The 54,942-nt window shown below is 64.6% G+C and carries 57 protein-coding genes and 3 pseudogenes (1 of these 60 cut by a window edge); 30 read left to right on the forward strand and 30 right to left on the reverse strand.

The features are described 5' to 3' along the window. Positions 1-870: 870 nt before the first annotated feature. Positions 871-1,212 carry a DUF1488 family protein gene (locus tag CFE42_RS09710; RefSeq protein ID WP_004627574.1) on the forward strand — a complete coding sequence of 114 codons (342 nt, stop codon included), beginning with the start codon at positions 871-873 and terminating at the stop codon, positions 1,210-1,212. 76 nt (positions 1,213-1,288) lie between these two features. Here CFE42_RS09710 and CFE42_RS09715 read toward each other — a convergent pair whose 3' ends face one another. From CFE42_RS09715 to CFE42_RS09725, 3 genes are all read right to left on the reverse strand, one after another. Beyond that, positions 1,289-2,986, reverse strand: coding sequence for an AMP-binding protein (locus CFE42_RS09715; protein ID WP_004627576.1), 1,698 nt, complete (start codon positions 2,984-2,986; stop codon positions 1,289-1,291). A gap of 149 nt (positions 2,987-3,135) precedes the next feature. Continuing rightward, on the reverse strand, positions 3,136-3,657 hold the full coding sequence (locus tag CFE42_RS09720; RefSeq protein WP_004627577.1) for a hypothetical protein: 522 nt from the start codon (positions 3,655-3,657) through the stop codon (positions 3,136-3,138). A 144-nt stretch (positions 3,658-3,801) separates the two neighbouring features. Further along, the gene (locus CFE42_RS09725) at positions 3,802-4,686 is read right to left on the reverse strand and encodes a LysR substrate-binding domain-containing protein (protein WP_037043611.1); all 885 of its coding nucleotides are present in this window, start codon (positions 4,684-4,686) and stop codon (positions 3,802-3,804) included. Between the two features lie 131 nt (positions 4,687-4,817). Between CFE42_RS09725 and CFE42_RS09730 the strand changes: the two genes are divergently transcribed. Together CFE42_RS09730 and CFE42_RS09735 are read left to right on the forward strand one after the other, a co-directional pair. Further along, positions 4,818-5,576 (forward strand): sulfite exporter TauE/SafE family protein, encoded by a 759-nt coding sequence (locus tag CFE42_RS09730; protein WP_004627581.1) that lies wholly within the window; start codon positions 4,818-4,820, stop codon positions 5,574-5,576. Between the two features lie 17 nt (positions 5,577-5,593). Next, entirely contained in the window at positions 5,594-5,872 is a 279-nt protein-coding gene (locus CFE42_RS09735; protein ID WP_004627584.1) for a hypothetical protein, read from the forward strand. Positions 5,873-6,105: 233 nt separating this feature from the next. On the opposite strand, the gene CFE42_RS09740 is transcribed toward CFE42_RS09735, so the two are convergent. The 4 genes from CFE42_RS09740 to CFE42_RS09755 all read right to left on the reverse strand — a co-directional run bounded on the left by CFE42_RS09740 (position 6,106) and on the right by CFE42_RS09755 (position 10,664). Next, a complete protein-coding gene (locus CFE42_RS09740; protein WP_004627586.1) occupies positions 6,106-6,612 on the reverse strand; it encodes a redoxin domain-containing protein in 507 nt (168 codons plus the stop codon). Further along, positions 6,609-7,862 (reverse strand): sialidase family protein, encoded by a 1,254-nt coding sequence (locus CFE42_RS09745; RefSeq protein ID WP_004627587.1) that lies wholly within the window; start codon positions 7,860-7,862, stop codon positions 6,609-6,611. Before CFE42_RS09745 ends, CFE42_RS09740 begins: the two co-directional genes overlap by 4 nt. Further along, positions 7,862-10,180 (reverse strand): TonB-dependent receptor, encoded by a 2,319-nt coding sequence (locus CFE42_RS09750; protein WP_004627589.1) that lies wholly within the window; start codon positions 10,178-10,180, stop codon positions 7,862-7,864. The genes CFE42_RS09745 and CFE42_RS09750 overlap by 1 nt, the downstream gene beginning before the upstream one ends. An 82-nt stretch (positions 10,181-10,262) precedes the next feature. Continuing rightward, positions 10,263-10,664 (reverse strand): DUF2946 domain-containing protein, encoded by a 402-nt coding sequence (locus CFE42_RS09755; RefSeq protein ID WP_004627592.1) that lies wholly within the window; start codon positions 10,662-10,664, stop codon positions 10,263-10,265. Between the two features lie 187 nt (positions 10,665-10,851). Between CFE42_RS09755 and CFE42_RS09760 the strand changes: the two genes are divergently transcribed. The 6 genes from CFE42_RS09760 to CFE42_RS09785 all read left to right on the forward strand — a co-directional run bounded on the left by CFE42_RS09760 (position 10,852) and on the right by CFE42_RS09785 (position 16,814). Continuing rightward, a complete protein-coding gene (locus CFE42_RS09760; RefSeq protein WP_004627595.1) occupies positions 10,852-12,033 on the forward strand; it encodes a hypothetical protein in 1,182 nt (393 codons plus the stop codon). 88 nt (positions 12,034-12,121) lie between these two features. After that, positions 12,122-13,144 (forward strand): TraB/GumN family protein, encoded by a 1,023-nt coding sequence (locus CFE42_RS09765; protein WP_004627598.1) that lies wholly within the window; start codon positions 12,122-12,124, stop codon positions 13,142-13,144. A gap of 66 nt (positions 13,145-13,210) precedes the next feature. Continuing rightward, a complete protein-coding gene (locus CFE42_RS09770; RefSeq protein ID WP_004627600.1) occupies positions 13,211-13,684 on the forward strand; it encodes a PfkB family carbohydrate kinase in 474 nt (157 codons plus the stop codon). A gap of 82 nt (positions 13,685-13,766) precedes the next feature. Further along, the gene (locus CFE42_RS09775) at positions 13,767-14,099 is read left to right on the forward strand and encodes a YnfA family protein (protein WP_004627601.1); all 333 of its coding nucleotides are present in this window, start codon (positions 13,767-13,769) and stop codon (positions 14,097-14,099) included. Positions 14,100-14,245: 146 nt separating this feature from the next. Further along, complete coding sequence (locus tag CFE42_RS09780; protein WP_004627603.1) at positions 14,246-14,563, forward strand: hypothetical protein; 318 nt, start codon at positions 14,246-14,248, stop codon at positions 14,561-14,563. A 100-nt stretch (positions 14,564-14,663) separates the two neighbouring features. Beyond that, a complete protein-coding gene (locus CFE42_RS09785) occupies positions 14,664-16,814 on the forward strand; it encodes an ATP-dependent helicase (RefSeq protein WP_004627604.1) in 2,151 nt (716 codons plus the stop codon). 25 nt (positions 16,815-16,839) lie between these two features. On the opposite strand, the gene mdtD is transcribed toward CFE42_RS09785, so the two are convergent. Continuing rightward, positions 16,840-18,207 carry a multidrug transporter subunit MdtD gene (gene mdtD, locus CFE42_RS09790; RefSeq protein WP_235202096.1) on the reverse strand — a complete coding sequence of 456 codons (1,368 nt, stop codon included), beginning with the start codon at positions 18,205-18,207 and terminating at the stop codon, positions 16,840-16,842. Between mdtD and CFE42_RS09795 the strand changes: the two genes are divergently transcribed. The 3 genes from CFE42_RS09795 to CFE42_RS09805 all read left to right on the forward strand — a co-directional run bounded on the left by CFE42_RS09795 (position 18,194) and on the right by CFE42_RS09805 (position 20,980). Beyond that, positions 18,194-18,331, forward strand: coding sequence for a hypothetical protein (locus CFE42_RS09795; RefSeq protein WP_235202099.1), 138 nt, complete (start codon positions 18,194-18,196; stop codon positions 18,329-18,331). The two genes, mdtD and CFE42_RS09795, sit on opposite strands and share 14 nt — an antisense overlap. 116 nt (positions 18,332-18,447) lie before the next feature. After that, positions 18,448-19,833, forward strand: a complete 1,386-nt coding sequence (gene fumC / locus CFE42_RS09800; RefSeq protein ID WP_004627610.1) for a class II fumarate hydratase — start codon at positions 18,448-18,450, stop codon at positions 19,831-19,833. Positions 19,834-19,933: 100 nt separating this feature from the next. Then, positions 19,934-20,980: a sensor domain-containing diguanylate cyclase gene (locus CFE42_RS09805; protein ID WP_004627612.1), complete on the forward strand. Its 1,047-nt coding sequence runs from the start codon at positions 19,934-19,936 to the stop codon at positions 20,978-20,980. A 1-nt stretch (position 20,981) separates the two neighbouring features. Here CFE42_RS09805 and speD read toward each other — a convergent pair whose 3' ends face one another. The 5 genes from speD to CFE42_RS09830 form a co-directional block, all read right to left on the reverse strand. Continuing rightward, the gene (gene speD / locus CFE42_RS09810) at positions 20,982-21,407 is read right to left on the reverse strand and encodes an adenosylmethionine decarboxylase (protein ID WP_004627613.1); all 426 of its coding nucleotides are present in this window, start codon (positions 21,405-21,407) and stop codon (positions 20,982-20,984) included. After that, positions 21,404-21,592 carry a hypothetical protein gene (locus CFE42_RS09815; protein ID WP_004627616.1) on the reverse strand — a complete coding sequence of 63 codons (189 nt, stop codon included), beginning with the start codon at positions 21,590-21,592 and terminating at the stop codon, positions 21,404-21,406. Before CFE42_RS09815 ends, speD begins: the two co-directional genes overlap by 4 nt. Then, positions 21,589-23,034 (reverse strand): DUF4178 domain-containing protein, encoded by a 1,446-nt coding sequence (locus CFE42_RS09820; RefSeq protein ID WP_004627617.1) that lies wholly within the window; start codon positions 23,032-23,034, stop codon positions 21,589-21,591. The genes CFE42_RS09815 and CFE42_RS09820 overlap by 4 nt, the downstream gene beginning before the upstream one ends. 87 nt (positions 23,035-23,121) lie before the next feature. Next, entirely contained in the window at positions 23,122-24,171 is a 1,050-nt protein-coding gene (locus CFE42_RS09825) for an SPFH domain-containing protein (RefSeq protein WP_004627620.1), read from the reverse strand. Positions 24,172-24,220: 49 nt separating this feature from the next. After that, positions 24,221-24,610, reverse strand: a complete 390-nt coding sequence (locus tag CFE42_RS09830; RefSeq protein ID WP_024974643.1) for a DUF350 domain-containing protein — start codon at positions 24,608-24,610, stop codon at positions 24,221-24,223. A 186-nt stretch (positions 24,611-24,796) separates the two neighbouring features. On the opposite strand from CFE42_RS09830, the gene CFE42_RS09835 reads away from it, so the two are divergent. Next, positions 24,797-26,374 carry a polyamine aminopropyltransferase gene (locus tag CFE42_RS09835; RefSeq protein ID WP_004627623.1) on the forward strand — a complete coding sequence of 526 codons (1,578 nt, stop codon included), beginning with the start codon at positions 24,797-24,799 and terminating at the stop codon, positions 26,372-26,374. After that, positions 26,374-27,996 carry an NAD(P)/FAD-dependent oxidoreductase gene (locus CFE42_RS09840; RefSeq protein ID WP_004627626.1) on the forward strand — a complete coding sequence of 541 codons (1,623 nt, stop codon included), beginning with the start codon at positions 26,374-26,376 and terminating at the stop codon, positions 27,994-27,996. The genes CFE42_RS09835 and CFE42_RS09840 overlap by 1 nt, the downstream gene beginning before the upstream one ends. On the opposite strand, the gene CFE42_RS09845 is transcribed toward CFE42_RS09840, so the two are convergent. Together CFE42_RS09845 and CFE42_RS09850 are read right to left on the reverse strand one after the other, a co-directional pair. Beyond that, a complete protein-coding gene (locus CFE42_RS09845; protein ID WP_004627627.1) occupies positions 27,930-28,292 on the reverse strand; it encodes a hypothetical protein in 363 nt (120 codons plus the stop codon). The genes CFE42_RS09840 and CFE42_RS09845 overlap by 67 nt on opposite strands. 420 nt (positions 28,293-28,712) lie before the next feature. Then, complete coding sequence (locus tag CFE42_RS09850) at positions 28,713-29,429, reverse strand: dienelactone hydrolase family protein (protein ID WP_004627630.1); 717 nt, start codon at positions 29,427-29,429, stop codon at positions 28,713-28,715. Positions 29,430-29,614: 185 nt separating this feature from the next. On the opposite strand from CFE42_RS09850, the gene CFE42_RS09855 reads away from it, so the two are divergent. Together CFE42_RS09855 and CFE42_RS09860 are read left to right on the forward strand one after the other, a co-directional pair. Continuing rightward, positions 29,615-29,977, forward strand: coding sequence for a DUF1304 domain-containing protein (locus CFE42_RS09855; protein WP_004627631.1), 363 nt, complete (start codon positions 29,615-29,617; stop codon positions 29,975-29,977). Positions 29,978-30,195: 218 nt separating this feature from the next. Next, positions 30,196-30,675 (forward strand): YbhB/YbcL family Raf kinase inhibitor-like protein, encoded by a 480-nt coding sequence (locus CFE42_RS09860; protein ID WP_004627634.1) that lies wholly within the window; start codon positions 30,196-30,198, stop codon positions 30,673-30,675. 32 nt (positions 30,676-30,707) lie between these two features. Here CFE42_RS09860 and CFE42_RS09865 read toward each other — a convergent pair whose 3' ends face one another. The 4 genes from CFE42_RS09865 to CFE42_RS09880 form a co-directional block, all read right to left on the reverse strand. After that, a complete protein-coding gene (locus CFE42_RS09865) occupies positions 30,708-31,232 on the reverse strand; it encodes a hypothetical protein (protein ID WP_004627635.1) in 525 nt (174 codons plus the stop codon). Positions 31,233-31,306: 74 nt separating this feature from the next. After that, the gene (locus tag CFE42_RS09870; protein ID WP_004627638.1) at positions 31,307-32,092 is read right to left on the reverse strand and encodes a hypothetical protein; all 786 of its coding nucleotides are present in this window, start codon (positions 32,090-32,092) and stop codon (positions 31,307-31,309) included. A gap of 125 nt (positions 32,093-32,217) precedes the next feature. Beyond that, complete coding sequence (locus CFE42_RS09875; RefSeq protein ID WP_004627639.1) at positions 32,218-33,108, reverse strand: NAD(P)H-binding protein; 891 nt, start codon at positions 33,106-33,108, stop codon at positions 32,218-32,220. A 95-nt stretch (positions 33,109-33,203) separates the two neighbouring features. Beyond that, positions 33,204-34,103 carry an AraC family transcriptional regulator gene (locus CFE42_RS09880; protein WP_004627642.1) on the reverse strand — a complete coding sequence of 300 codons (900 nt, stop codon included), beginning with the start codon at positions 34,101-34,103 and terminating at the stop codon, positions 33,204-33,206. Positions 34,104-34,331: 228 nt separating this feature from the next. Between CFE42_RS09880 and CFE42_RS09885 the strand changes: the two genes are divergently transcribed. Further along, entirely contained in the window at positions 34,332-34,595 is a 264-nt protein-coding gene (locus CFE42_RS09885; protein WP_004627644.1) for a cupin domain-containing protein, read from the forward strand. 9 nt (positions 34,596-34,604) lie between these two features. On the opposite strand, the gene CFE42_RS09890 is transcribed toward CFE42_RS09885, so the two are convergent. The 3 genes from CFE42_RS09890 to CFE42_RS09900 all read right to left on the reverse strand — a co-directional run bounded on the left by CFE42_RS09890 (position 34,605) and on the right by CFE42_RS09900 (position 37,991). After that, a complete protein-coding gene (locus tag CFE42_RS09890) occupies positions 34,605-35,768 on the reverse strand; it encodes an alkane 1-monooxygenase (RefSeq protein ID WP_004627646.1) in 1,164 nt (387 codons plus the stop codon). Between the two features lie 302 nt (positions 35,769-36,070). Continuing rightward, a complete protein-coding gene (locus CFE42_RS09895) occupies positions 36,071-36,883 on the reverse strand; it encodes an alpha/beta hydrolase (RefSeq protein WP_004627647.1) in 813 nt (270 codons plus the stop codon). 7 nt (positions 36,884-36,890) lie between these two features. Then, positions 36,891-37,991, reverse strand: coding sequence for a branched-chain amino acid aminotransferase (locus tag CFE42_RS09900; protein ID WP_004627649.1), 1,101 nt, complete (start codon positions 37,989-37,991; stop codon positions 36,891-36,893). A gap of 369 nt (positions 37,992-38,360) precedes the next feature. Between CFE42_RS09900 and CFE42_RS09905 the strand changes: the two genes are divergently transcribed. Further along, positions 38,361-38,792, forward strand: coding sequence for a hypothetical protein (locus CFE42_RS09905; RefSeq protein WP_004627650.1), 432 nt, complete (start codon positions 38,361-38,363; stop codon positions 38,790-38,792). A 338-nt stretch (positions 38,793-39,130) separates the two neighbouring features. Beyond that, positions 39,131-39,639 (forward strand): annotated as a pseudogene (locus CFE42_RS09915) (LysR substrate-binding domain-containing protein); the annotation flags it as partial. A 77-nt stretch (positions 39,640-39,716) separates the two neighbouring features. On the opposite strand, the gene CFE42_RS09920 reads toward CFE42_RS09915, so the two are convergent. Further along, the gene (locus CFE42_RS09920) at positions 39,717-40,640 is read right to left on the reverse strand and encodes a recombination-associated protein RdgC (RefSeq protein ID WP_004627654.1); all 924 of its coding nucleotides are present in this window, start codon (positions 40,638-40,640) and stop codon (positions 39,717-39,719) included. Between the two features lie 175 nt (positions 40,641-40,815). Here CFE42_RS09920 and CFE42_RS09925 point away from each other — a divergent pair, with 175 nt between their 5' ends. The 3 genes from CFE42_RS09925 to CFE42_RS09935 are packed head-to-tail and all read left to right on the forward strand — an operon-like array spanning position 40,816 to position 42,532. Next, a complete protein-coding gene (locus CFE42_RS09925) occupies positions 40,816-41,478 on the forward strand; it encodes a dihydrofolate reductase family protein (RefSeq protein ID WP_004627657.1) in 663 nt (220 codons plus the stop codon). A 22-nt stretch (positions 41,479-41,500) separates the two neighbouring features. After that, positions 41,501-41,926, forward strand: a complete 426-nt coding sequence (locus CFE42_RS09930; RefSeq protein WP_004627659.1) for a lipocalin-like domain-containing protein — start codon at positions 41,501-41,503, stop codon at positions 41,924-41,926. Between the two features lie 36 nt (positions 41,927-41,962). Then, positions 41,963-42,532 carry a YdeI/OmpD-associated family protein gene (locus CFE42_RS09935; RefSeq protein ID WP_004627660.1) on the forward strand — a complete coding sequence of 190 codons (570 nt, stop codon included), beginning with the start codon at positions 41,963-41,965 and terminating at the stop codon, positions 42,530-42,532. A 48-nt stretch (positions 42,533-42,580) separates the two neighbouring features. Here the strand turns inward: CFE42_RS09935 and CFE42_RS09940 are convergent. The 5 genes and pseudogenes from CFE42_RS09940 to CFE42_RS09960 form a co-directional block, all read right to left on the reverse strand. Further along, positions 42,581-42,925: pseudogene (locus tag CFE42_RS09940) on the reverse strand (type II 3-dehydroquinate dehydratase); the annotation flags it as partial. A gap of 64 nt (positions 42,926-42,989) precedes the next feature. After that, positions 42,990-44,063, reverse strand: a complete 1,074-nt coding sequence (yjfF, locus tag CFE42_RS09945) for a galactofuranose ABC transporter, permease protein YjfF (RefSeq protein ID WP_004627666.1) — start codon at positions 44,061-44,063, stop codon at positions 42,990-42,992. Further along, positions 44,060-45,109: an ABC transporter permease gene (locus CFE42_RS09950; protein ID WP_004627668.1), complete on the reverse strand. Its 1,050-nt coding sequence runs from the start codon at positions 45,107-45,109 to the stop codon at positions 44,060-44,062. Before CFE42_RS09950 ends, yjfF begins: the two co-directional genes overlap by 4 nt. Further along, a complete protein-coding gene (locus CFE42_RS09955; RefSeq protein ID WP_004627671.1) occupies positions 45,106-46,683 on the reverse strand; it encodes a sugar ABC transporter ATP-binding protein in 1,578 nt (525 codons plus the stop codon). The genes CFE42_RS09950 and CFE42_RS09955 overlap by 4 nt, the downstream gene beginning before the upstream one ends. 99 nt (positions 46,684-46,782) lie before the next feature. After that, a complete protein-coding gene (locus CFE42_RS09960; RefSeq protein ID WP_004627673.1) occupies positions 46,783-47,769 on the reverse strand; it encodes an ABC transporter substrate-binding protein in 987 nt (328 codons plus the stop codon). Between the two features lie 395 nt (positions 47,770-48,164). Between CFE42_RS09960 and CFE42_RS09965 the strand changes: the two genes are divergently transcribed. The 6 genes and pseudogenes from CFE42_RS09965 (at position 48,165) to CFE42_RS09990 (ending at position 53,284) form a co-directional block, all read left to right on the forward strand. Beyond that, the gene (locus tag CFE42_RS09965; protein ID WP_004627675.1) at positions 48,165-48,950 is read left to right on the forward strand and encodes a GntR family transcriptional regulator; all 786 of its coding nucleotides are present in this window, start codon (positions 48,165-48,167) and stop codon (positions 48,948-48,950) included. Continuing rightward, the gene (locus CFE42_RS09970; protein WP_004627678.1) at positions 48,947-50,671 is read left to right on the forward strand and encodes a fumarate reductase/succinate dehydrogenase flavoprotein subunit; all 1,725 of its coding nucleotides are present in this window, start codon (positions 48,947-48,949) and stop codon (positions 50,669-50,671) included. Before CFE42_RS09965 ends, CFE42_RS09970 begins: the two co-directional genes overlap by 4 nt. A 2-nt stretch (positions 50,672-50,673) precedes the next feature. Beyond that, entirely contained in the window at positions 50,674-50,940 is a 267-nt protein-coding gene (locus CFE42_RS09975; RefSeq protein WP_004627681.1) for a ferredoxin family protein, read from the forward strand. A gap of 7 nt (positions 50,941-50,947) precedes the next feature. Continuing rightward, the gene (locus CFE42_RS09980) at positions 50,948-51,907 is read left to right on the forward strand and encodes a HEAT repeat domain-containing protein (RefSeq protein ID WP_004627683.1); all 960 of its coding nucleotides are present in this window, start codon (positions 50,948-50,950) and stop codon (positions 51,905-51,907) included. Then, a complete protein-coding gene (locus CFE42_RS09985) occupies positions 51,894-52,187 on the forward strand; it encodes a DUF971 domain-containing protein (RefSeq protein WP_004627686.1) in 294 nt (97 codons plus the stop codon). The genes CFE42_RS09980 and CFE42_RS09985 overlap by 14 nt, the downstream gene beginning before the upstream one ends. 97 nt (positions 52,188-52,284) lie before the next feature. Next, positions 52,285-53,284, forward strand: a pseudogene (locus tag CFE42_RS09990) (aliphatic sulfonate ABC transporter substrate-binding protein). 49 nt (positions 53,285-53,333) lie between these two features. Here CFE42_RS09990 and CFE42_RS09995 read toward each other — a convergent pair. Then, a complete protein-coding gene (locus tag CFE42_RS09995) occupies positions 53,334-53,897 on the reverse strand; it encodes a YbhB/YbcL family Raf kinase inhibitor-like protein (RefSeq protein ID WP_004627691.1) in 564 nt (187 codons plus the stop codon). Positions 53,898-54,073: 176 nt separating this feature from the next. Here CFE42_RS09995 and CFE42_RS10000 point away from each other — a divergent pair, with 176 nt between their 5' ends. Together CFE42_RS10000 and CFE42_RS10005 are read left to right on the forward strand one after the other, a co-directional pair. Next, positions 54,074-54,634, forward strand: coding sequence for a YggT family protein (locus CFE42_RS10000; RefSeq protein WP_004627693.1), 561 nt, complete (start codon positions 54,074-54,076; stop codon positions 54,632-54,634). Positions 54,635-54,706: 72 nt separating this feature from the next. Then, on the forward strand, positions 54,707-54,889 hold the full coding sequence (locus CFE42_RS10005) for a glycine zipper 2TM domain-containing protein (RefSeq protein ID WP_004627694.1): 183 nt from the start codon (positions 54,707-54,709) through the stop codon (positions 54,887-54,889). A 41-nt stretch (positions 54,890-54,930) separates the two neighbouring features. Here the strand turns inward: CFE42_RS10005 and CFE42_RS10010 are convergent, their stop codons facing one another. After that, positions 54,931-54,942 carry the final stretch of a helix-turn-helix domain-containing protein gene (locus CFE42_RS10010; protein WP_004627697.1) on the reverse strand. The gene runs 984 nt beyond the window's last position, so the window shows 12 of its 996 coding nt (coding positions 985-996); its start codon lies beyond the right edge, outside the window; it ends in the stop codon at positions 54,931-54,933.

Raw genomic sequence — 54,942 nt, forward strand, 5'->3', positions numbered from 1 at the left:
TGTGTTGCCTTGCCAGCCCGGCAGCACTGTAACGCAGGTGCGTGGCATTTCGCTGTTTTACGCTCGGGCGCTTGTTGCTGTGCAGTCTTGCAACAAGTCATCCACGAAACGCGCGTGACTGTATCGGTGGCACCTTGCAGGCAGGTTGCGGGGCGCCATCGTCATGCGTTTCAAACGTAAGCGTTTGCGCATCGATTAATCATCTTCGCAGGTGATGAATATCACTTCCTATTTGAACCCCCAATATGTCCTAAACCTACCGTTTATGAGCCAAATGGAGGATAAGAATCATGCCAAGGGGCGCTGGCGGTCTGCAGAGAGTGTCCTAGAATGCAACCGAAGAAAAGTAGATTTAAATAAAAGTAAATACGCGGCAGCGGCGAGCTTTCGGGAGCGGCCATGGGAACAATCAAACGGGAAACAGCGGGCTTGACTGCCCGGCTGGGGTGGGAACGTCACCCTGCCAATTGGCAGATGATTCCTACGCGCCGGCGCCTTTTTCAAACACGTCTTCCGGCGACGCGCGCCTCCACCATTCTGCTCTGGCTGCTGGCCATCTCGATTACCGTAGGTGTCGGACTGCTGCATCGATTGTGGTAGCCATAAAAACATAACGGAATTTTGTACGGGGAAGGTCGCAGCGCTAGAGCGAACACGCAGTCAACCACCGAATTGACAGACCGGCATAACGGCACCGAGGGACAGTCCGACCCGCTTCACTGGGTCAATCGCATCCGGACGGATTCAACGTCTGGAGCATCGTCATCCCTCCATTCGGAAATCACGCTCCTGCATGTGACCATTGCGCCGCGAAAGCGGCATGTGGGGCACGTCATTCAACCGGCGCGCCTGATCAATGGGGGGAGCATCATGAATATTTCATTCACCGGCAAGACGTTCAGGTCCGTAGGCGACCTGTTCTTCCAAGCCATCGTCGACGGCAAGGTCGTCAGCTGTTTCGTCACCTCCGAAGCGCTGTCGCTCTGCGATTGCGCGCATCAGAAGATCACGGCCGAAGAGGTCTATCGCAATTACCGCGACTGGATCGAGTTGGCTGCATCGGACCTGATCCGTGCAGGCTCGCTCGCGCCGGTCATTGTGCGCGGCCGCGACCTGGCCGCTTCACGCGCATCGTTGCCGCACGGTGGCGTGCCAGCCTACGACCTGGACCGCGCACGTCAATTGCGCCTGGTTCCTCGCTCGTCGCGCTGATATCAATCAGCGCTGGCGCAGCGGAACGTGCGGTCGGGGGGCCGCACGTTCCGTGGGTGCCAAAGCTCAACGCGGGTCAATCGCCCGGGAAATCCTCTTCCCAATATTCCTGCAGGTTGCGCACGCCAGCGGTGTTCTCGCTGCGCGCGGCTTCACGCATGCGCAGTTCGACTCGCCGGATCTTCCCCGAGATGGTTTTGGGCAGATCGGCAAATTCGATGCGGCGCACGCGTTTGTAGGAAGCCAATCGGCTGCGGCAAAATCCGAGGATGTCGCGCGCCAGTTCCGGGCCGGCCTCGTGCCCCGCACGCAGTACCAAGAAAGCCTTCGGCACGGCAAGGCGCAGCGGGTCGGGGCTCGGCACAACGGCGGCCTCCGCGATGGCAGGGTGTTCGATCAGCACGCTCTCCAGCTCGAATGGGCTGACACGGTAATCCGATGCCTTGAATACGTCATCGGCGCGGCCCACGTAGGTCAGGTAGCCGCTGGCATCGCGCGCGGCAATGTCAGAGGTGTGATACACGCCGCCGCGCATGGCGTTGGCGGTTTTTTCGGCGTTGCCGGCGTAGCCCTCCATCAGGCCGGTCGGTCGCGCATCCAATTCGATGCAGATCTCTCCCTCTTCCGCCTCGTGGCCGTCGGGGTCGCGCAGCGTGATGCGGTAGCCTGGCAGCGGCCGGCCCATCGAGCCCGCCTTGACGGGCTGCCCCGGGCTGTTGCCAATCTGGCAGGTGGTTTCGGTCTGGCCGTAGCCGTCGCGGATGGTGATGCCCCACGCAGCGCGCACCCGTTCGATCACCTCGGGATTGAGCGGCTCGCCCGCGCCCACGAGTTCGCGCAGCGCGGGCTTCCACGCGGCCAGGTCTTCCTGGATCAACATGCGCCACACCGTCGGCGGTGCGCACAGCGTCGTCACCTTGGCCCGGCAGAGCACGTCGAGCGCCGCCTTGGGTTCGAAGCGCGCGTAGTTGTAGATGAAGACGGTGGCCCCGGCATTCCACGGCGCGAAGAAGCAGCTCCACGCGTGCTTGGCCCAGCCGGGTGAACTGATGTTCCAGTGCACATCACCGGGGCGCAGGCCGATCCAGTACAGGGTGGACAAATGCCCGACCGGATAGCTCGCATGCGTATGCATCACGAGTTTGGGTTTGGACGTGGTGCCGGACGTGAAATACAGCAGCAACGGATCGCTCGCCTGCGTGGGCGCGTCGGGGGTGAATTCGGCGGAGGCATCGTAGGCGTCTTCAAAGCGGTGCCAGCCGGCCGGCGCCTTGTCCGTACCGACCGCAATGCGTGTGAACGTGCCCGATACGGCGTCGAGCTTGGCGCAATCTGCCCCGCCCACCACCACGTGGCTCACCTCCCCCATGGCAATGCGTTCGCGCAGGTCTTCTGCGGTGAGCAGCGTCGTGGCCGGGATGATGACCGCGCCGATCTTGATGCTGGCGAGCATCACGTCCCATAGCCCGGGCACGTTGCCGAGCATGAGCAGGATGCGGTCACCGCGCTGCACGCCAAGCGCCCGCAAGTGGTTGGCCACGCGCGCCGAACGCTCGGCCATCTGCGCAAACGACAGCCGCGTCTCGTTGCCCTGATCGTCGACCACCCAGAGGGCGACGGCATCGTTGCCGCGCGCCATGGCGTCGAAATAATCCAGCGCCCAGTTGAAGCGGTCCAACTGGGGCCATGCAAAATCGCGCACAGCGGTATCGTAATCCTCACGGTGCGCGAGCAGAAAGTCGCGGCACCGCAGGAAGGCGTCCAGCGATGTCATGCCTGTCTCCTGAGGTTTGGAGCGTGTCGTGCACGCTCTGACAGCACGCGCCTCGTCCGGGCGCTACGGAAACGCACCTGCAACCGACATCGCCACTTATAGGAGGAATTCGCCCGCCAGACCAGCCCGGATTCTCCCGAGCCATGCGCTCATTGCGAGCGCGGCGGAAAACGCAGCGAGCGACCACCGCCCAGGCTTAGCCACGCCCAGGCCGTTGCAGCCACGACCACGCCCAGCACGACGATCCATTGAGCGCTGACGAGCATCAGCTCGATCGTGCCGGCCATGTCCGGCAGAATCTGCGGCCAGGCGGGCGCAAGCCAGCCGTCGGCGTCGAACCATGCGCCGCGTCCGGCACCTGTGGCGAGTTCCACCGCCAGCAGCGCCGCATTGACGGCCGCGAATGCCATGCCGCTGTGTGTCAGCAGGCGGCTGAACACCGGCAGTTCATACAGGGGCTTCATATATTGGATGTGCCGCGTGAGCGACCACGCGCACACGATGAGCAACGCAACGCTGATGGCCACCATGGGCGCCGGGCTGCGCAGGCACACGCCCAGCGCGATCCACGCCAGCGCATTGATCTCGTGGCGCCGATAGATGCGCAGCGCACGCGCCGCGTGCAGCAGGCCGATCGGCGGAACATCAGGGGGAACACCGGCAGACGCCATGATGTGCTCCATGAGCGGAGGGTTGGTGCGGCGCCGCACGTCCTGTAGCTGGGCAGCCCGCAACTGCTTGCAGTGTACCGACGCGTTTTCACCGGCGCGAGTTCAAACAGCATCCTTCCGCCAAATGACGGACGCGCACCGCGCTCAGGCCTCGCGCAAATGCTCGATCAACTGGCGTGCGAAGACGGGCAGGTCATCGAAATGGCGCACGCAGATCCGCAGCAGGCGCGTCGCCCAGGCGTCGGTCAGGCGCACCCGGCGGATGCCCATGGAGCGCTGCAGCCGGATCGCCGCATGCTCGGGAATGACGCCCACGCCCACGTTGCGTTCCACCATGCGGCAGACGGCGTCGAAACTGCGTAACCGCACGCGGTATTTGAGCCGATGGCCGGCGCGTGCAGCATGCCCCGCCAGATACGCCTGCAATGCGTTGTCGCCCGTCAGGCCGACAAAATCTTCGTGCAAGGTTTCAACGAAGGCCAGCTCACGGCGCTCGGCCAGCGGGTGTTCGCGCGCGGTCACCAGCACAAGGCGGTCGTGGCGGAACGGAAAGGTCTCCAGCCCCGACAAGTCGACCGCGTCGTTGACGATACCGATGTCGGCGCGCCCCTGCGCAATCGCTTCCACAATTTCGTGGCTCACCAGCTCTTCCAGGTCGACGTCGACCTCAGGATGAGCGGCCAGGAAAGCGCTGAGCGTTTCCGGCAGGAACTCCGTCATGGCAGCCGTGTTGGAAAGCAGCCGCACGTAGCCCTTGAGGCCACGCGCGTATTCGCCCAGCTCACCGCGCATGCGGTCCATCTGCTGCAGGACGACGCGAGCGTGGTGAACCAGCGTGCGGCCGGCAGCGGTCGTTTCCACACCGCGACGATTGCGGGTCAGCAACGGCGCGCCCAGTGCGTCTTCCATGCCGCGGATGCGCGCGCTGGCCGATGCCAATGTCAGGTGCGCGCGTTCTGCCCCCGCCGTGATGCTGCCGGCTTCGGCGGTATGGAGGAAGAGTCGGAGGTCGGTCAGATCGAAGCGCACGATACATCTCAAAAGTGGCATGAGCCTCAGTCTCACACTGAGGCTTGGTCAATGTATCGCAGATTGCAGCGTGGCAACCAGTGTCCGAAACTGAGGCATCTCACAACACAACATCCCCAACTTCGCCCCCAATGGAATCTGCCACGCTGCTGCTTTTTGGCGCGGGCCTGCTCGCCGGCATGATGAATGCCCTGGCGGGCGGCGGCTCGTTTGTCACCCTGCCCGCGCTCATGTTCGCAGGGGTTCCGTCGGTGTTTGCCAATGCGTCGAGCACGGTCGCGCTGCTACCCGGCGCGGCCACGTCGGCGTGGGCGTATCGCGCGGACTATCGCGGGTTCGGGCACGTCTCGATGCGCGCCATGGTGGGGATCAGCCTTATGGGGGGGCTGTTCGGCGCGCTGCTGTTGATGAACACGTCGTCTCGCGCGTTCGATTTCATCGTGCCGTGGCTGCTGCTGGTCGGCTCTCTGGCGTTTACCTTCGGCAAACAGGTCGGTGTATGGCTGCGCCAGCGTGTGCAGATCGGGCGGACAACGCTGCTGGTGGCGCAAGGTGCGCTGGCCATCTATGGCGGCTATTTTGGCGGCGCAGTGGGGATCATGATGATGGCGGTCTGGGCACTGTTCGGCCACGACGACATCAAAGCACTGAACGCCTCACGCACCTTGCTGGTGGGCGCGACCAACCTTGTGGCGGTGGCCTGTTTTGCGCTGGCAAGCATGGTGTGGTGGCCGCAGACGCTGGTCATGCTGGTGGCCGCCACCCTGGGCGGTTATCTCGGCGCGCATGTTGGCAAGCGTTTGCCGGAGCCGGTTGTGCGGGCGTTGATTTCCACTTTCGGCTTTTCGATGACGGCGCTGCTGTTCTGGCGCGCCTGGTCGCACGTTTGAGCATGAGGAGAAACGCCATGTCGCACATGCAGCCTCATCCGACACGCCGCCCGCCCGCGCCGCGCGCCTATCGCTATCCGCTGTCCCATCGCGCCACGCTCAGTGCCTGGCACGCCCACATTACCGAGACCCCATCTGCCGAACCGGAAATAGCGGGCGCGCAAGCGGTGTTCTACATCGCGCGCAGTGTTGCAGTCTTGCTGGCCGCCGTGGCCGTGGGCCTGGGAGCCGCATCCAACGACGCGGAACGCCCGTCCACGGCATACCCCTCTTCTTCGCAGGCGACAACGCGCTGAGGGCGCGCTAATATCCGCCCCGCCGCAGCACAGACCGGTATCGACCGGACAAAGAAAAAGCCCGCGGGCCGGGGGGCGGGCGGGCTTAACATCTTCAGCCTTTGACGACGAAAGATGGTCGGGTGTGCTTTGTGAACGAGCAATGCGCCGGAATTCACAAAGCGGGGCCATTATAAAAAGTGCACGCCCCCCGCCATACCCCAACAACGAGGGGGGTCCGCGTCGTTTTCCGATTAGTCCCTGAGCGCTGTATCCAGTGCCTGCGGCGTCAGCAACCCACTCGACGCGTGGCGCTTGCCGTCGGGGCGCAGGATGATCGTGCGCGGCATCTCGCCCTGCCAGCCGGGGTCGAGCGCGGCGCGCAGGCGCTCCGGCATGTCTTCGGCATTGGTGTACTGCGGCACGCGGGCGAGGCCGATCCTGCCGTCGTGTGCCAGCGGCGCCAGTGCGCGGTTGAGCATCTCAGCCTGGTCAGGGCCGTCCATCGACACCATCACCACATCCACAGTCTGCTTGGCAGTGCGCCGCCATTGCGCAATGCGCGCGATGTTCTCGCGGCAGTAGCTGCATTCCAAGGACCAGATTTCGACGATCAGCGGCCGCGCGTGTGGCGTCTGAAGCAAGGTCGGCACATCGCGCGCATGCAGCGGCTGGAACTGCAGCGCGCCTGCGGCCTGCGCGGTAAAAGCGGCGGCAGATAGCGCCAAGCCCATCGCAAAGGATTTCCATCGGGTATTCATTTCGATGCCTCCAATGATGGATTGGACGGACTGACATTGCTGATATCGATCAGCCGATAGCCCTCGGCCTGCGTGCGCCACGACAGGTAAACATGGCCATCGCGCGCGAGCAGTTGCGGATGATCGCTCCCACTATCGGTGTTTGCCGCGCTGGCGGGCGCTGTCCAGTGCGCGCCGTCGTCGGTCGATCTGCGCAGCAGGATCTGCATGCGGTCGTCGGCAAACTGTTTCCACGCCAGCCACAGGGCGCCGTCTGCCGCGAGCATCGCTGGGTGCGATGCCTGTGCACCGGCTTGTGCCGAACCGCCAAAGGCCCATGCTCCGCCGATTGGCTTGCCGTCTGCCGAGAGCCGGCTGTAGAACAGGCCGGGCTTGTCTTGCAGCACCGAAAACCACGCCATGTGCCGCACACCATCGGCCGTAACGGCCAACGCGGGGCCATGGTGCGGACACGCATCGACGCGCCACTCCGAAAACGTCGCGCGCGTGATGGCAAGCGGTGTGTTACCAATGGGTAATGTTGCCAATGCGTGGTCGCGGATCTGCCCGGCAAACACATTGCGCCACAGTGCGAGCATGTGGCCATCGGCATCGGGGGCAAGCGCAATGCGGCAGCATTCGCAGGTCTGGTCGATGACCTTGCGCTCGGGCGCAAAGGTGGCGCCGCGGTCAGTCGAAACGGTGTAGTAGACCGCCGCTCCGGCGTACGGCTGTTTGGCCGCTTGTGCAAGCAGCAGGTCGCGCTTGTCGATCCACGTGACGAAGATGCGGCCTGCGCCGTCGACCGCAATCGAATCGAAGCGGTGCGTGATCGGCTGGCGGTCGTGGTGGACGGTGACCGGCGCACTCCACGTCCTGCCGCCGTCAAGCGAGCGCGAGAAACGCACGAAGCCCGTATAGGGCGCGTCGAGCGGGCGCGACCAGCTCACATACAGCGCACCGTCCGGGCTGGCGATAACCTTCGGGCGGTTCTCGCCGTCGGTGTAGATCGGCTCGGGTTGCGGGTTCACTCGCTGCGGCGCGGACAGTGTCTTGCCGAGATCGCCGGACGACGCTACCACCACGTGCTGCCCTTCCGCCCACGTCACCCACAGACGCCCAGCTTTGTCGAACGCGGCCGTGGTGGCGAGCTGCGGTTTTGCGGCAGGCTTGGCTGCCATGGCACCGTGATCGTGGCCTTCGTGCGCGGGCGCCACCGTTGCTGCGAGCGTCAGCAGCGCACCGGCAACAAATCGAGGAATCGACTGCATTACAGACGCCATTTCAGTTGTCCATAGAAGGTGCGCGACGGATACGGGTGGTACACGAAGTACCGCCGGTCGGTCAGATTGTCGACGCCCAGCGCCAGCGTGATGTGCTTGTCGATACGGTAGCTAGCCTTGAGGTCCACGGTGAAGAAGCTGCTCGTGCCACCGTAGACATTCGGCAGCACATCGGTGTTGTCGAGCGTGCCGTACTGCCGCCCGGAATACCGCACGCCCGCGCCCACCGTCCAGTCAGGCGTGGCATGCCAACTCGCAAAGAGATTGGCGCGCACGCGCGGCATGCGCGGCCAGGTCTTATCGACGTAAGTCGGGTTGGCAGCGTCGGCCAGCGTCTTCGATTGCGTGAAGGCGACGTTGGCTTCGACGTCCACGCCACGCACGCCCGCGCCTTGCAAAACGTCCTGCCCCGAGTACGCCAGTTCGATGCCGCGTGTGCGCACGCGATCCACGTTCTGCACGTTCGTCACGTTGGGCGTAACGGTGATGTTGGTCTGCGTGTAGATGCTGTCGCGCACGTCGCTCTGGAACAGGCTGGTACGCAGCACGCCGTAGGGCACGGCCTGCTCGACGGTGAAGTCGAAATCATTGGCGCGTTCAGGCTTGAGGTTCGGGTCGTTGTTGACGATCGTGTTGCCGCTGATCGTGCCCTGGAACAACTCCGCCACCGTCGGAAAACGCACCGCACGGCCGTACGACAGGCGCAGCAGCGTATCTTGCGTCGCCTGCCACTGAATGGCGGCCTTGGGCGAAAACGCGCCTTCGGTGCGGCTGGCGTAGCCCAACGTGCTCGTGCCGTTGCCGAGCTGGCCGTTGTAGGCGCGCCAGCTTTCGTAGCGCAGGCCCAGCGTGGCGAGCCAGCGGGGCGCAAACGCCCACGCGTCCTGCAGGAAGACGGCCTGCGTTTGCGTGTCGCCCTGGTAGCTGGATTTGAGCGTGGATAGTGTTTCCGTCGACCAGTTCGTCGCGTTGAAAGTCTGGTTGCGCAGGTGGTATTGGTCGTAGTGGTAGCCGGTCGTGAAGGTATGGCCGGACACCGTGGGCGACGTCGCCTTGATGTCGAAGTTGGACCAGCCCGTACCGTCGCCGTAGAACACCGTGCCGGGCCCATTGCCGGCCGCCGTGTTCGACGCGCGCAGGATGTCACGTGAGACGTTGTAGGCCGACGCGTTGGTGTCGATCTTCCAGCCGCCGATCTTGCCCTTCACGCCCAGGCCGTAGAGCCAGTTTTCCTGGTCGCCGTTTTGCGGGGCGAAGGTGTTCGGGGCGATCGTGTACGGCGTGCCGTTGATCAGCACATTGCCGCCCGTGACGGTGTTGCCGGCCGCGTCGCGCAGGAAGCTGAGCGCCTGATCGTTGAAGTGGTTCTCCCAGTGGCCCAGCGTGAGCGACGCCTCCAGGCTGTCGCTGAATACGTAGCCGAATCGCAGCGTCTCTTGCAGTTGCTGCGTACGCTCCAGCATCTGCGGCCCGAGAATCACGCGCGGCTGGCCATTGGGGCCGAGATCCTGCCGCGCACCCGTGACCGGCACCGGCGTGCCGCCTGCGGTGAACCGGGAGTTGGGCGTGGCGTATTGCATCGGTTGGCTGTCGTTCTCCAGCCGGTCGACTGACAGCGCATACCAGAACTTGCCGATGCGGTCGCCCAGCGATGCGCTTTCGTGGTTTCCGGTGACGTTGCGCGAAAAGCCGTAGGCATCGTTGTAATGCTGGCTCATGATCTGCGTCTGCGCCGCGGCCTCGAATTTTTCTGGGCGGCGCAAGGTCATCGCGATGGTCGTCCCCATCGAGTTGCCAGGCAGCAGCGCCGAGAACGGCCCATACAAAATATCGACGCGCGCAAGTTCATCCGGCCCGACCATGGACCAGCGCGGCGGGTAGCTGTAACTGGAGCCAAGCAGGTTCGAGAGCAGGACGCCGTCGGCATACAGCAGACCGCGTGCGCTTTGGATCTCGTTGAAGTCGCGGCCGGCGAAGATGGAGTTGCGGTCGCCAATGAAGCGGCGGCGCACCATCACATTGGGCTGGTATTTGACGGCGTCTTCGGCAGTGACGACGTTGCGATCGGCCAGTTGATCGGCTGTGACGCTCTGCACGACCGCCGGCGTATTGCGGGCGAACGGCACGGGGTTGGCGTTGGCCCGCACCACGGTGGGCGCGAGTTCCTGCGTGACGGGCGCGGGCACGGATGCCGCATCCTCGGCAGCGAAAGCAGACATTGGTGCTGCTGCGCTCAGCGCGAGCGCAGCGCGGCACACGAGCGTGCGCTTAAGGGCGGCGGCCCCAGCGCGCTTGTGGAATGACATCGGAAAGGTCTCCGGATTGCGATGGCGTGGACCCAAACGGGGCCGAACGCAAAGGCGCCACGGAGCAACCTCCGCAGGCGCGTCAGATCGACAACGACGGAGAAACAGGAGGCGCGCGCGACCCGGCCACGCGCAGCGCACTGCGCGCATACACGGGCGCCGGGGTGGCCGGCTGCCGCACGCGATAGACGAAATGGGCAGAGGGAACATCCAGCGCTGGAACCGAGGCCAGCGCCAGCCCGGCTGCAAACCCCGGGCAATACAGGCAGTGCGCCACGCTGTGGTGGGCGGTCGAATCGTCGGCAGAGCCATCGCCTTGCAAATCGATAGCAACCTGCACGGTGCTGCCATGCGGTGCCGTTGCGCTGCACAGCTCGACGTCAAGCGTGCCCGTGGCCGCCGCGCGTGCGGAAGCGAGCACCGGCGACAGTACGTTCAGTACGATCGCAAGCCAGACGAGGAAGAGCCAACGGCGATGGAGCATGGATGGACAACGTCAGAATGTGTGGAGTATAGCGCTGCACACAGTTCCCCGAATTGCGTGCGGCACAGTGCCGCGCATCGGCAAATCGACGGAAATTGACTGGCACTTCGATCGGAATTAGCCTTAATTATTGGATCTACTATAATTTATACTGATTTCCATAATCAGATCTAAAACAGGGCTTCCCATGGATTCCGACACCGATACCGGACGCTTCAGCTTCCACCGCCAGGACCTCGCCAACACGCTGTGCGACAGCCTGGAAGGCAAGGGTCTTGCCGATGCGCGCTCCGGCCTGTTCCTGGCAGCGCCCCGGCGTACCGGCAAAAGCACGTTCCTGCGCGAAGACCTGGTGCCGGAGGTCGAGCGCCGCAAGTGGATCGCCATCTACGTCGATTTATGGGCCGATCGCGCCCGCGACCCCGGCCTGCTGATCGCCGACGCCATCAAATCGAAGCTGGCGCAGTTCGACGGCCCGATCGCGAAGCTCGCCAAGCAGGCCGGCATGGAGAAGGTCGACGTGTTGCGCACGTTCACGTTCAACCTCGGCAAGATCGGGCTGCCGCCGGGCATTACCCTGGCCGACGCGCTCGATGTGCTCTACAAGGCGGTGCAGCGGCCGGTCGTGCTGATCATCGACGAGGCGCAGCACGCGCTGTCCACGGAGGCCGGCACCAATGCCATGTTCGCGCTCAAGGCCGCGCGGGACCAGATGAACCAGGGCGTGGACGAACCGCGCCTCTTCCTCGTCTTTACGGGGTCGAACCGCGACAAGCTCGCCAACCTGCTGCTCAATCGCACGCAGCCGTTTTTCGGCTCGCGCGTGACCAACTTCCCGCTGCTCGGGCGGCCGTATGTGTCGGCGTACACGGCGTGGGTCAACCAGCATCTGGCGCCGAACAACCAGTTCAAGGAAGACGACATGTTTGCCGCCTTCCAGCTCGTCGGGCACCGGCCGGAGATGCTCAAGGGCATCGTCAGCGAGATCGCCCTGGAGCTGGGTGAAGCCGCCAGCCTGGGCGAGTTGCTCAAGCGCGGCGCGCAGGGTTTTCGGGACCGCATCTGGGGCGAGATCGAAAGCGACTACAGCGCGCTGACGGAAATCCAGCGTGCCGTGCTGGCGGTGCTGATCGAGCGCGGGCAGGGCTATTCGCCGTTCTCGGAAGAGTCGATGAAGGCGTATGCGGCCAAGCTCGGCCACAGCGAGTTTTCTACCGCCACGGTGCAGGCCGCGCTGGACGCGCTGCGCGACAAGAACCTGATCTGGAAGGAATCCCGCGGCGCCTACGCACTGGAAGACGAAAGCCTGGCGCTGTGGTTTCGTGAGACGCGGGGCACGCATGCCGTGCCGCCGAAGCTGAGCGAATAGCGCGGCTGAGGCGATCATCCCGCGGCACGCAATGGCTTGCGCCCGCTACACTGGACAGACGACACAACAATATTCGGGGAGCAGCCAAATGGCACGCAATCGCACCACGTGGCGCGCGCTCACGGCCGCGTTTTTCCTATTGACGGGCGTCGGCACGGCTGCCGCGCAAGACACCACACCCGTACAGGCACCGGCACCGACCCCGAACTGTCCGCCACCCGCCTCAAGCTTCATCCCCAAAGACGGTTGGACCGCCGCCGCGCAACGCGCGACGGACCACGGCCTGCTCTGGCGCATCGAAAAGAACGGTCACACCTCGTGGCTCTACGGCACGATCCACGTTGCGCGGTCCGACTGGATGCTGCCCGGCCCCACCGTGCGCAGCGCGCTTCAGCAGGTTGATAGCATCGCGCTCGAACTCGACCTGCTCGACAAGGACACCGACCGCACGCCGCTAACCGCGCAAAACAGCGCAGAAGACCGCCGGCTCCTGACCGGCCGGCGCGGCGAGCGCTTCAACAAACTGCTCTCCGCGGCGTGCCTGCCCGACACGGCCCTCACGCAGATCCGCAAGTTCCAGCCGACCATGCAACTGGCGTCGCTGGCGGTGCTGGGGGTTCGCACGGACGGGCTTTATCCCGATTTCGGCATCGACCTGTTTCTCACCACCTACGCCAAGAGCGTGCACCTGCCGATTGTGCCGCTCGAAACGCTGGCGCAGCAGGTGCGCGTGCTCAACGAGATCGTGCCGAAGAACGAGGTCGCGCAGCAATTCGATACCGTGCTCGACGCGATTGAATCGGGCGAGGCGCGCACGCAGACGCTCACGCTCGCCAATGCCTGGGCCGACAGCGACCTCAGCACGCTCGAGCACTACCCGCAGTGGTGCGATTGCCTGAAGACGGCGTCGGATAAACGCGCATTCCAACGCTTGGTGACGCACCGCAACCGCGCCATGGCCGAGAACATTGCGCGCGTGCACAACAGCGGCCAGCGCGTGTTTGGTGCTGTGGGCGCGTTGCATATGATCGGGCCCAAAGGAATTCCTGCGCTGCTGGCGGCGCGCGGATACAAGGTCACGCCGGTGTTGCCGGCGATCACACCGCGCTAGCGCGTACGCGTTTTCCGGTCAGCGCTTTTCCGGCGGCGTCGATCCGACAGCCGCTGCCAGTTCGGCATGCGCGGCCAAGTCCGCGCGGCGATGGGCGCCCCCCACTACGCGCCGCTGCTGCTGCGCATGGCCGCCATCGCATCGGTCATCAAGGTATCGGATGAAGATTTGCGCCAACTGTTTCCCGGTGATGCCGATCCGCTCACCACGCTGCGCACCCTCGCGCCGCAAGCCGACATCCTGCTCACGCTCAGGGCCCACGGCATGGAATGGCTGACAGCGGCGCACGGCGGGCAAGACGATGCGCGTATCACCCAACCGGCCTTTGCCGTGCCGGTGGCGGACACCGTCGGCTGCGGCGATGCCGCGATGGGCGCCTGGCTGGCGAGCCAGTTGCAGTCGCCCGGGGCGCCCGTGCAGGCGCATCTGCGCCAAGCTGCTGCGGCGGCCGCCCTCACCGCCACGCGCGCCGGCGCATACGCGGGCACGCAAGCCGAAATCGATGCGTTGCTGCAGGCGCATGCCGCCTCGCCGGCCTGAGGTCGCCTGAGACCGGTTGGCAGCGTGGCGCTGCATGCCACAATCTGCGCCATCTGCGTCTTGATCGCTTCGAGGGGCCGTTTTGGAACTGCTTCGTATTGCCGTGCTGTTTGCCTTCACCGCCGTGGCGGAAATCGTCGGTTGTTATCTGCCGTGGCTCGTGCTCCGGCAAGGCAAGCCGTTCTGGCTCCTGCTGCCGGCGGCCGCCTCGCTCGCGCTGTTTGCGTGGTTGCTGACATTGCACCCGGCTGCGGCCGGCCGCACCTATGCGGCATACGGCGGGGTGTATATCGCCGTGGCGCTTGTGTGGCTGCGTCTGGTCGACGGTGTGGCGCTCACCCGCTGGGACATCGGCGGCGCGGCTATAGCGTTGACGGGGATGGCCGTGATCGCCCTGCAACCGCAGGCCAATTGATCGGATTGCGCACGATATTTAGGTTTTCCTGAGCGAAACGGAACCCTAAGCCGCCGCCACGATCGGAGGGTGGATCATGGCTACGGCCATCGCGCTACGCGCCGGTCGCCCCTCACCCAACCGCTTTTTTTGTCCTGGAGGCCGCGATGCCTGCCATCACCCTCAAACACCTTGTCGTGGCCACGATGCTGATGACCGCAGCGATGACCGCCTCGGCGCTCACCACGTCAACGTTCACCTTCACCGATCAGGACCTGCACGGGATGCTTGCGCACAGCCAGCCTCCGCAGCCGATCCAGCCGGCCAAAGCCACCGAATCGGCGTCTCATGACCGGCTCCGCGTCGGCCTGAGCGATCCGGGCACGCAACTCGTGCTGCCCTGGTTCCTGGCGGATCTGGTGGATGCGGTCAACCGGCGGGCATCCCCGCAAGACTTCGCGAAAAAGCTGCGGGACGGGATCTGATCGGCCACCGTCGCCGGCCTTCCGTCCGACGCGCTCACTTTCCGCAGGCAGGCATCACAGTGCTGTATATTCATACAGTTATTTTTTGTGACGCCCTGCCGTGCTTGCCGCCTCCCCCACCCCAGACACCGCCAATGCGCCGGCCACGCCGGGTTACCTGGCCCAGCTGAACGACCAGCAGCGCCAGGCGGTCGAGTTCGGTATCTCTGGAGCGGACGCGGCGGAAACCGGGCCGCTGCTCGTGCTGGCCGGCGCAGGGTCCGGCAAGACGCACACGCTGGGCTGGCGCGTGGCGCATCTGGTGGCCAACGGCGCCGATCCGCAACGCATCCTGCTGCTGACGTTTTCCCGCCGGGCGGCGAGCGAACTGTCGAACCGTGCCGGCCACCTGCTGGCGCGAGCCATGCAGGGCGAGCGATCGAACAACGCCCTCAATTCGGCCGGCACGTCGTACAAGACCACGCTGCCCTGGGCGGGCACCTTCCACGGCATCGGCGCGCGCCTGCTGCGCGAATATGCCGAGCGCGTGGGCCTCGCCCCCGATTTCACCATCCATGACCGCAGCGACTCGGCCGATCTGCTCAACGTCGTGCGCCATGAGCTGAACCTGTCGACCAAGGAACGCCGCTTCCCGCTCAAGCAGACCTGCATTGCGATCTACTCGCGCGCCATCAACGCCGAGAGCCCGCTGAACGCCGTGCTGAAGCACCATTTTCCGTGGTGCGCGATGTGGGAGACGCAACTGCGCACGCTGTTCGATGCATATGTCGAAGCCAAGCAGGCGCAGCACGTGCTCGACTACGATGACCTCCTGCTCTACTGGCACGCGATGTCGTCCGACGCCGAACTGGCGGCCGAGATTGGCGCCCGTTTCGACCACATCCTCGTCGACGAATACCAGGACACCAACCGGTTGCAGTCATCCATCCTGCGTGCGTTGCGCCCGGACGGCCGCGGTGTGACCGTGGTGGGCGACGACGCGCAATCGATCTACGCATTTCGCGCGGCGACGGTACGCAACATCCTCGATTTTCCGCGCCACTTCTCGCGGCCGGCGCACACGGTGCTGCTGGAGCGCAATTACCGGTCAACGCAACCGATTCTGGATGCCTCCAACGGCGTGATGCGTTTTGCCACGGAGCGCTTTGCCAAGACGTTGTGGACGGACCGCGCATCGACGCATCGTCCGCGCTTGATTTCGGTGCGTGACGAAGCCGAGCAGGCGCGTTGCGTGGCCGAGCAGGTGCTACATCACCGTGAAGGCGGGCTGACGCTGAAATCGCAGGCGGTGCTGTTTCGCACTGCAAGCCACAGCGCGCCGCTGGAGATCGAACTCACGCGCCGCAACATCCCATTCGTGAAATACGGCGGCCTCAAGTTTCTGGAAGCCGCGCATGTGAAGGATGTGCTGTCGGTACTGCGCTGGGCCGAGAACCCGCGCAGCCGCATTGCCGGGTTTCGCGTGATCCAGTTGCTGCCAGGTGCAGGCCCCGCCACGGCGGCACGCGTGCTCGACGCCATGGCGGAAGCGGCGGACCCGATTGCCGCGCTGCTCGCCTACGAGCCACCGGCGCGGCTGGCCGGCGACTGGTCTACGCTGATGGCGCTCATGCAAACCCTGCGCGCGCCCAAAGACAGCCTGGAATGGGCTGGCGAACTCGAAGCCGTAGGCGCTTGGTACTCGCCGCACATGGAGCGCCTGCACGACGACGCGGCCGTGCGCCAGGGCGATCTCGACCAGCTCGCCCGCATGGCCGCAACGTACGCCACCCGGGAGCGCTTCCTGACCGAGATGACGCTCGACCCGCCCGAGTTGACCAGCGATGAATCGGGCGACCCATACCGCGACGAGGACTACCTGATCCTCTCGACGATCCATTCATCGAAAGGTCAGGAATGGAAGGCGGTGTATGTGCTGAATGCCGTGGACGGCTGCATGCCGGCCGATCTGGGCGCCGGCTCGCACGAAGAACTGGAAGAAGAACGCCGGCTGCTCTACGTGGCGATGACCCGTGCGCGTGAGCACCTCGACATCCTGGTGCCCCAGCGTTTCTACGTCACCCAGCAAACACCCAATGGCGATCGGCACATCTACGCGTCGCGCACGCGCTTCATTCCGCCTGCGCTGCTGCCGCTGTTCGAAGCCTGCGCATGGCCGGAACCGGAGCCCGGTGCAGACCCCGCAGCCGAGGCGCGTGCCGCGGCCAAGGTCGACCTGAGCAAGAAGATGCGCGGCTACTGGAAAAAGTAGTCAGCCCGGTCGCCGGCGCGCGCGCTCAATGTACTTCCATCTCGGGTCGCTTGACCACCTGCGTTGACTCGAAGCGCGAGAGCTGGGCAAAGATCCACGCGGCCGCGCAGGTCATGACGCCCACGCAGACAAACGTCTTGTGGAACGCCGCCAGCGTGTCGCGCCCTTCCGGTCCGGCGGTGAAGTCGGTAAAGCCCGTCAGCAACGCGCCGGCTGCGGCCACGCCCAGGCTCATCGACAGCATCATCACCATCGAGAGCATGCTGTTGCCCGCGCTGGCCAGGGGGCCCGTCAGGTCCTTGAGCGTGAGCGTGTTCATTGCCGTAAACTGCATCGAGTTGAACGTGCCGAAGATCGCCAGTTGCACGATGCGCAGCCACACCGGCACGTTGGGCGTCATCACCGCAAAGCTGGCCATCATCAGGCCGACCATGACCGTGTTGACGGACAGCATGCGGCGATAGCCGTAGCGCTTGATGGCCCAGGTGCCCAGCGGCTTGGCGGCCATGCCGGCTGCGGCCACCGGCACCATCATCAGCCCGGCCTGCAGCGGCGTGTACCCCAGGCTCACCTGCAGCAGCAGCGGAATGAGGAACGGCATCCCGCCGCTGCCGATGCGTGCAAACAGGTTGCCGAGCACACCAATGGAAAAGCTCGGAATACCGAACAGCGTGCGCGGAAACAGCGGCCCGGCCACACGCCCCGCGTGCAGCCAATAGGCGGTGAGTGCGGCCAGACCGAAGACCAGCAGCACCAGCACCGTCGCGTGCTGGAAGCCGAGCTCCGACAGCCCGTCGAGCGAAAACGATACCGCCGCCATGCCGAAGGCCAGCATCAGATAGCCGGACCAGTCGAAGCGGCTGTCGTCTTCTGCGTGCACATCGGGCATCACCTTGAGCGTGACCAGCGCGCCGATCACGCCCACGGGAATGTTGATCAGGAAGATCCAGTGCCACGACACGGCTTCCACCAGCCAGCCCCCCAGCGTCGGGCCGATCAGCGGGCCGATCAGCCCCGGGATGGTGACGAAACTCATGGCCGGCAAGAACTGCTCGCGCGGCACCACGCGCAGCACCGTCAGCCGCCCCACGGGCATCAGCAGCGCGCCGCCCACACCCTGCACCACGCGCGAGGCAATCAGCATGGTCAGGCTGCGGGACTCCGCGCAGAGCAAGGAACCAATGGTGAAGAGAAAGATGGCAGCAAAGAACATCTTCCGCGTGCCGAAGCGATCGGCCAGCCATCCCGACGCAGGCATCAGCATGGCGGTCGTCAGCGTGTAGGCGATGATGACCGACTGCATCTTCAGCGGGCTTTCCGACAGGCTGCGTGCCATGGCCGGCAACGCGGTGTTGACGATCGTGGAATCGAGCGTCTGCATGAACAGTCCCATCGCCACCAGCCAGAGCAACGGTTTCAGAGAGGTGTCGAGGGAGGCGGAGGGCGTGGTGGGCATGGGGCGGGGGCAGAACCGGCAGATGTGCGACGCAGCCGTCATTGTGGCGTGCCTGGCCTGAGCCCGCAAACGCTGATTCCCGCTCGACAGGCGTATCCGCCCTACGGCCGACAAGGGCACTGCGCTCTGCCTATACTGAAGCGTTCATCTCAGTCTCCTCGTGCCCTCGCTCCTGCCATGACCACCCGTACCGAACGCGACACCTTTGGCCCCATTGAAGTCCCCGCCGACCACTTGTGGGGCGCACAAACGCAACGCTCGCTGCAGAACTTCGACATTGCAGGCGACCGCATGCCCCGCGAGCTGATCGACGCGCTCGCCCGCATCAAACGTGCCAGCGCCACCGTCAACCAGCGGCTCGGGCTGCTGTCCGCAGACAAGGCCAACGCCATCGTGGGCGCCGCCGATGAAGTCATCGCCGGCAAGCACCCGAATGAATTTCCGCTGGTGGTCTGGCAAACGGGTTCGGGCACGCAGACCAACATGAACATGAACGAGGTGCTCGCCAATCGCGCCAGCGAGCTGCTCGGCGGGGAACGCGGCGAAGCACGCCTCGTGCATCCGAACGATGATGTGAACCGCAGCCAGTCGTCCAACGATGTGTTCCCGACCGCGATGCACGTGGCTGCCGTAACGGCCATCACGCACCATCTGATTCCATCGCTGCGCACGCTGCGGGAGACCCTCGCCAAGAAAGCTGCCGACTTCAACGACATCATCAAGATCGGCCGTACGCACCTGCAGGATGCGACGCCGCTCACGCTGGGCCAGGAGTTCTCCGGCTACGTTGCACAGTTGCAGCACAACGAAACGCACCTGAACGCCGCCCTGCCACACCTGTGCGAACTCGCGCTGGGTGGCACGGCGGTCGGCACCGGCCTCAACGCACCGGCCGGTTATGCTGAACAGGTGGCCGAAGAGCTGGCGCAACTGACCGGCCTGCCTTTCATCACCTCGCCGAACAAGTTCGAGACCATGGCGTCGGCCGATGGCCTTGTGCATGCGCACGGCGCGCTGAAAACGCTGGCAGCCAGCCTCACCAAGATCGCCAACGACATCCGTTGGCTGGCCAGTGGACCACGCAGCGGGCTGGGAGAAATTTCCATCCCCGAGAACGAGCCCGGCTCGTCAATCATGCCCGGCAAGGTGAACCCCACCCAGAGCGAAGCGGTGACGATGCTGTGCGCGCAGGTGTTCGGCAACGACGTCGCCGTGAACGTGGGCGGCGCGTCGGGCAACTTCGAGCTGAACGTATTCCGTCCGATGATCGCCTACAACTTCCTGCACAGCGTGCGCCTGCTGGCCGACGGCATGCGCAGCTTCAACGATCACTGCGCCGCGGGCATCGAGCCGAACCGCGACCGTATCGACGAGCTGGTACAACGCTCGCTGATGCTGGTGACAGCGCTCAACCCGCATATTGGCTACGACAAATCGGCGCAGATCGCCAAGAAGGCGCGCAAGGAAGGCACCAGCCTGCGCGAGGCCGCGCTGGCGCTTGGCTATGTCACCCCCGAGCAGTTCGATGCGTGGGTGCGGCCGGAGAACATGGTTGGCCGCTAAGTAAACTATCATGGGCCCGCGGCTTGCTATGCGCGGCCTATCCCTTTTCCTTTTCCATTGCCCGTTTCAAGAGCGCCGGCCCGGCCGGTGCGCCTTGCGCATGAAACCCGCTCCCATCCCCACGAACGAACCCGAACGTCTTGCCTCGCTGCAAGACATGCTGTTGCTCTCCACACCCGACGAGGAGTTGTTCGACCGCGTCACGCGCACGACCAAGCGCGTGTTCGACGCCCCGATTGTGCTCGTGTCGCTCATCGACGCCCAGCGTCAATGGTTCAAATCCTGTATCGGCTTGAACGTGCGCGAGACCGGGCGCGACATCTCGTTCTGCGGCCATGCCGTGGCCGAAGACCAGATGCTCGTCATTCCAGACACCAAGGCCGACCCGCGCTTTGCCGACAACCCGCTCGTGACGGGCGCGCCGCATATCCGCTTCTATGCTGGGCGGCCGGTCAGGAATCTGTCTGGCTATGCCGTGGGCACGCTCTGCGTGCTCGACAAGAAGCCGCGGTCGTTTGACCAGGCCGAGCGGGAGCTGCTCAATGACCTGGCCAGTTGGGTGGAATCGGGATTTCGCGAGCGCGAACTGAGCGAAACGCAGCGCTCCATCCTGACCGAGCTGCAGATTGCGCGCCACGAAAGCCTGACGGATCCGATGCTGGGCATCTGGAACCGGCGCGCCGCGATGGAACTGCTCACGCGCGAGTGCGGCCACGCGATGCGGTACGGGCAGCCGCTTTCATTGCTGGTGGTGGATGTTGACCACTTCAAGCGCGTGAACGATACCTACGGCCACCCGGTGGGCGATGCGGTCTTGGTTGAGATCGCTCGCACGCTGCGGGTGAATTCGCGCCCCATCGATGCAGTGGGCCGCTACGGCGGCGAGGAATTCCTGGTGGTTCTGCCCGATACGACCACACTGCAGGCCAGCGACATTGCGGAACGCCTACGCAGCGCGGTGGAGTCGCTGGAGATCGCCACGCCGGAAGCCAACATCCGCAGCTCCATCAGCGTAGGCCTGGCAAGCTGCGAGCCGGAGAAGAACCTGCGCACGCCGACAGACCTCATCATGCGTGCTGATGCCGCCCTGCTGGCCGCCAAACGGCTGGGGCGCAATCGCGTGATATTCGACGGACAGCCGGTGTAGATCAGTGGGGCGCGGGCTCGCCGCCGCGGCGGGCGACGCGCACGTCAACCCGTTCCGGCGCCAACGCGCGCTCGAACACGGCGCGCGCGGCATGCGTTGTGCCGGTGCCGCACATGAACGCGTCGATGGCGGCAAACCCGTGCTCGGGCCAGGTGTGAATCGAAAGATGCGATTCGGCGAGCAGCAACACACCGGTCACGCCGCCCTGCTCGCCACCGGGCAAACCGGCGCGCACGGAATCGAAGCGATGCAGATGTGCATGCAGGATGGTCGCACCCAGTGCGTTGGCAGCATCGCGCAGTGCGGTTTCGAGTGTGGCCGCATCGCGCAACAGCACAGGCGCAACGCCATACAGATCGAGCAGCAGATGCTCGCCCACGGCGGCGGGTGCTTCTTCCACAGAAAGCGCTGCATCGGTGCGCGTCACTTGTGGCCCCCGCTAAAACCACCGCCATAACCGCTGCCGCCCGATGAGCCGCCCCAGTAAGACGACGACCCGCCCGAGCTGCTGCCGTACGACGGCGTGCGCGGCGCGGCAAAGCCGGCCTTCCAGTCCATATAGGTGGCGCCAATCACCACGGCCACGGCATAGAGAACGAACCAGTTCTTCATTCCCCGCCCCCAATCTTGGCGACCAGCCACGCGGGCACCAGCAACAGCAACGCCGCGAAGAACGTGATACCAAACACCGAGCCCGGCGCCATGAAGAACGGCACGAGGTTCAGCAGACCGAGCAGCACACAGGCGACCACCGCCACCGTCATGTAATTCGACGACGCCTTGGCCGGCTCGGCGACAACCTTGCCGAACCAGGCCTTGATCTGCGCGGCACTCACGGGCGTGCTCTTCGACCACGTGAGCTCATGCGCGTCGCTCTCCGCAGCCAAGCTTTCCCCGCCGGCGGTGTATTCAACAACGCGCGCCTGGTCACCTGTTTGCACGCGCCAGTTAAAGGCCCCGGCGGCGTAGGTCACGCGCGAGGTGTAGTCCTCGTCGCGGGCGTAGACCTTGCCGTCGAGCACCGCGGTGCGCCCGTCGTTCCGGGTGGGCCAGCGGTCGAGCACGTTGGCGCGGAACCAGCCGTCATCGGTTTCGACCATCCAGCTGAAACTGCGCTTGGGCGTGTACAGCAGGTATTCGAACCATTCGCCGCCGCCGTCGACCACCGCGCGGCGCATCACGCCGATCACCTGCCATTGCGGGCCATCGATGAGCGCCTTGTCGCCCAGCTCCAGCGTGGTGGCTACCTGCGGGACCGAGCGTGCGCGCGCGATGACGTCGCCGCGCGGCGTGGCCGCATCGATGGCCGCGCCGCAGCCGGGGCACAGTACATGGCCCGTCACGCCGGGGCTGAACGGGATCGACGTACCGCACTGCGGGCAGTCGAGATTCGTGAGCTTGCCCGGGACGCGGCCTGCGGTCTCCTTGATCTCGGCGTCGGTGCGCAGAAGCTGGCACTTGAGCACATCGAGCGTGGTGGCTTCGCCCACGTAGAGCGTTGGCGCCGTGCCATCGGAGTAGTCCAGCGTGATGAAAGCGTCTTCGCGGCGGCCATCGGCCACACGCGCGTGCCAGCCTTCGCCCACGCGGAACGGCAATTCGCCCTGGCCGCCGGTGCAATCGGCTTCGCGCACGTCGGACAGCGTGAACTGCTTGCCCTCGGCATCGTACAGCTGCCCCGGGCGCAGCCCCTCAAACGCGACCGCATTGGCAGGCGTACCGCGCGCGAAGGTCATCGTGACTTGTCCGGACGCTTCCGCCAGCCAGCCATCGGAGCCGTCGTCAAACAGCACGTACCACTCGTTCCAGAAACCCGCGTCGTAACGCAGCTGGATGCGGCCGACAATTGTGAACGCCTTGTTCTTGTAGCGCCCGGTGGTGCCGATCTGCACGCGTGCGTAGTCCTCCAGCACGGCGGACATCTTGCCGATGTCGGAAAGCGTCTCGCCGTCGCGCAGCAACGTGCTCTTGCAGAAGCTGCACACCGCCATGACGGCAGCTGCAGACTTCAGTTCCACCGGCGCGCCACACGCCGGGCAGTTGGCATGAAACATGGTCAGGTCGTTCGATTGCGCAAAAGATTGCGCAGAAAAACGGGCGGCTTGCGATGCCGCCCGGTCATCCGATCAGCGGGCCGGGGCTCAGCCTCCGGTCAGCGCCTTCAGCACGGCAGCCTTGCCGGCATCAAAGTCTGCTTGCGTGATGAGGCCCTTGTCGAGCAGTTCCTTGAGCTTGGCCAGGCGTGCGGTGGGGTCGTCGGCTGCCGGAGCAGCTGGGACGGCGGCGGCAGATTGCGCTGCAGGAGCAGCCGCACCGCCAGCGTTGCCCTGCACAGCGGTACGCAGGCTGTCGGCCATGGCCTGGCCCATTGCCAGCCCTGCCGCCAAACCCGCACCCGTACCGGCGATGCCGCCCTCGTTGCGTGCCGCCAGCGGCAGCGATTCGGCCGTCTGGTATTGCGTGAAGCGCTGCATGTCGCCGGTCATGTCCATGCTGATCCGGCGGTCCAGCGCGGCCTGCAGTTCGTCCGGCAGCGTGACGCTGGACACCTGGAAGCTGTCGAGCGCCAGGCCGTACTGCGTGAACTGCGGCAGCAGCGCCTCGCGCACCTTGTTCGACATCAGCATCTGGTTGGCGGCCAGGTCCAGGAAGGGCACGCCGGATTCGCCAAACGCCGTCGCCATCGCACCCATGATGACGGGGGCGAGTTGCGCCTCGACTTCATCCACGGTGTAGATGTCGCGTGTGCCGCTCACCTGCTGGTAGAAGAGCTTCGGATCGGCCACGTGGTAGGCGTACACGCCAAAGGCGCGCAGGCGGATCATGCCGAAATCCTTGTCGCGCACCGTCACGGGCTGCGGCGTGCCCCAGCGGCGGCCCAGTTGCTGGCGCGTGCTGAAGTAGTAGACGTCGGACTTGAAAGGGGACTCGAACAGCTTGTCCCAGTTCTTCAGATACGTGAGAACGGGCAGCGTCTGCGTGGTCAGCTTGAAGGTGCCGGCGCCAAATACGTCGGCGATCTGGCCTTCGTTGACGAACATCGCCATCTGCGAGTCGCGCACGACCAGGGTGCCGCCGTTCTGGATTTCCATGTCCTGCATCGGATAGCGCCAGGCGAGCACGCCGTCTTCGCTCTCCGTCCATTGCAGGATGTCGATGAACTGCTTCTTGATGAAACTGGACAGGCTCACAGCAGACTCCTTCGCGATGACTCGCGGGGCAGGAACAATCAGGACAAGGTCACGACAGGCACGCGGCGTTGATCACGCCAACGGCCAGCGCGCTCACGCCAAACAGCATACCGGCGGCGATGTTGTTGTGCTCGATCTGCAGCCGGTAGTCCGGCATCAGCCGCGTGAGCACCAGGAACACGATCAGCTGCACCACCGACGCCATCACCGCCCAGAACAGGAACGGCACCAAGCCATCGGCATGCGTGATGCTCGACGCGATGGTCAGCACGAAACCGAGCAGCGCCCCGGCCAGCGACAGCGCCGCGGCGATATTGCCTTCGCGGATCAGCTTGAACTCGTCATACGGCGTCAGGCGCAGGTAGATGAAGAAGAAGCCGGAGAACACCACGGCGCCCGCCAGCAGGTGCGAGGCATAGGCGATCACGGGAGCGGTCATGTCGGGCATGGGAAGAGGCCGAGCAGTACATAGGTGGCGCCACTATAGCGGCTGATGCGCCGCTTGCGTACCCCCCGATGCAGCCCCGCACCAGGCGGCTCGCAGGCCGGGAAAAAAGGCGGCACAATCGCGCTCGCCTTGGCATCCGCCGTTTGTTAACGCCCCTTCATTTTCCACCCCCGCAGCATGTCGACGCCGCAGCCTGACGCCACATACGAACCTACGCAGCCTTCGGGCCGCGGCAATGCCTTGCTGGTCCTCGCCGTCTTTGTGGTGGCCTCGTGCGGGCTCGCTTACGAATTGATTGCCGGGGCATTGGCTTCGTACCTGCTGGGCGATTCCATCCTGCAGTTCTCTTCCATCATCGGCGCCTATCTGTTTGCGATGGGCATCGGCTCGTGGCTCTCGCGCTACGTGGCCGATGACGCGCTGCTTGCCCGCTTTGTCGATCTGGAATTGCTGGTCGGGCTGTTTGGCGGCGTGTCTGCCGCGGCGCTGTTTGCGTTGTTTGCGCTGGAATCGGCGCCGTTCCGCCTGGTGCTGTACGCGCTGGTGACGGTGATCGGCGTACTGGTCGGCATGGAGATCCCGCTGGTGATGCGCGTGCTGCATCGGCGGCAGGCAAAGTTCTCCGATCTCGTCAGCCGCGTGCTGACGTTCGATTACCTTGGCGCGCTGGCGGTGTCGCTGCTGTTTCCGCTGGTGCTGGCGCCGCGCCTGGGGCTGGTGCGCACCGGCTTCCTGTTCGGCCTGTTCAATACCGCGATTGCGGTCTGGACGCTCTGGCACTTCCGCGCCGAGCTGGCGCTTTCGGCCCGCATGCGTACCGCGATGGCGTGGCGCGCCGGCGCGGTAGCGGCAGCATTGCTCGCGGGCTTTGGCGCGTCAGACAAGCTCACGCACTGGTCGGAGCGCGCGCTCTTTGGCGACGAGATCATCCACGCGATTTCCTCGCCGTATCAGCGGCTGGTCGTCACGCGCTGGAAAGACGACCTGCGCCTGTACATCAACGGCAACCTGCAGTTTTCCTCGCGTGACGAATACCGCTATCACGAGGCGCTGGTGCTGCCTGCGCTCGAAGCCGTGCGCGGTGCGCGGCGCGTGCTGGTGCTGGGCGGCGGCGACGGCCTCGCGCTGCGGCAGATCCTGAAGTACCCACAGGTAGAGCGCGTGACGCTGGTCGACCTGGACCCGCGCATGACAAACCTGTTCTCGCACGCCGAGGCACTGGTCGCGCTCAATCAGCATGCGTTCAGTGACCCGCGCGTGACGGTGGTCAACGCCGATGCTGCGCAATGGATGCAGACCGCCACCGACATGTTCGATGTGGCCATCGTCGATTTTCCGGACCCTTCCAACTTCAGCATCGGCAAGCTGTATTCGGTGCCGTTCTACCGGCTGCTGTCGCGCCATGTGGCGGATACGGGCCTGGTTGTCATTCAAGCCACGTCGCCCTATTTCGCGCCGCGTTCTTACTGGTGTGTGGATGCGACGCTGAAGGAAGCCGGTTACCGCACGTGGCCGTACCACGCGCTGGTGCCGTCCTTTGGTGAATGGGGCTTCATCCTGGCCGCACCGGGCCGCGCGGATTTCCAGCCACCCACCTCGTACCGCGTGCCGACACGCTTTCTGGATGCCGACACCACGCATCAGATGTTCAGCTTCGCGCCCGACATGCCGCGCCCGAAAGTAGAGCCGAACCGGCTGAACAATCAATCGCTGGTGCGGTATTTCGAAGAAGACTGGCACGGCGTGCTGCGCTGATGGCAACGCGACGCAGCTTTCTTGTGGGTGCAGCCGCTGCCGGTGTAGCCGCGGCGGGTGCCGCTTCGTGGGGGGGCTTTCGCGCCTTTACTGAAATCACGCCCAGCGTGCGCATGCCCGGCCAGACTGCCGGCCATCAACTGCGCGACCTGCGCGTGCTGCCGGCACCATCGGAAACGCGGCGCGTGGGCGTTGCCATCTGCGGCAGCGGCATTGGCGGATTAAGCTGCGCGTGGCGGCTGGCAAAAGGCGGCCGGCGCGACGTGGTTGTCGTCGAGGGACCGGAGCGCTATGGCAATGCCGCGGGCGGTGCGTTCGGCACGCAGCGCTTCCCCACGGGGGCGCATTATCTGCCGCTGCCGTCGATGGAATCGACGCACGTGCGCGAGATGCTGGCCGACTTTGGCGTGATCGAGCGCGATCCGTTTGCGCTGCGCCCGACATACGACGAACGCGTGCTCGTTCATGCGCCCGATGAACGCCTGTGGCTGGGCAACCGCTGGCAAGACGGCTTTGTGCCGCACGAAGGCGTTACCGAGGCGGAGCGCGCCGAGCACACCCGCTTCTTCGCCCAGATCGACAGCCTGCGCCATAGCAAGGGAGCCGACGGCCGCCGCATCTTTGCCGTGCCGACAGCGCTCTCGTCTGCAGACCCGGCATGGCGCGCGCTCGACAGCCTCACCTTTCGCGAGTGGCTGCACCGCGAGGGCTACCGCGCCACAACGCTGCACTGGTATGCCGACTACTGCTGCCGCGACGATTACGGCGCCACCGCCGATCATGTTTCCGCCTGGGCCGGCATTGCGTACTTCGCCAGCCGCGGCGGCATGGCGAGCAACGCCGAACAGGGCACGGTGCTCACGTGGCCGGAAGGGTTGGACTGGATGGCCAAGCGCCTGTTCGAAGCCGCCGGACTGAACGAACCAGGCCGCATGCTCCCGGGCAGCGCCGCGCGCATCGGCACAACCACCGAAGCCGGCGCATGCGTCTTCGCAGATATCCTGCAAGCGGATGGCCGCGTCGTGCGCCTGCTAGCCGATCACGTGGTCAGCGCGATGCCGCTGCACGTTGCCAAACACATCGTCGACGGCTTTGACGTGCCCGCCGCCGAGTTGCCCGAAACCGCACCGTGGCTGCTCGCCAACCTGCTCATCGACGGCTTTCCGCCCGAACACGACGACACGCCGCTGGCGTGGGACAACGTGGTCTATCGCGGTACGGGGTTGGGATATGTGGTCGCCAATCACCAGGACATTCGCGTCGGGCCGCCCGCGCAGAGCGTGTTCACGGCCTACGTGGCGCTGTCGGACATGACACCGAAGGCCGCGCGTGAATGGCTGCTGAAGGCATCGCCGCAAACGCTGCTCGATCGTGCGCTGGCCGATCTCGATACGGTGTACGGCATCCGCCTGCGCACGCAGATCCGCCGGGCCGACCTGACGCTACGCGGCCATGCGATGGCGATTCCCACACCGGGCTTTCTCTCCAGACCCGGCATTGCGCGCCTGCGTGAGAGCGCCGGGCCGATCCACTACGCGCATGCGGACCTGTCCGGCTATTCCGTGTTCGAAGAAGCGGCGTGGTGGGGCGATCGGGCGGCCCGGCGCATTCTGGGCAACTGATTGCTCGCTCCGCCGCAGGGCATCAAACGCAACCGTTCGACCTCGGCCATCAGTTCCCACGTGGCTGGGTCGATATCGCTGCGCTCAAGTGCCAGCGACAGGTATGCCCCGATCATGTCGACAAACCCGCGCGCAAATGCGGACGGATAGGCGCTACCCGTGTACTCCATCAGTTGCTGCCGTAGCAGGCGCGGCCGATGCTGTCCGAACTCGCGCACATAGGCTTGCGTTCGGCAGAGGAAGGCGCGCGCTTCCAGCGCACCGTCAAGGTAGACACGGCGTTTGGTGATTGTCATGGGCGGCCTCCGGTTCGCAACGGAACGGGGCACAGCCAAGGTGGAGAGGGAAAAGACGCGGGGCGACGCCCGCCGAACACAACAGTCATGGAGCCTCCTACGGATAGCAAAAGGCCCGACTAATCGCTGCTAAACGAGGGTGGCGGGCCCGACGACAGGGTTAGCAGACCGGCCCGTAGGACGCCGGCGACCCGAAGGTCCCCTGCCCGGCCCGCCGTGGTACAAGCGTGCGCGAGCACGGACGTAAAAAAGCCGCACGAGGCGGCCGTCCGGCCATACGGTAAGAATAGGCTGCTAAACCCAGCTGCCGTTGGTGCGGCAGCGCCGTGAATTATAGCGGCGGCACCGGTGCAGCCCACATGCAAAATTGCAGCATTTCGTGATCGCGCCGTACCGCCAATCCCGCCGTCCTGCGTGCGCTTACCCCTGACGCGACCACAGCGTGCGGCCGAAGAACGTCAGCGCGCGGTCCCACGCATGTTCGGCCCACACCGGGTCGTATTGCGTGATGGCGATGCGGTTCTCGCCCACGGCCGTTTCATTGGCGAAGGCGTGGTGCGCGAGATAGCGGTGGAAGTCCACATCGACGCCAGCATCGACGAGCTTCTTTTCCAGCGCATCGACGCCTTCGATCTTGAAGGCGGTGTCCTGCGTGCCCCAGTGGCCCTGCACCGGCACCTTGATCTTCGAGGCGTCGATGTATTCGAGCGGAGGATAGCCGTACCAGACCACGCCGGCATCCGCTTCCGGCACGTTACTCAGCGTCAGGAGCGTCAGCGCGCCGCCCATGCAGTAGCCCGTCACGCCCACGCGGCCGCAGGTCTGCTTGAGGTATTGCAAGGCGCCGCGCACATCCTGCGTGGCCGCGTCGCCAAAGTTCAGGTTGGTCATCAGGTGGTGCGCTTCTTCCTCTTCCACCGTCATGGTGCCGCGATAGAGGTCGGGCACCAGGGCCACGTAGCCCGCGCGCGCGAGGCGGTCGGCCACGCCGCGAATCTGGTCATTCAGGCCCCACCACTCCTGGATGACGACAATGCCCGGGGCGCCCTCTGCCTTGGCCGGCTTGGCCAGATAGCCCTGGAGTTCCTGCCCATCCGGGCGTTTGAACGTGATCATGGATCCTTGCGATGCGGTCATGCGATGGCTCCTCTGCCTGGAACGAAAACGCACAGCATAGTCCTGCCAGATGAAATTTGCAGGCGGCGCGTCGGCGGGGAACGGGCTGCGTGCGCCTTAGCCCTGCCGATACCCCTCCATCAGGGAGCCGATACGCGGCACAAAGTCTCTATCATGGCGGCACGTTCACACCCTGATTGCCTCCCATGATCAAAACCCTCGGCCTCATCGCCTACCTGCTGGTGCTGCTGATCCACGTCTACATCGTCGTACTCGAGATGGTGCTGTGGAAGACGCGCGGCCCCAAGGTATTCCGCATCACGCCGGAAAAAGCCGCCGAAACCGCCGCCATGGCGTCCAACCAGGGCCTGTACAACGGCTTTCTGGTAGCCGCACTGGTCATTGGGCTGATCGCACCAGACCCCGCCATCAACGCCGCGTTTGCGCTGTTCGGGCTGATCTGCGTGGCGGTGGCCGGCATCTGGGGCGCCGTCACGGTCAACAAACGGATTCTCTTTGTGCAGACGGTGCCGGCCGCGACTGCGCTGGCGCTGGGGTGGTTCGCCTGAAGGCAATGGGTGCCGCGGTGGCGGCAATCCTTGTCTGCCCCGGCGCCGCGCACTAGCTTGAAAGGAGTCAGGAGCGCGTTCGACTGGATGCGCTCTCGCCGACCGGGACCTCGCACATGCCGCCTGCATACCGCCGAATGATCCGAATGCTGGGCAGGGCGTCACTGCTGGCAACCGTGCTGTGTGGTTCCTCCAACTCCGCTCAAGTGAGGCACGCCATGACGCTCGCCTTGACCTCTCCGGCCTTTGCCGCTGGCGGCGAAATCCCCAGCCGCCTGACATGTGAAGGCGCGGACACATCGCCGCCGCTCGCGTGGACCGGCGCCCCGGCAGGCACACGCAGCCTGGCGCTGATCGTCGATGACCCCGACGCGCCCGACCCCGCGGCACCCAAGATGACGTGGGTCCACTGGGTGCTCTACAACATCCCGCCCGGCACCACTTCGCTGGCAGAAGATGCATCACGCAAGGGACTGCCTCCGGGTGCTCGCCCCGGCAACAACGACTGGCAGCGCACCGCTTACGGCGGCCCCTGCCCGCCCATTGGGCGTCATCGCTACTATCACAAGCTTTACGCGCTGAACGTGGAACTACCGGAGCTTGGCGCACCCACCAAGGCCGAACTGGAGCGCGCCATGCGTGGCCACGTGCTGGCTGAAGCCGAGCTCGTCGGTACCTACCAGAAACACAAACCCTGAGCCGGTACGTCAGGAAGTCAGGCGACCTAGTGTCAAGGCTTGGCAACCGCGCCCTTGCGGAACACCGCATACGGCACGCCCCGCTCCGGGTGTGCCGTCGTCTCGTTGATGAAGCGCTCGACATCAGGCACGTCATGCAGCGCCGTCATGAACGGCGCCAACACGTAGCCCGGCGCCACACAGCCCTGCACCAGCATCCACCGCTGCCATACCGTCACCCACAGCGTGGTGTTCTGCTGCCATCCCGGCACGTGAATGGACATCCATTGCAGGCGCCGCTTTGCCGTCTCGGCGATCTCATCGTCGTAGGAAAACGCGTTGGGCAAGCGGCAGCGGCCCTCCACCCAGCAATGGTTGCCATGCTCGATGCGGTGGTGCGAATCGCGCTTCCACTCGGCTTCGCTGATGCGCGGGCCGGCCGGTTCAGGGCAGTTGGCCACGCCCGACGAGATCTGGAAGAACGGGTCGTGACCGCGGTTCTGCAGGTCGTCTTCGGCGTGCGCCCCAGACGCTGACAACAGCAACACCATTGCAATGCAGCGTAAGTCGATCGTCATGGCGGCCTCCTTGGCGGACCCGGCGCAATCGGTTGCTGCAAAGCATAGGTGTTGCGTAACTCAGCGGCCAGGGATCAGCTCAGCGGAATCTCGAAAATCCACTTCAGCGTCCAGCGGTCTGAGGCGCGTGTCAGGCCGCGGCCGATGCCAAAGTTGAAGACGAAAGGCTTGCGGTCCACGTCGAACGCCAGGAACACCGTGTGTTGTTGTTCATGCAAAGGCGCGATGTGGTTGATGGGGCCAAGCCCGGCGTAATACTCCGTGCCGGCGCGCACCCCTGTCGCAACCGTACGTGCAATCTTGAAACTGGGCGCGGCCTCCGGCACGCCGCTGCGCCCGTCCCCCGAGAGATTCCAATCAAGCACCGGGTTGACCGCCCAAAGCCAACGGTCATCCTGATACCCATAGATGGGTCGCAGTTCCGCCGCGTTTTGAGATGCTTCAAAACGGCCGGCCACGTGGGCGAGTTCGACGTTGATGCCTGCAAAGTTCCCCACGCCATCAACTGGACGCACGGGCATCCATTTCACCCGCACCTTCGGACCGGTCACGTAGAACGTGTTCTCGCGCGTGAGCGTGGTCGGCACATAGAGCCCCAGCTCCAGCGAGGGCGTCAGGCCATACGAGAACTCCGCCGTGGCACGCCAGCCGTGCGGTGTCGTGACTTCGCCTGGATAGCTTGGCGTGCCGATGCCGCTGGGCGTGGTGTTGACGTGCAGCTCCAGCCCGAACTCGCCCGGCGCGTTGATATCACCGGTGTAGACCTGGATCTCGTCAGGCAACACCGCGTGCGCCGGCAGCGCAAATGCCGAGAACACAACCGCCGTTCCAATCGCGCGCGCAATGCGTGCACCCACCATGATGACCTCCGGAGCAATCCCGAGATCATAGTGAGGCGATTGCGTGCAGTGCGAAATAACCGGCGGCCGCAGATACAAATCCGCATAAGAGGCATTCGCATTTGCAGGCGTGGGCTGCGCCCCCGCTAGCTCGAGCTCATGTGCGTCGCGAGCAGCGAGGCAAACACATCGTGCAGCTCGGTCTTGCCGAAACGCTGCTCCGACACGCCTTTCTCCACGTCGATCTGCCCGGCGTTGACCGCATCGTAGAGTTCGGTGAGCAGTTGCACATGGTTCGCGCTCAGACCGGCACGCTGCAGCATCGGCGACCAGGCGGTGCGCGGCACGGCGTCGGCAACAATCTCGCGGCCGACGACAGCGCTGAACGCGCGTGCGACGTCGATCAGGCTCACACGGCGCGGGCCTTCCACGCTGACGATGCGAGGTGTGTTGGCCGATGGCCCATCGAGTAGCAACTGGGCGGCCAGCGCGCCTACGTCCTGCGTGGCGACGGTCGCAAACGCGCGATCCAGCGGATAGTGCAGGCTCGGCAGCCGCCCGGTCGCCAGCATGACGGGCAGCATCGCCGCCCAGTTCTGCGCGTGCTCCGGTGAGCGCAGCAGCGTCAGGTGCGTCGCCAGCGGCTTGAGCCGCTCTTCCAGCAGATGGAACAACCGCGTCAGGCCGGTGCCCCGGTCCAGCTCGGCGCCGTAGTCCGACAGGGCCAGGACAGCCGATGGCGGGTTGGCGCGCAGCGCATCGGCGGCTACGTCGATCATGCGCTCCATGGTGAAGGCGGGGTCAACGTCGCCCACCGGCACTGGACACAACATCTGCACAGCCGTCGCGCCCTTGATGGCGGAAGCAACGGAGGCCGGATCGGTCAGATCGGCGATCGCAATCTCGCAGCCGATTCTGGCCAGCGCTTCGCCTTGCCGCGCACTGCGCACGACCGCCCGCACAGGCCGCCCCGCATTGCGCAGCGCTACGGCGGTCGCGCGGCCGACTTTGCCCGACGCCCCAAAGATGACAAACATGTTCGTGCTCCTCTCAAGTGGGAGGCACGAGCTTAGAGCGGGCCCGCAAACCAAACTTGCAGGAACGGAGGAATTTGGCAGATTCGGTGGATCGACTACGCAGCCGGCGGGTCCGCAGCCACGGCCAACGCCTTGCCGGCGCGGATGACGTCACGGGGCGTGACGCCGAGCAACCGCTGCATCCACTGCGTCATATGGCTCTGGTGCGCAAAGCCCACGTCTAGCGCAATCTGCGACGCACTGCGACGGCCTTCCAACAGCAACGCTTTTGCGCGCGCCACCCGGCGCTGCACGACGTAGCGATGCGCCGGCACGCCCAGCGTTGCACGAAACAGCACATTGAAATGGGGCACGCTTAAGCCGGCCTGCGCGGCCAGCTCAGCCAGCGTCAGGCGCGCATGCAGATGGGCTTCGATGTAGTCGATCACGCGCGTAGCCACGCGAGGCGCCAACGTGCCGGTGCGGTCGGCCACACCGGCGGCACCATCCCGACTGCTGCTGAGCAGACGAACGACCAACGCCGTGCACAGACCCTCTGCATATAACGCGTCGGAGGTGTCCTGCGCTTGCAGCTCGGCCCCCAACGCTGCGGCAAGATGACGCACGCGCGCATCGCGCCATTGCAGACGCGGCGTGATGTCGGCTCGCACGCCAATCTGTTCGGCGATGCTGCGTACAGACGTGTCGCCGATGGCGATCCGCAGAATCCGGCAGTCGGCATCGTCCGTCCACATGCCGGGCACGCCTGCGGGAATGACGTCCGCATCGCCGTGTGCCTGGATGCGTGAATAGCGGCGGCCATCGCATACGCAATTCATCCGCACGGGGGCCCCGACATGCACGTTGACGCGGTGCTGCGCCATGGCCGGCACCCGGTACGCGCCGGGGCGGATCCCGAGCAGCGTGGCGGCAAAGCCGTTCCAACCAAGCCCTTCGCTGGAGCGCAGGCTGACTGGAGCGGGTTCAAGCAAGGCGAGAGGCGTGATGGCGTTCATGGCAGGTCCGGGAACTCGGTGGCGCCTCGGCATTCTGCGCCACACGGCGCCCTATCGTCGTCATAACAAAGATCAATTAGATTTCTGATATCGATAGTCAGATACTTGCCAACGTTGTATTTGGCTTCCCCACAGCCGAATTTCCGACGGCCTCCGGGCCGTCTTTTTATTTCTGCGCCCTGCGCTTATGGTGAAACGGGGCACGCATCACAACACGGAGACACGCCAATGGACCGCGACGCATTCGTCAGCGCGCTGAGAGCGGAAGGCTTTACGGAGTTTGTTCTGGTGACGCGAGAGCCGGGCGAGCTGGACACGCACACGCACCCGTTCGAGGCGAAAGCGCTCATCCTGGCCGGCGAAATTCACATCCGCGCAGAAGGCGCGGAGCGCGTCTACCGGCCCGGCGACACGTTTCATCTGGCGGCCAATGCACCGCACACCGAGCGGTACGGCGCGCAGGGTGTGCAGTATCTGGTGGCGCGGCGCTAGTCCGGCAAGTCAGGCGCGCGCTGGATATTGCGCGAGCACCTTGTCGCGAATCGACGGCTTGATATTTGCCAGCGACATGTTGCCGTTGTAGTGCGCCACCACGCGCGGGTTCATCACGCGAAACCACAGCGGCGGCACATAGGCGACCATGATCATCGCCGCATAGCCGGCCGGCAATTGCGGCGAATGCTCGAAATGCCGCAACGCCTGGAAAGACCGCGTCGGGTTGGCGTGGTGATCGGCATGCCGCTGCAGTTGATACAGGAACAGGTTCGTCACCACGTGGTTGCTGTTCCACGAATGCTGCGGCGTGCATCGTTCGTAGCGGCCGCTGGGCAATTGCTGGCGGCACAGGCCGTAGTGCTCGAGATAGTTCACCACTTCCAGCAACGAGGCGCCGTAGATGGCCTGGATGATCAGGAACGGCACCGCCTTGAGCCCGACGAACGCGATGCATACACCCCACAGCACTACCGTCATCGCCCAGGCGTTGAGCACATCGTTACGCCAGGACCAGACCGAGTGGCCCTGCTGCTCCAGCCGACGTTTCTCCAACGCCCAGGCCGATTTGACGCTGCCCACCACCGTACGCGGCAGGAACTCCCAGAACGACTCGCCATAGCGCGCGCTTGCCGGGTCGGCCGGCGTGGCCACGCGCACGTGGTGGCCGCGGTTGTGCTCGACGAAGAAGTGGCCATACGCGACAGGGGCGAGCGTGATCTTGGCCAACCAGCGCTCGAAGCCGTCGGTCTTGTGACCCAGCTCGTGCGCGGTGTTGATCGAGATACCCGTCACCACGCCAACCGAAAACGCGAACGCAAGGTAGTCGTACCAGACAAGGTCATACGTGCGCAGCACCCACATCGATACCGCAAAGCTCACGTAAAGCACGGTGGTCGCCAGGTAGACGATGCGGCGGTAGTAACGCTGTTTTTCCAGCGTCGGGACGACGTCTTCGGGCGGGTTCTCTGGGTCGTCACCAATCAGGAAATCGAGCAGCGGGATGATCGTGAACACGATGAATGGCCCCGCCCACCAGAGCGGATGCCAGCCGGTCGCCAGCGCCGAAACGGCCGCGACGATGGGTAGCGTGATGGTCAGCGCGCCGAGCATCCAAAGATAGCGCTTGCCGTCGGTCCATTCCACGGACGCGACCATGCCGGGTGTTGCCATTGTCTTCCTCCTGTTTTGCCCCGCTGGGCGGCTTGGCTTGTGTACGCACATGCGTGCGCCGCCGGGGTCGTGCCCGACGCTTGCGTTATAGGCGCAACAAGAGGAGAGACCAACGCCAGAAACTAGGCGCAAAACTCCAAACAAGGCGGCCGCCGGGCAGCCCTCTGAAGGCGGAAAAAAAGCAGGCGATTGAAACGAACGATTTAAAAACGGTCGTTCGATTTTGGTGCGACGCACCTGAAAGGAGGCCGGGTGCGAATGCCGACGCCGTGCACCTCAGGCACCGGGCGAACGCCCAAGAATCAGGCGGAGGCGCTCAGGAAGGCGTTGACGGCGGCGAGCACAGCCGCTTCCTGCTCCCGATGCGGCACGTGCCCGCAACGCTGCACGAGCTTGAGCGTGGCGGGCGCGCCAGCCAGCGTGACGATGCGCTCCGGCTGCGCGGTGGAGCCGTATTCGTCTTCGGTGCCGTGCAGCGCCAGCACCGGGCTGCGCACGGCAAGCAGCGCGTCGTCCAGGCACCACTGCGCAAATGCCGGAGACAGCCACGTGTTCACCCACGCATCCAGCACCCATTGCGCCTTGCTGCCGTGGTACCGCTCGAGCCGGCCCATCTGGCCGGGCTCTGCAAACTGCGCCTGGGCGATACGGATGCCTTGGCGCGTTTGCTCTTCCACAAACGCCTGCGCCGACTCGGTAATCAAGCCTGCGCAGCGGCCCGGATACGCTGCGGCAATCGACACCGCCATGCCGCCACCGACGCTGTGGCCGAAGACGAAGAAGCGATCCACGCCAAACTGGTCGGTCAGCGCGGCAAAGCCACCGTACGCTTCCTGCTGGATGAAGCCCGGATCCAACTGGCCGGGATATGCGTCGGATCGGCCAAAGCCGAGCCGGTCATAGGCGATGACCGCATGTCCGGTCGACTGCGCCAGACGCTGCGGAAAATCACGCCACAGCGCGACGCAGCCGAGCGAATCGTGCAGCAGCACGATGGGCGGTTTGGCGGCATCGTTGGCCGGGCCGCCCCATTGCCTGGCATGGAGACGGCCATCGGGCGTGGTGATCCAGGCTTCGGTGCCGTCGACGGACGGCGCAGAAAGCGATTCGGCCATACCCGGTTCAGAACAGGCGGTCCAGCCAGCCGTGCGGGTCCGGTGCGCGGCCGTTCTGCAGATCGACCAGCGCCGCCTTCAGCTTGGTCGTCAGCTCGCCTGCCTTGCCATCGCCGATGGTGAAGTTGTGCTTGTGGCCCTTGACCTTGCCGATGGGCGTGACGACCGCTGCGGTGCCGCACGCAAAGGCTTCACGCAGGCGGCCGCTTTGGGCGTCGGCCTGCCACTGGTCGATGGAGTACGGCTCTTCGCGCACGGTCAGGCCCATGCCGCGCGCCAGCGTGATCAACGAATCGCGCGTGATGCCCGGCAGGATCGTGCCAGTCAGCGGCGGCGTCTGCAGCGAACCGTCATCGAAGACGAAGAACACGTTCATACCGCCCAGCTCTTCGATCCACTTGCGCTCCACCGCGTCGAGGAAGACGACCTGGTCGCAGCCCTCGCGGGTGGCTTCAGCTTGAGCGACCAGGCTGGCGGCGTAGTTGCCGCCGCACTTGGCCTCGCCCGTACCGCCCGGTGCGGCGCGCGTGTAGTTGTCCGACACCCAGATGGTGACGCCCGACGATGCATCGCCCTTGAAGTACGCGCCCACCGGGCACGCAATCACGCAGAACAGGTATTCGGCCGAAGGCTTCACGCCCAGGACCACTTCGGTGGCGATCATGAACGGGCGCAGGTACAGCGCCGAGCCCTGGCCCGACGGAATCCAGTCGCGATCAAGCTTGACCAGCTCGCGCACGGCCTGCAGGAAGAGGTCTTCCGGCAGCGCGGGCATCGCCAGGCGCTTGGCGGAATTCTGGAACCGGCGCGCATTGGCTTCCGGGCGGAACAGCGCACCGCCCCCGTCCGGCAGGCGGTAGGCCTTCATGCCCTCGAAGATTTCCTGCGCGTAGTGCAGCACCAGCGTGGACGGATCGCACTGGATCGGGCCATGCGCGCCGATTTTGGCGTCGTGCCAGCCCTTGCCCTCGGTGTAGCGGATGGTGGCCATGTGATCGGTGAAGACGCGGCCGAAAGCGGGGTTTTCCAGCAGGCGCGCGCGCTCTTCCGCCGGAACAGGGTTCGGGCGCTTCTCGATCGAAATAGCCGATTCGACAACGTTGTTCATACCGTCTCCAAGAGTGCGAGGGGCGCAAAATGCCCAAACCGCTATTTTGCGCCAACGGCGATGCAATTTGGTGGCGTATTCACGCACATGCGGTATTGCAGGCGGCGGAAAAGCCATGCGCCGGGCAGGCGCCCAATGGCATCAGCTGCCGTGACGCAGCGGCTTAAACGCCGCCTTGCTGACGTGGATTCGGCATTGGAATGACGGTAGGGCGATGCATTCGCACGCCCAAGAACTCGATGGTCGCGCATCACCCCTGCGGGACATGGGGCCCTATGGTACGGTTGACAGAATGAACGTCATGATCCGCCATCCCCTGCTGGTTGGTGCTCGGCGGCACAGCGGTGCCGCCTGGGAGCGTTACGCACCATGAGTGATGTGAAACGCGATCCGCGCCGCCCGATCCACGCCGAGAAAGTTGCCGCCAGCCGGGCTTTGCGCCTGAGTGTGCCGGCAGAGGCGCGGCCAGCGCCGGTGAACCGGAAAGACTGGCTCCGGCAACGAAAGGAACAACTGCAGGCCGCCCGCGTGGCAGCCAAACAGCGACGTGACCAACTGAAAGCAGAAATCCTCTCGGCCGCGCAGGAGATTGCGCGCGAAGAGCGGGTTGCCGCCCGGCTGGAAGCCGAACGCGTCAAGGCGGAAACCAGGTCCGCCAGCGTGCATGCCAAGGAAGATGCACGTGCTGCGGCCAAGTTCGAGCGCAGCAAACCGGCTCGCTCGACATCAAAGCGCAAGACGCTCGGAACAGGAAAACGCAAACTGATTTCTTACGCCGATCTCTTGCGCATGCGCGGATAACCTGGCAGCGGTTTTGCGGAGATTCATGCACACATAAACCCGCATGACGGCTACACGTTCGAAGGTACCCGGGATGAAGCGCCGGCATCCTTAGCGTGCCTGTACAGCCTCGGCTCCAGGTTCTTAGCACGCAACGGCGTTGGCTTCGCGTCGAGCTTGCGGAAAATCAACGCGGAAAACACGGTCACCACGCCCATGGTGAAGAACGCCAGCCGATACGCCGGCGCAGCCACGCCAAGCTTGACCGAGAAAAGGCTGACAAGCCCCCCCTCCGATCGATACGCCCAAGCCGATGGCGAGTATCTGCACCATCGAACACAAACTGTTGCCGCTGCCGGCATCCTGATGCGTCGAGGTCACGATGGGGATGACCAGCAAGCCGTACGAAGGCATCGAAGACGGCTCGCTCGACCTGATTGCCGGCAAGCGCCGCGAAGGCGGCCGACGTGGTGTCCCGCTGTTCCGAGGGCAGCTCGAATGGCTTGCCCGGCCCGGTACCGTGGTCGACGTAACTCAGCCGCTGCCGCTCATCCTCGTCAACGAGCCGAGCGTGACGCGTTCCATCGTGCTCGACACGTTGGCCGCAGCGGGTTGGCTGTGGCGCATCGTCTGCACCAGTTGCAGTCATTCCGGATCTATTGCCGCGGCCCGGGGCGGGCTGGGGATTACCGTGCGTGCGCAAAACCTGGCCGGCGGCGGGCTGGTGCCGCCCGTCAATGGCGACGTTTTACCGCCGCTGCCGGCCATCGAGTTCATCACGTTGTTGGCACGGCGCTTGAGCAAGCCTGCGGAAACGCTCTTGCAGCTCATCCGCAAGAGCGACCTGCGCGCCGGGCGGACCGACTGAGCAACGTTCACGTTACGACAATACGGCCTCGTCAACCTGCACCGACTCCTGCGCAACTTCAAGCCGGCTGACGAAACTCAGGCCGCCTTGGCCTGTTGCACGGCATCGAGCTGATCGCCGCCGAGGCTGTCGACCAGGTCGCTCAGCATCCGCGCCAACTCGCCGGTCATCAGCGCGACATCGGAGTCGAAGCGCTCGTCGTCGTTCTGCGCGGTGGGGTCTTCGGCTTCCTTGATCACGTCCAGCGGCGTCACGCGTTTGATCAGGAGCGACGGCGTCAGCACGAAGGAGACCCGGTCGTCCCAGGTCATGGCGAGCCGCATGCATTGCTTGCCAGCTTCGATGTGCCGGCGCATGTCTTCCGCTTCGAGCGCGTGGCCAACGTATCGCACCGTGGCGCCGCCCTCGCCCGTCGAGCGCAACTCGGCGTGCTGGTCGACGGTGAAGCCGCCGGGCGCGTCGCCGGAGAGCAGCCACTCCGTCATCGCCGCAACAGGCGAATGCTTCACATGCACGCTGGTGAGTGGCAATTGATCGATCGACTTGACGAGCAGGCCGCGCACGTCGTCGGCAACCGCCTGCGAAGCTGCATCGATCACGAGCCAGCCATTTGCCGTATCGATCCACACCCGCGTATCGCGGCGAATGCTGAAGGCGCGCGGCAGCAGTTCGTCGGTCACCTGTTCCTTGAGTTCGCGCAGTTGCTTTCGGCCGGGCTTGAAGCCCTGCTGCTCCTCCAGCTCAAGCGCCCGGGCCTTGGTCACCTGATTGATGACGGACGCGGGCAGCAGCTTCTTCTCGGCACGGAATACCAGCAGCATCTGCCCGTTGTTCGAATACACGAGCGCGCCGTCGTCACGCGGCGAGGCCCAGCCGAAGGTCTGCTTTTCTACGCTGTTGCCCGGTTGAAACGCGTGAGGTGCCAGCCACTTTTCAAGCTGGTCAGGGGTCACGGCCCAAGGTGCCGGCAGACGATGAAGCTGGAGATTTTTGAACCACATGGGAGGTCGGGCAAAGTGTGCGATTCTAAATGATGGCGGGGCCCTCCCCCCCAACGGCCGATGGCCAGCCCGACGCGCGCCGCGCGTTCGGCTGGCCCCGGTACTAATATGCAGGTCCTGACGCCGGCATCCGTTGATGACCGATCGGGCGTCCGATTGGAGCTGGAGACAAACGATGACACGCGTTCGCGTTGCGGGCTTCACCCTCTCGCTTGACGGATACGGCGCAGGTCCGGATCAGGACATCAACAATCCGCTCGGCATTGGCGGGATGGAGCTGCACCAGTGGCTGGTCGCGACGCGCACGTTCCAGCGGACCCTGTTCGGCAAGGACGGCGGTACAACTGGCGTTGACGATGACTTTGCCGCCCGTAGTTTCCGGAACGTGGGGGCGTGGATTCTCGGGCGCAACATGTTCGGCCCCATTCGCGGGGATTGGCCCGACGACAACTGGAAAGGCTGGTGGGGCGACAACCCGCCGTATCACGTTCCCGTTTTCGTGTTGACCCACCACGCGCGTGCGCCCATCGAGATGGCGGGCGGCACGACCTTCCACTTCATCACAGGCGGCTTTCGAGAAGCGCTCGACCGTGCGCGCGAGGCCGCTGACGGGAAGGATGTACGCATTGGCGGAGGGCCGAGCACCATCCGGCAGTACCTGCGTGAAGGCCTCATCGATGAACTGCACATCGCGATCTCGCCGGTCTTGCTTGGCCGAGGGGAACCCCTGTTCGAGGGGATCGACTTGCGAGCGCTGGGCTACGCGTGCGTTGAATCCGTAGCATCAGAAAAGGCGACGCATGTTGTTTTGCGGCGCCCATCGCCTACGAACACTTGAACGAACGACGACAGGACGAACGATGACTGAGCGCGATACAAGGCTGCACGGTAGCTGGCGGCTGTTGTCTTTCGAGACCGAGCTTCAGGAGACTAAGGAGCGTACGCAGCCCTGGGGCGCTGACCCCAATGGGTCGCTGATCTTCGGCGCTGACGGGCGCATGATGGTGCTCCTCACCGCGAAAGTGCGGGAGCCGGGGAACACAGACGAGAAGCTGGCGGCGCTGTTCCGTACGATCGTGGCCTATACCGGGCGGTATCGGGTCGAAGACGATCGGTTCATCACGAAGGTTGACGCGTCCTGGAATGAAGTCTGGACCGGCACGGAGCAGGAACGGTTCTATACGCTGGATGGAGACAAGCTGGAAGTGCGCACGGCGTGGATGCCGAACCCATTGGTTTCCGAAAACGCAATGGGCAGGGGTGTTCTCGGTTTCAGGCGCGAGTAACGTCTCCGACAAATTCGATGGCAATGGTCCAGCGCAATGCACAATCCAAAACTTTCCTTCACCAATCAGGAAGCCTGGGAAGCCTGGCTGGAAACCCACGGAGAGGCTGTGGCTGGCGTCTGGCTTCGCATCGCAAAGCGGTCGGCCGAACAATCCACCGTGTCTTATGCAGAGGCCGTTGAGAGCGCCCTCTGCTATGGATGGATCGACGGGCAAAAGCAGGCGGAAAACGAGCACTACTGGCTGCAGCGGTTCACGCCCAGAACCGCCAAGAGCATCTGGTCGAAGATCAACACCGCCAAGGCTGAAGCCTTGATCACCGCCGGGAAAATGCGCCCTGCAGGGCTTCGCGCAATCGAGCTGGCCAAGCAAGACGGCCGCTGGAAGGCGGCCTATTCGTCTGCGGGTACGTCAACCGTGCCGGATGACCTGCAGCAGGCTTTGGATGCCAACCCGAAGGCCAAGCAATTCTTCGCTACCTTGAATGGCCAGAACCGGTACGCGATTCTGTTCAGGATCCAGAACGTAAAGAAGGCCGAGACGCGTGCCAAGAAGATTACTCAGTTCATCGACATGCTGAACAAGGGCGAGAAGCTTCATCCATAGCATTGTCGAACCTGGAAAGCGCTATCGGTTCACGAAGGACCGCCGCCGCTAAGCGTGATCGATTGCCGATGCCGCCGCCCGCAGGGCCAGAAGGTAACTCTGGACGCCAAACCCGCAGATCTGCCCGCTGACGATGTCAGCAAATACCAAGTGATGTCGGAACGGCTCGCGTGCGTGGATGTTGGACATATGCAATTCCACCACCGGACACATCAGGATCGCCAGCGCATCGCGGATGCCGTAGCTGTAATGCGTCCACGCGCCTGCGTTAATCAGCACGGCGTCCTGGCGCTCTTCGAACGCACCATGAATGCGCTCGCACATCGCCGCTTCGCTGTTGGTTTGGAATGACTCCACCTGCACGCCAGGTTCGGCGCCCAACGCCTGCAATCTGATCGTTGCGCGAAACAACCTTTACAAGGTCGGTATGCCTACGGGAAACCGCAACTGCGTGTGCCTAATTGAAAGGCGGTACGGCGTGCGACTGCATGAAGATGGCCGAAGCCGGGGCGTCCTTTGCCGTCTCGTTCGACGGCCGCGCCGGCCTGTGCGGGGTCGACGGGGGCAATGACGCTCCGCGTTGCGCGCGCCCCAGGAAACGCTGCATGAGGCAGAACAGGCACAGCAGCACGCCAATGGCAATGCGCGCCCACCAGGAGCTGAGCGTGCCGTCAAAGGTGATCAGCGACTGGATGACGCCCAGCAACAGCACGCCCACCACACTACCGCTGATCAGCCCCACGCCGCCAGTGAGCAGCGTGCCGCCGACCACCGTGGCGGCAATGGCGTCCAGTTCCATACCTTGCGCGTGCAGCCCGTAGCCGGACAGCATGTAGAACGTGACCAGCACGCCGCCCAGTGCCGAGCAAAACCCGCTGAGCACATAAACGAGGATGCGCGTGCGCACCACCGGCAAACCCATCAGCAACGCAGACCGTTCATTGCCGCCCAGCGCGTACACCGTGCGGCCAAAGCGGCTGCAATGCGCGAGCCACGCCGCCGCGGCAAACACGACCAGCGCAATCACCACGCTGGGCGACACGTAGTTGCCGCCGCCCACCTGGATCTTGTACTGCGACAGCGTGGTGTAGATCGGGTCCGTCATGCTGATCGAATCGATGCTGATGAGGTAGCACAGCCCCCGGGCGAGAAACATGCCGCCCAGCGTGACGATGAACGGCTGGATACGGAATACCTGGATCAGCAAGCCCATCACCAGGCCGAACAGGCAACCGACAGCCAGCACCAGCGGCACCACCACGCCAATCGACCAGCCGTGATGTTCGACCAGCGCGGCGGAGATCATGGTGGTCAGCGCCACCACCGCCCCAACCGACAGATCGATGCCGCCCGACAGAATGACGAACGTCATGCCGATGGCAACGACGATCAGGAACGCGTTGTCGATCAGCAGATTGAGAAACACCTGCACGCTGAAGAAGCCCGTGTAAGTCACCGAGCCGAAGCCGAACAACAGCGCAAACAAAAACAGCGTGACGTAGAACGGCAAGCGCCGTGGATTGATTCTCATGACTGCGCCCCCGCACGGCTGTGGCGTTGAAAGAGCATGCTGCGAAACGCCTCCGATTGCGCCAGGCACACGGCAAACACCACCACGGCTTTCACCACGAGGTTGATTTCTGGTGGCACGCCCATCGAATAGATCGCGTAGGTCAGCGTCTGGATGATGAGCGCCCCGATCACGCTGCCCCACAGGCTGAACTTGCCGCCCGCCAGGGAGGTACCGCCCAGCGTGACGGCCAGGATGGCGTCAAGCTCCAGCAGCAGCCCGGCGTTGTTGCCGTCCGCGCTCTTGACGTTGGAGCAGATGATGAGCCCCGCAACACCGGCCATGGCGCCGCAGAATGCGTAGATGCCAAACAGCAGCGCCTTGGTGTTGAGCCCCGCAAGACGCGCGGCCACGGGGTTGATGCCGACGGCCTCGATAAACAGCCCGAGCGCCGTGCGGTGCATCAACAGCAACAGCAGGCCCAGTACAGCGGCCGCGATGTACAGACCGAAAGGCAGCCCGAACAGATAGCCGTTGCCCACAAAGAAGAACGGCTCGTAGTACACGGTGATGATCTGCCCGCCGGTAATGAGCTGCGCTACGCCGCGCCCGGCCACCATCAGAATCAGCGTGGCAATGATGGGCTGCATGCCTGCACCCGCCACCAGCAAGCCATTCCACAGGCCGCACACCAATGCTGCGCCCACGGCAGCCAGCAGCGCCAGCAGCAGCGGCACCTTCGTCACGTAGACGGGCAGGCCGTTCTGCACGACCAGCGTGCCGCCAACAAGCGATGCCGCAATGGCGCCGGAAATGGCGACCACCGCGCCCACCGAAATATCGATGCCGCCCACCGCAATCACCAGCGTCATGCCCAGCGATACGAGCATGAGCGGTGCTGCGCGGTTGAGGATGTCGATCAGGCTGCCGTACAGATGCCCATTACGAACGTCGAGGTGAAAGAAATGCGGGTTGAACCACGCGTTGAACAAACACAACAGGAGCAGCGTCACGCCCGGCCAGAACAATCGGTGGCTTGTCAGTGCGCGCAGATTGACGGGGTTCATGCAGCGCCTCCGATGGTGGTGGATTGGCTGGCGGGCACGTCGCCGCCGGCAATCACGTGGCACAGGTTGTCTTCCGTCACATCGACGCCGGCCAGCTCGCCCACCTTCTTGCGATCGCGCAGGATCGCCAGCCGGTGGCTCACGCGAAGCACCTCCGGCAGCTCGCTGGAGATGAACAGGATCGCCATGCCCTTGCGGCACTGCGCGGTCACCAGGTCCATGATGTCGAGCTTGGCGGCAATGTCGATACCGCGCGTGGGTTCGTCCAGGATCAGCATGGCCGGGTCGGTCGCCAGCCAGCGCGCGAGCACGGCCTTCTGCTGGTTGCCGCCCGAGAGTTGGCCGATCGGCTTTTCAGCGTCGGGCGTCTTGATGCCGAGCTGGGCGATGTACTGGTCGGCAATCTCGCGCTGGCGCTTCTTGGGCAGATAGCGGAACAGGCCGCGCTTGGCCTGCAGCGCGAGGATGATGTTCTCGCGAATCGACAGTTCGGCAATGATGCCTTCGGTCTTGCGGTCTTCCGGGCAAAAGCCAATACCCTGGCGGATGGCGTCACGCGGCGAACTGAACTGACGCGCTTGCCCCTGCACGTTGATCGAGCCCGCATCGTTGCGGTCAACACCGAACAGCAGCCGCGCGGTCTCGGTGCGGCCCGAGCCCAGCAGGCCGCCAAGGCCGAGCACCTGCCCGGGGCGGACGTCCAGATCGAGCGGTTGCACCACGCCACGACGGCCCATGCCGCGCGCACTCAGGAACGCGGGCGCAGTGTCATCCACGGGCGGCACCTCGGTGCGCTCGAAGCGGCTCGCGTCGATGTCGCGCCCGACCATCTTGTTGATCAGTTGCAGTTGCGGCAGATCGCGCGCGGCATATTCGCCCTCCAGCCGGCCGTTGCGCAGCACGGTAATGCGGTCGGCAATCGCGTAGGTCTGCTCCAGAAAATGGGTGACGAACAGCACGGCCATGCCGCGTGCCTTGAGTGTGCGGATGGCGGCAAACAGGCGGGCTACTTCGTCATCGTCCAGGCTGGAGGTGGGCTCGTCCAGGATCAGGATGCGGGCTTCGGTGGAGAGCGCGCGCGCAATCGCCACCATCTGCTGAATGGCCACCGGGTACAGCGACAGCGGCAGCGTCACGTCGATGTGGATGTTCAGATCAGCCAGCAGCGCCTGCGCCGCCCGGTTGGTGGCACGCCAGTCGATGCTGCCCATGCGCATGGGAAAGCGGCCGATGTGGATGTTCTCTGCCACGGTCAGGTTCGGGCAGAGATTGACCTCCTGGTACACCGTGCTGATGCCGAGCTTTTGCGCCTCCAGCGGCGAGCTTGGCGCGATGGGCTGACCGCCGAGCACGATCTCGCCCGCATCGGGCGCTTCAACGCCCGTCAGCACCTTGATGAGCGTTGACTTACCGGCGCCGTTCTGCCCCATCAGGGCGTGCACTTCTCCTGGCAATAAGCGGAAATCGACCCCGGCCAGCGCCTGCACGCCGGGAAAGTTCTTGCAGATGCCGCGCATGTGCAGCAGCGCGCCGCGTGCATCTGTGGCGGCGGGTTGATCAACGTGATCCGACATGGGTATGGCCTGTGGAGGGGTGCATGCCGGCAAGGCGAGTCACCGTCACCCGCCCTGCCGGCATGCCCCGATTCAGCAAAGGGCTTGCGAACGGCCCCCTCAGTACTTGCGGTTCGGAAATTCCTTGGCCGCCACTTCCATCGGGAAGATGCCTTCCTTGGTGACGATGCGCTTGGGCACAGTCTGGCCCGCCAGCACGGCGCGCGCGGTATCCATCAGTTGCGGCCCGAGCAGCGGGCTGCATTCCACCGTGACGTTCAGCTTGCCGGCCATCATGGCTTCAAACGCGCCCTTCACGCCGTCGATCGAGATGATGGTGATGTCCTTGCCCGGCTTGAGCCCTGCCTCTTCAATGGCCTGGATGGCGCCGATCGCCATGTCGTCGTTGTGCGCGTACAGCACGTTGATCTTCTTGCCCTCCGCTTTCAGGAAGGCTTCCATCACTTCCTTGCCCTTGGCGCGGGTGAAGTCGCCGGTTTGCGAGCGGATGATCTTGTAGTGCGGGTCGGCCTTGATGATCTCTTCAAAGCCGCGCTTGCGGTCGATGGCGGGCGCAGAGCCGACAGTGCCTTGCAGCTCGACGATGTTCACGTCACCCTTGGGCTTGACGTTTTCAAGCAGCCAGCGGCCCGCCTTGCGGCCTTCCTCGACGAAATCCGATCCGATGAACGTGGTGTAGAGCGAGGTGTCTTTGCTGTCGATGCCGCGGTCGGTCAGGATGACCGGGATCTTGGCGGCCTTGGCCTCCTGCAGCACCGTGTCCCAGCCGGATTCCACCACCGGTGAGAACGCAATGACGTCGACCTTCTGCGCGATGTACGAGCGGATTGCCTTGATCTGGTTTTCCTGCTTCTGCTGCGCGTCGGAGAACTTCAGGTTCACGCCCTGCGCCTTGGCCGTCGATTTGATCGACTCCGAATTGGCGGTCCGCCATTCGCTCTCGGCGCCCACCTGGGCAAAACCCATGGTGAACGACTTGTCAGCCGCGTGCGCCGCTGTCGCCAAGCCCGTGGCCAGCAGCACACCGGCCGTAGCCAGGAAGGTCAATACGGTCCGTCTGGCGCACGCAGCGCTCGTTTTTTGCATCGTTTGTCTCCGTTATGGTGGAACGCAGCCGGTCACTACCCCCGGGGCTGCGCACGTCGTCTTTGCAACGCGATACACGAGTCGAATCCGGCATGCGGCGCCCGTCTTCCCTTGCCGGTGATCCGTGGTGAGCCATGGTATGGACAGCCTGACATGACCGTCTAATGTTTTTTTGGGGGCTGACTGATATCGGTTTTGATATCAGACACAGCGTTTGCGCATCGTGCAGCGCACCAACATCGCGCAAGGCGATGCCAGCTGTGCAGACCGCTCAGCCAGAGCTGTGGCGGCGGCGTATGCCAAAAACCGAGCATGCATATCGAAAAAGCTTCGTTCCGCTGCATACGTCAGCTTTTTACACTGGGCGAACTTGTTATGACGAGTTGCGCCCATCCATGACCACCTCAAATTTGCACCGCCAACCTGCCCCGCCGCTCTATGAGCGCATCAAGGGCACGCTGCGCGAGGGCATTCTCAGCGGCCACTACGCGCCGGCCTCGCTGCTGCCGTCGGAAGCGGCGCTGGGCGAGCAGTTCAACGCCAGTCGCATCACCGTGCGTCAGGCACTGGCCGATCTGCAGAACGAAGGGCTGATCTTCCGCCGCCACGGCAAAGGCACGTTTGTGAGCCAGCCCAAGGCCTTTCAGAACGCGACGGCGCTGCAGGGCTTTGCCGAGGCGATGTCGGCACAAGGTCATGCCATCCGTAACCGCGTGCTGAAGCTGCGCACGCTGCCCGCGCCGACCGACGTGGCACAGGCGCTGCAACTGGCACCCGGCACGGCCGTCACGGAATTGCATCGCGTGCGGTTGCTCGATCAGGTGCCGGTTTCCCTTGAGGTGACGTGGCTGCCGGAGCCGCTGGGCAGCAGCGTCGCGCGGGCGGACCTCGTCACGCGCGATGTTTTCCTCGTGCTGGAGCAGGACGCAGGGGTGGCGCTCGGTCATGCGACGCTGGCCATCGATGCGGCGCTGGCCGACCACGCCACCGCAACCGCACTCGAGACGGGCGCAGGCGCGGCACTGTTGCGCGTGGAGCGTCTGACGCACGACGCACAGGGCACGCCCATCGACTTCGAACGCCTGTATTTTCGCGGCGACGCCTTCCAGTACCGGCTTCGGCTGGATCGGCAGGTGGCGGCGCATGCGCAATCCATCCTTCCTTTGCAAGGCACCAAATGAACACGTTGGAACTGGAGTACGACCTCGTCGTCGTGGGCGGCGGCACGGCCGGCCCGATGACGGCCATCAAGGCAAAAGAACGCAACCCTGCGCTGCGTGTGCTGCTGATCGACAAGGCGCACGTGAAGCGCAGCGGCGCCATCTCGATGGGCATGGACGGGCTGAACAACGCGGTCATTCCGGGGCATGCCACGCCTGAGCAATACACGCGCGAAATCACCTTGGCCAACGATGGCATCGTCGATCAATCGGGCGTGTATGCGTATGCGCAGCACAGCTTTGCCACCATCGAGCAGCTTGACCGCTGGGGCGTGAAGTTCGAGAAGGACGAAACCGGCGACTATGCCGTCAAGAAGGTCCACCACATGGGCAGCTACGTGCTGCCGATGCCGGAGGGGCACGACATCAAGAAGGTGCTGTATCGCCAGCTCAAGCGTGCGCGGGTGGAGATCACGAACCGCATTGTCGTCACGCGTGTGCTGACGGATGCCGATGGCGCCGCCTGCGGCGTGCTCGGCTTCGATTGCCGCACGGCGGATTTCCTCGTGGTGCGCGCAAAGGCCGTGGTGCTGAGCTGCGGTGCGGCTGGGCGGCTTGGCTTGCCGGCCTCCGGCTACCTGATGGGCACATACGAAAACCCCACCAACGCGGGCGATGGCTATGCCATGGCGTATCACGCGGGCGCGGAGCTTTCCAACCTGGAATGCTTCCAAATCAACCCGCTCATCAAGGATTACAACGGCCCCGCCTGCGCGTATGTGACCGGCCCGCTGGGCGGCTACACCGCCAACGCGCGCGGCGAACGCTTCATCCAGTGCGACTACTGGAGCGGCCAGATGATGTGGGAGTTCTACCAGGAGCTGCAGGGCGGAAAGGGGCCGGTGTTTCTCAAGCTCGACCATCTGGCCGAAGAAACCATCCAGACCATCGAGACCATCCTGCACACCAACGAGCGCCCGAGCCGCGGCCGCTTCCACGCGGGGCGCGGCACCGATTACCGGACGCAGATGGTGGAGATGCACATCTCGGAAATCGGCTTCTGCAGCGGGCACAGCGCGTCTGGCGTGTATGTGAATGCACGCGCGGAAACCACCGTGCCGGGCCTTTACGCGGCGGGCGACATGGCGGCCGTGCCGCACAACTACATGCTCGGCGCGTTTACGTATGGCTGGTTTGCGGGGCAGAACGCGGCGGACTACATCGCGGGCCGGCAAGGCGTCGCCCGCGTCGACGACGCGCAGATCGAACGAGAACGCGCGCGCATCTTTGCGCCGCTGCAACGCGACCACGGACTGGCCCCCGCGCAAGTGGAATACAAGCTGCGCCGCATGGTGAACGATTACCTGCAGCCACCCAAGGTCACACGCAAGATGGAAATCGGCCTGCGGAGGTTCGACGAGATTGCCGAAGACATCACCCACCTGCACGCACGCAACCCGCACGAGCTGATGCGCGCGATGGAAGTCAGCTTCATCCGCGATTGCGCCGAGATGGCCGCGCGCGCCTCGCTCTTCCGCACCGAGAGCCGCTGGGGCCTGTACCACCACCGCGTGGATTACCCCGAACGTGACGACGCCAACTGGTTCTGCCACACGCGCCTGTACAAGGACGCGCACGGCGCCATGACCAGCCGCAAGCAGGCGGTTGAACCGTACGTCATCCCTGTCGATGTGCTCGGCACCGATTCCTACGCGCACATGCGCATTCCGAAGGCTGCATGACCATGCAACAGACGACCGTTCATTTCACCCACACGCCGCACGACATCACCTCGCGCAGCAGCGCACCCGTCACCATCGACGAAGCCAAGTGCATTGCCGACAAGGGCTGCACCGTGTGCGTCGACGTCTGCCCGCTCGACCTGCTCGCCATCGACCTGACCAAAGGCAAGGCCTTCATGCAGTTCGACGAATGCTGGTACTGCATGCCGTGCGAGCAGGATTGCCCGACCGGCGCGGTGAAGGTCGACATCCCGTATCTGCTGCGCTGAGGCCCCGATGACGACAACACCCCTGGCGCGTCTGCACGACGCGGATGCCGCCACCCGCCGCGTTGCCCTGCTGCAGATCGCCGATGAAGAAGACGCCGATTCGCTGCCGAACGTGATTGCGCTGCTTGAGCAAGACCCTGCCCCCGAAGTTCGGCTGGAAGCTGCGCGCATCCTGGCAACGTGGGAACAGCCGGATACCGTGGCCGCGCTCGCCCGTGCGCTGGAAGACGCGGATGGCACCGTGCGTGATGCAGCCGCAATCGGCCTGGCGGATTTGAAGTCGCCCGAGTCTGCGCCGGCGCTGTTGCCTTACGTCGACCATGCCAGCGCCTTTGTACGCGCCGCCGCATTGCGTGGGCTGCGTGAACTGCGAGTGCCCGAGAGCGAAGCACCCGCGCTGCACGCCTTGCAAGACGCAGACGCCGCCGTGCGTCGCGAGGCCGTTGCGGTGCTCGGCTGGCGCAAGCATGTGGGCGCATTGCCTGCTCTGGCGGAACGCGCACGCCATGACGCGGATGTCGACGTGCGCCGTGCCGCAGTCGGCGCCCTCGGCCTCGCCACCGATGCCGCCGTGCTGCCCGCGTTGCTCGATGCGCTGCAAGACACCGCTTGGCGCGTACGTGAGGAAAGCGCAAGCACGCTCGGCAAACTGCGGGCGTTGGCTCCGGACCCACATGTCACGCCAGCGTTGGTGGATGCGCTGGCCGATGCGTATTGGCAGGTCCGTCTACAGGCGGCCCGCGCGCTTGGCCGGTGGCGCGCCGCGCATGCCGTCGATGCGCTCGCTGCGTTGCTCATGCACACAATCAGCAACCTGCGCAAGGAGGCCGCACTCGCACTGGGAGAGATCGGCGAAGCCTCTGCCCTGCCGGCCCTGCACAGCGCACAAACCGATGGGGACCCGGAAGTCGTCAAGGCCGTGCGGATCGCCTTGGCACAAATCGAGCGCGCCCGTGCAGCTGCCTGAGCATATCGACAACGACGTCGCACAAGGCCGGCTGCGGCTTCACTGGGCAGACGCCGTTGTCGCACTCGACCACGCCGTGTTGCGCGAAGCGTGCCGCTGTGCGGAGTGCCAGTTCAAGCGCCATCACGGCACGCCGATCAACGTGCCGGTCGCCGTGCGCGTCACCACCATCGCGCCTGCGGGTTACGGCGTGCAACTGGTTTTCAGTGATGGACATGCGCGCGGCATCTATCCATGGGCGTATCTGGCGGAGCTTGCCGCCATAGCAGCGCCGGGCTGACGTTGGCGGCGTCTATCCACATGCAATCTTGTTCGTTCCTTCGTGCGTGCGCTGTCCGTAGCATCAGCTGCACAACACAGACGACGCAGGAGGAACCATGCAAAGCCATCCGCCCCACACCGCCCCATCTGGCCGCCGACGCTGGCTAGCCGCATTGCTTGGCGCCGGCATGGCGCTGTGCGCAGGCCTGACGCAGGCCGCCGACCCGACCACGGTGCGTATCGGCTTTCAGAAAGCCGGACTGCTGGCGGTGCTGAAAGCGCAAGGCGCGCTCGACAAACCGCTGGCCGAGCTTGGCTACAAGGTGGAATGGAAGGAATTCCCTGCCGGGCCTCAACTGCTGGAGGCGCTCAACACCGGCAGCATTGAGTTCGGCTACACCGGCGCGCCGCCGGCCGTGTTTGCGCAGGCCGCAGGCGCAGGCCGCAGGCGCACGCCTTGTCTATGTGGGGGCCGAGCCGGGCGGCAAGACCAACGAGGCGCTGTTCGTGCTCGACAGCTCACCCGCGCACAGCGTGGCTGACCTGAAAGGCAAGCGCATCGCGCTGCAAAAGGGCTCCAGCTCCAACTACCTGCTGGTGCAGCTGCTTCGTCGCGCCAACCTCACGGTGCAGGATATTCAGCCGATCTACCTGCCACCGGCCGAGGCGCGGGCTGCCTTCGAGAGCGGCGCGGTCGATGCATGGGTCGTGTGGGATCCGTATTACGCGCTGGCACAGAAGGCGTTGAAGACACGCACGCTGGGCGATTTCAGCGAGCTGCCGGTGTTCAACTTCTACGAAGCCACGCCGGAATTCGTGAACACGCATCCGCGCGCGGTCAATGCCATCCTGGCCCAGCTGCGCACGGCCGGCCTGTGGGTGAATCAGCATCCGCAGGAAACCGCCGCCCTGCTTGCGCCCAAACTCGGCATCGAGCAGCCCGTTGTGGAGACCTGGTTGCGGCGCGTGCCCTACGGCGTCACGCCGGTCACGCCGCAGATCGTGGCCTCGCAGCAGCAGATTGCCGACCTGTTCCTGCAGCAGAAGCTGATTCCGAAACCGGTGAACGTACAAAGCGCTGTCTGGCAGGCGAGCTTTCCGGTAGCGGGATTGTGAGCCGCCGGCGGCCGCGCGCAGCGCGGAACCGTGAGCGGCCTCGCATCCGTCAGAAGTTGCCGAATCGGCCGATCCAGGCTGCGGCGCCTTTGCTATGCCCTTTGATGGCCGCATCCAGTTCAGCGCGGGTCAGCCCATTGGGCAGGGCATCCGGCGCCAGGTCCGTGGCGATCAGCAAAAATACGTAGTGATGCATGCCGGTGCCCTTGGGCGGACACGGCCCGAGATACGCCGGCTTGCCGATGGCGTTTTGGCCCATGCGCAGCGCCGGGCCGGTGCCGGCGCCTTCCGGCAGGCTCGTCTGCGTGGCCGGCATACCGTAGGCCATCCAGTGGTTCACGCCCAGGCCGCCCGCGCCCTGCGGGTCGGAGACGATCAGCACAAGGCTGTTGGTGCCCGCGGGCACGTTCGACCAGTGCAGCGGCGGCGAGACGTTGTCGCCCGTGCAATTGGCGTTGGCGGGGTTCTTGCCGGCGTACTTGCGGTCCATGACGCCGTTGTCGGCAAAGGCAGGCGATTCGACGGTGAACGTGGTATCGGCCTGCGCATGCACATGCGGCACAGCGGACAGGCACGCCAGCGACAACAACGCGCGAAATAGGATGGGCTTCAAGGCAGATCTCCTGGCAGAAAAAGCGGCGAACGGGCACCACAATACGCGAATGCGCCGCCGCCGCGCAGAGGCACAACGCACAGATCCCATCAGATTGCCGTGCGACAATACCGCGCCTCAGCGCGCCGCGTTTACCGCGCGCTTCTGCCAGACCTGACCATAGGAGAACCGGACGCATGTTCGGCGATATCACGCGTTTTCTGCTCGACACGATCTTCTCGCTCTTTGGCGCGGCGCTGCTCCTGCGCGCCTGGACGCAAGCGGTGCGGCTGTCACCGCGCAATCCGCTGTCACAGGCCATCTTCCAGTTGACCGGCTGGCTGGTGCACCCGCTGCGCCGGGTGATTCCGGCCACGGGCTATATCGACTGGTCATCGCTGTTGGCGGCTTATGCCACGGCGCTTGTCTATCTCTTCCTGCTGGTGGCGTCGGTGGGCGTGAGCCCGATGGCACTCGTGCCAATGGGCTTTGTGGCCGCGCTCTTCACCGTGCTCAAGTGGGCGTTCAACGTGCTGGTGTGGGTGACCATTGCATCGGCCGTTCTATCGTGGATGGGGCCGGCATCGCCAATGGGCGCGGTGCTCAACACGCTGGTCGACCCGCTGTTGCGCCCGATCCGCCGCGTGGTGCCCCCGCTGGGCGGGCGGCTCGACCTGTCTCCGCTGATCCTACTGGTGATTGCGCAGGTGATCGTGATCGCGCTGTCGCATCTGTCGCTGTCACCGCTGTTCATGTGAGCGCGGCACGCGCTTTGCTCGACTGAGGGATATGCCGACCGCTGCATCTGGCCGGCCCCTCAGGAGGACATCATGAATGCATGGAAAACGGCGCTGATATGCGCACTTGCCGCGCTGGCGCCCACGCTCGCGGCGTGTACGGCCGGCGGCGCGGTGGCAGGCGGTGTGGCTGGCCACGAAATGACGCACAGCACGGCTGGGACGATCGGAGGTGCCGCAGCAGGCGCCGTCATCGGCCACGAGCTGAGCAAGTAAACAACACACCACAGCGGCTGACCAGCCGCTTTTTTTTCTTTTCAGGCTTGCGC

The sequence above is a fragment of the Ralstonia sp. PBBBR1 genome (assembly GCF_002256165.1).
In the GTDB taxonomy this organism is placed as follows: Bacteria; Pseudomonadota; Gammaproteobacteria; order Burkholderiales; family Burkholderiaceae; genus Ralstonia; species Ralstonia thomasii.

What these genes read in the sequence shown, in the direction of transcription:
- CFE42_RS09925 (WP_004627657.1), top strand. Translation starts at nt 40,816, where the DNA reads ATGACACGCGTTCGCGTTGCGGGCTTCACCCTCTCGCTTGACGGATAC.
- CFE42_RS09875 (WP_004627639.1), bottom strand. Translation starts at nt 33,108, where the DNA reads ATGTTTGTCATCTTTGGGGCGTCGGGCAAAGTCGGCCGCGCGACCGCC.
- CFE42_RS09840 (WP_004627626.1), top strand. Translation starts at nt 26,374, where the DNA reads ATGGCAACGCGACGCAGCTTTCTTGTGGGTGCAGCCGCTGCCGGTGTA.
- CFE42_RS09735 (WP_004627584.1), top strand. Translation starts at nt 5,594, where the DNA reads ATGTCGCACATGCAGCCTCATCCGACACGCCGCCCGCCCGCGCCGCGC.
- CFE42_RS09980 (WP_004627683.1), top strand. Translation starts at nt 50,948, where the DNA reads ATGACGACAACACCCCTGGCGCGTCTGCACGACGCGGATGCCGCCACC.
- CFE42_RS09895 (WP_004627647.1), bottom strand. Translation starts at nt 36,883, where the DNA reads ATGGCCGAATCGCTTTCTGCGCCGTCCGTCGACGGCACCGAAGCCTGG.
- CFE42_RS09965 (WP_004627675.1), top strand. Translation starts at nt 48,165, where the DNA reads ATGACCACCTCAAATTTGCACCGCCAACCTGCCCCGCCGCTCTATGAG.
- CFE42_RS09960 (WP_004627673.1), bottom strand. Translation starts at nt 47,769, where the DNA reads ATGCAAAAAACGAGCGCTGCGTGCGCCAGACGGACCGTATTGACCTTC.
- CFE42_RS09970 (WP_004627678.1), top strand. Translation starts at nt 48,947, where the DNA reads ATGAACACGTTGGAACTGGAGTACGACCTCGTCGTCGTGGGCGGCGGC.
- CFE42_RS09765 (WP_004627598.1), top strand. Translation starts at nt 12,122, where the DNA reads ATGGCACGCAATCGCACCACGTGGCGCGCGCTCACGGCCGCGTTTTTC.
- CFE42_RS09905 (WP_004627650.1), top strand. Translation starts at nt 38,361, where the DNA reads ATGAGTGATGTGAAACGCGATCCGCGCCGCCCGATCCACGCCGAGAAA.
- CFE42_RS09770 (WP_004627600.1), top strand. Translation starts at nt 13,211, where the DNA reads ATGCGCGGCCAAGTCCGCGCGGCGATGGGCGCCCCCCACTACGCGCCG.
- CFE42_RS10005 (WP_004627694.1), top strand. Translation starts at nt 54,707, where the DNA reads ATGAATGCATGGAAAACGGCGCTGATATGCGCACTTGCCGCGCTGGCG.
- CFE42_RS09860 (WP_004627634.1), top strand. Translation starts at nt 30,196, where the DNA reads ATGACGCTCGCCTTGACCTCTCCGGCCTTTGCCGCTGGCGGCGAAATC.
- CFE42_RS09870 (WP_004627638.1), bottom strand. Translation starts at nt 32,092, where the DNA reads ATGGTGGGTGCACGCATTGCGCGCGCGATTGGAACGGCGGTTGTGTTC.
- CFE42_RS09730 (WP_004627581.1), top strand. Translation starts at nt 4,818, where the DNA reads ATGGAATCTGCCACGCTGCTGCTTTTTGGCGCGGGCCTGCTCGCCGGC.
- CFE42_RS09865 (WP_004627635.1), bottom strand. Translation starts at nt 31,232, where the DNA reads ATGACGATCGACTTACGCTGCATTGCAATGGTGTTGCTGTTGTCAGCG.
- CFE42_RS09920 (WP_004627654.1), bottom strand. Translation starts at nt 40,640, where the DNA reads ATGTGGTTCAAAAATCTCCAGCTTCATCGTCTGCCGGCACCTTGGGCC.
- CFE42_RS09850 (WP_004627630.1), bottom strand. Translation starts at nt 29,429, where the DNA reads ATGACCGCATCGCAAGGATCCATGATCACGTTCAAACGCCCGGATGGG.
- fumC (WP_004627610.1), top strand. Translation starts at nt 18,448, where the DNA reads ATGACCACCCGTACCGAACGCGACACCTTTGGCCCCATTGAAGTCCCC.
- CFE42_RS09830 (WP_024974643.1), bottom strand. Translation starts at nt 24,610, where the DNA reads ATGACCGCTCCCGTGATCGCCTATGCCTCGCACCTGCTGGCGGGCGCC.
- CFE42_RS09805 (WP_004627612.1), top strand. Translation starts at nt 19,934, where the DNA reads ATGAAACCCGCTCCCATCCCCACGAACGAACCCGAACGTCTTGCCTCG.
- CFE42_RS09930 (WP_004627659.1), top strand. Translation starts at nt 41,501, where the DNA reads ATGACTGAGCGCGATACAAGGCTGCACGGTAGCTGGCGGCTGTTGTCT.
- CFE42_RS09900 (WP_004627649.1), bottom strand. Translation starts at nt 37,991, where the DNA reads ATGAACAACGTTGTCGAATCGGCTATTTCGATCGAGAAGCGCCCGAAC.
- CFE42_RS09745 (WP_004627587.1), bottom strand. Translation starts at nt 7,862, where the DNA reads ATGCAGTCGATTCCTCGATTTGTTGCCGGTGCGCTGCTGACGCTCGCA.
- CFE42_RS09780 (WP_004627603.1), top strand. Translation starts at nt 14,246, where the DNA reads ATGCCTGCCATCACCCTCAAACACCTTGTCGTGGCCACGATGCTGATG.
- CFE42_RS09885 (WP_004627644.1), top strand. Translation starts at nt 34,332, where the DNA reads ATGGACCGCGACGCATTCGTCAGCGCGCTGAGAGCGGAAGGCTTTACG.
- yjfF (WP_004627666.1), bottom strand. Translation starts at nt 44,063, where the DNA reads ATGAGAATCAATCCACGGCGCTTGCCGTTCTACGTCACGCTGTTTTTG.
- CFE42_RS09740 (WP_004627586.1), bottom strand. Translation starts at nt 6,612, where the DNA reads ATGAATACCCGATGGAAATCCTTTGCGATGGGCTTGGCGCTATCTGCC.
- CFE42_RS09845 (WP_004627627.1), bottom strand. Translation starts at nt 28,292, where the DNA reads ATGACAATCACCAAACGCCGTGTCTACCTTGACGGTGCGCTGGAAGCG.
- CFE42_RS09760 (WP_004627595.1), top strand. Translation starts at nt 10,852, where the DNA reads ATGGATTCCGACACCGATACCGGACGCTTCAGCTTCCACCGCCAGGAC.
- CFE42_RS09755 (WP_004627592.1), bottom strand. Translation starts at nt 10,664, where the DNA reads ATGCTCCATCGCCGTTGGCTCTTCCTCGTCTGGCTTGCGATCGTACTG.
- CFE42_RS09890 (WP_004627646.1), bottom strand. Translation starts at nt 35,768, where the DNA reads ATGGCAACACCCGGCATGGTCGCGTCCGTGGAATGGACCGACGGCAAG.
- CFE42_RS09820 (WP_004627617.1), bottom strand. Translation starts at nt 23,034, where the DNA reads ATGTTTCATGCCAACTGCCCGGCGTGTGGCGCGCCGGTGGAACTGAAG.
- CFE42_RS09880 (WP_004627642.1), bottom strand. Translation starts at nt 34,103, where the DNA reads ATGAACGCCATCACGCCTCTCGCCTTGCTTGAACCCGCTCCAGTCAGC.
- CFE42_RS09975 (WP_004627681.1), top strand. Translation starts at nt 50,674, where the DNA reads ATGCAACAGACGACCGTTCATTTCACCCACACGCCGCACGACATCACC.
- mdtD (WP_235202096.1), bottom strand. Translation starts at nt 18,207, where the DNA reads ATGGGACTGTTCATGCAGACGCTCGATTCCACGATCGTCAACACCGCG.
- CFE42_RS09710 (WP_004627574.1), top strand. Translation starts at nt 871, where the DNA reads ATGAATATTTCATTCACCGGCAAGACGTTCAGGTCCGTAGGCGACCTG.
- CFE42_RS09720 (WP_004627577.1), bottom strand. Translation starts at nt 3,657, where the DNA reads ATGGCGTCTGCCGGTGTTCCCCCTGATGTTCCGCCGATCGGCCTGCTG.
- CFE42_RS09815 (WP_004627616.1), bottom strand. Translation starts at nt 21,592, where the DNA reads ATGAAGAACTGGTTCGTTCTCTATGCCGTGGCCGTGGTGATTGGCGCC.
- CFE42_RS09950 (WP_004627668.1), bottom strand. Translation starts at nt 45,109, where the DNA reads ATGAACCCCGTCAATCTGCGCGCACTGACAAGCCACCGATTGTTCTGG.
- CFE42_RS10000 (WP_004627693.1), top strand. Translation starts at nt 54,074, where the DNA reads ATGTTCGGCGATATCACGCGTTTTCTGCTCGACACGATCTTCTCGCTC.
- CFE42_RS09955 (WP_004627671.1), bottom strand. Translation starts at nt 46,683, where the DNA reads ATGTCGGATCACGTTGATCAACCCGCCGCCACAGATGCACGCGGCGCG.
- CFE42_RS09715 (WP_004627576.1), bottom strand. Translation starts at nt 2,986, where the DNA reads ATGACATCGCTGGACGCCTTCCTGCGGTGCCGCGACTTTCTGCTCGCG.
- CFE42_RS09795 (WP_235202099.1), top strand. Translation starts at nt 18,194, where the DNA reads ATGAACAGTCCCATCGCCACCAGCCAGAGCAACGGTTTCAGAGAGGTG.
- CFE42_RS09750 (WP_004627589.1), bottom strand. Translation starts at nt 10,180, where the DNA reads ATGTCATTCCACAAGCGCGCTGGGGCCGCCGCCCTTAAGCGCACGCTC.
- CFE42_RS09835 (WP_004627623.1), top strand. Translation starts at nt 24,797, where the DNA reads ATGTCGACGCCGCAGCCTGACGCCACATACGAACCTACGCAGCCTTCG.
- CFE42_RS09935 (WP_004627660.1), top strand. Translation starts at nt 41,963, where the DNA reads ATGCACAATCCAAAACTTTCCTTCACCAATCAGGAAGCCTGGGAAGCC.
- CFE42_RS09855 (WP_004627631.1), top strand. Translation starts at nt 29,615, where the DNA reads ATGATCAAAACCCTCGGCCTCATCGCCTACCTGCTGGTGCTGCTGATC.